This window comes from Labrys sedimenti, assembly GCF_034424805.1.
GTDB lineage: Bacteria > Pseudomonadota > Alphaproteobacteria > Rhizobiales > Labraceae > Labrys > Labrys sedimenti.
This window is the reverse complement of sequence record NZ_JAXOUF010000005.1, coordinates 57,672-113,773: the sequence shown is the minus strand read 5'-3', so window position 1 is coordinate 113,773 and position 56,102 is coordinate 57,672. Positions and strand designations below refer to the sequence as shown.

The window sequence follows — 56,102 nt, the reverse complement described above, 5'->3', positions numbered from 1 at the left end:
TATTGCTGGCGGATCAGGCCCGAAGCCTTGGCGGACCACGGCATGATCTCGGCGTCGAAGATCAGCCAGTCGGTCGACAGCTCGCTCCACAAATCCTCTTTGTCTACCGTCGACCGGATGCGATCGAGCAGGGCCTCGGTCATAGAGACGTCGGAGAAGAAGGCCCGGCCCGTTCGCGTCCAGATCGCGCCGGTCGTGCCGGACAGGCTGGCGAAACGGCGCCTCGCCACCTGGTCGTCGCGGCAGAGGGCGATCACGGCGCGCGAACCCATGTGCTTTTCTTCGAGGACGACCCGGGACTGGCCGCGTTCGCGATAGTAGGCGAAGGCCTGTTCGGGGCGCTCGAGCCAGCCTTCCTCGGTACTGGTCTCGACGGGTGACATGGTCGGCGGCAGATAGGTGAGCCATTGCGGGGCAATGGCGAAGCGGCTCATCACTTCGAGGGCCGCGGCGGCATTTTCCTCCGGAACCACGATGCGGCGCAGCAAGGTGGTATCGATCCAGCGGCGTCCCGAAACGTCCGCATAGTCGACCAGCACATCGGCTTCGGCCTGAGCACTGAGTTCGGACGGCGCCGGGGTGAGAGGGCGCACCGGCACGCTGTAGATCCGTTCGGCCCCGACACTCACCGGTTCGCGCTCGGGCCAGCGCAAGGCGGTGAGCTTGCCGCCGAACACGCAGCCGGTATCGATGCAAAGCGTATTGTTGAGCCATTCGGCTTCCGGAACGGGCGTATGGCCATAGACGATGGTGCTTGCGCCACGATAGGCCGTTGCCCAGTCGAGCCGTACCGGCAGGCCGAATTCGTCGGTTTCCCCGGTCGTTTCACCATAAAGCGCGAATTCACGCACCGCTGGCGAACCACGGCCGATCATCTCTTCCTTCAGGCCGGCATGGGCGACGGTGAGACGGCCGCCATCAAGCCAGTAGTGGCTGCGCAACTCGTCGAGGAAGGTCTTGACCCTGGCCTGGAAGGCGGGCGGCTCGGCCGAGAGCTGATCGATCGAATCCTGCAGGCCGTGATTGACCGCGACCTTGCGCCCGGCCATCCAGCGCATGAGCTTGCTGTCATGATTGCCCTGCACGACGAAGCCGTGCCCGGCGGCCACCGCTGCCATGGCGATGCGCAGGACCTGCGGCGTCTTCGGCCCGCGATCGACGAGATCGCCGACGAAGACCAGCTTGCGTCCCTCGGGCGGGATCACCGCGAGATCTTCCCCTTCTCCCTCGATGCGGTAGCCGAGCTTGGCGAGCAGGTTTTCCAGTTCGTCCGCGCAACCATGCACGTCGCCGATGATGTCGAACGGCCCCGTCTCGCCGCGCTTGTCGGTCCACAACGGCTTGCGTGTGACGATGGCGGCGTCGACCGCCTCCACCGAGGAGAGCTTCCAGACCTGCCGGAAACCTTCATGGGCAAGATTGCGCAGGCCCTTGCGGATTTCCTGGACCATGCGCTGCGGCACCTTCGGGCCGAAGGCGCGGTCGGGTCGCTGCTTGTTGCGTTCGATGCAGACGTCGAGGCCGGGATCGATGACGATCGCCACCGGCAAGGCGTGCCAGCGCCGGGCCAGCGCGATCCAGTCCCGCCTCTCGGAGGCGCGGACATTGGTGGCGTCGATCACGGCAAGGCGACGGTTCTTCAAGCGCTTTTCGGCGATGGCCCGCACCAGGTCGAAAGCATCCGCGGAGATGGCTTGGTCGTTCTCGTCGTCGCAGACCAGGCCGCGGCAGTGATCAGACGAGATCACTTCCGTCGGGGCGAACCAGCGCGAGGCGAAGGTCGACTTGCCCGAGCCGGTAGCTCCGATCAGGACGACCAGCGAGAAGTCGGGCAGTTCCAGCTTGGTGGGATCAGGGGCTCTCATCGACGGAACACCACCATTTGCGAGGGAGCGCCATGATCGGGATGGGTAGGACCGAGCCCGGCATGTTCGGCCGTGTAGCCGTACCGGGTTTCGATATCGGCGGCCCAGGCCCGCATCTCGGCCCTGGTCCATTCGAAACGATGATCGGGATGGCGAAAGGCGCCAGCGGAGAGCTTCTCGAACAACACGTTATGGTCCGCATTGGGCGTGGTGATGATCACGGTCTTTGGCTTGGCGGCCCCGAAGACAACCTCCGCCAGCGCCGGAAGGCGGTCGGAATCGAGATGTTCGATGACCTCGACCAGCGCCACCGCTTCGGCGACGTGCCAGCGAATATCACGATAAGTGAGAGCCCCGTGCAGGAGCTGGACCCGCTTTTCCCTGCCGCTGTCGAGTCGGAGCTTCTCGGCCGCCCGCTCCAGGGCCTGGGAAGATGCATCCAATCCGATGATGGAACGGAACTGACGATTCTTGACGAGGCGCCCGATCAGCTTGCCCTCGCCGCAGCCAAGATCCGCCACGATGCCGGCACCCGTTGCGGCAAGGGCATCGGCGACGGCATCGAGGCGAATGTCGTGCAGGCGCAGAGGTGCCTCGAGCTTTTCCTCGCTGTCCTGTCTTGGCGTCGTGGTGTCGTCGTCGAGTTCGCTTTCCTCCGCCACCAGTTTCGCCAGGGCCGCACGGACGAGATGGCGGCGGCGCTGGAGATAGCGGAAGGTGATGGTTTCGCGCGCCGGATGGGCTTTCAGCCAGGCGCCTCCCTTGGCGATCAGCTTCTCCACCTCGTCCTCACCGATCCAGTAATGCTTGTCGGCGTCGAGAACCGGAATCAGCACATAGAGGTGATTGAGCGCCTCCGCGACGGTGAGCGTGCCGGAGAGCCGCAACTCGACATAGGGGGACGGGCCATCGCTCCCCGCTATGGCAGTGAGTTCCACGGTCCAGCCCAGCGGCTCGAAAAGTTCGGCCACAAGGCTGGGGGAGCCGTGCACCGGCAGGGGCGTGAGGCGAATTTCGAGCGGAAGCGGCGTTAGGGCGAGGTCCGGGCGCTCGCGCGAGGTGCCCGCCATGGCCGAACGGAAGGCCCGATTGAGGGCGACGCTCAGAAAGGACGAAGCGGCATAGGGGCGATCGTTGACATAGCGATCAAGCAGGCCGTCGCCCGCGCCGCGGCCGCGCACGAGGCCCACGGGGTCGACATCCAGGATCAAGGCAGCTTCGCAGCGCGAGGCTTCGGCCTGCGGAAACAGCACATGGGCCTTGCCGAACGAAAGCTCGACCTCATGCACCCGATCGGGGTGCTTCATCAGCAAAAAGCCGAGATCGGTGGCAGGCTGGTATGTCGTGGCGAGGGAAAGAAACATGGCGATGTCGGCGTTGCTGAACTTGTGGGCAGCCGTGGCCAGCCTCCATGTTTAGAGCAGAAGCGTCGTGCATTGCCTAGTGACCAGTACCGGAACGGAAGGCCATAGCTTTGGCGGGCTCAGCCGAGTACAAGGGGCCGGCCACACCTTGGACGGATGCGGAGGAACTCATGTCGCTTTCATACTACCAGGCCACCGTGCCGGTCTTCGTGCACACCTTGGAGGCGCTTTCGGCGATCCTCGACAAGGCGGCCGCCTTTGCAGAGGCCAAGAAGGTCGATCCGGTGGTGATGTGCGGGCTCAGGCTCACCGCCGACATGCTGCCGCTTTCGCGCCAGGTCAGCACGAGCTGCGATTTCGCCAAGCTCTGCGTGGCGCGGCTTTCCGGCGTGGAGGCGCCGAAATTCAACGATGACGAGAAGGATTTCGCCGAGCTGCGCTCGCGCATCGCCAGGACGCTGGAGTTCATCCGCTCCGTGCCGCAGGCCGCTGTCGAGGCCGGCGGCGGGCGCGTGATCAGCCTGAAGATCGCCGGCACGCAACGCGAATTGAAGCCCGACGACTATCTCAACTTCTATGCCCTGCCGAATTTCTTTTTCCACGCCACCACCGCCTACGCCATCCTGCGCGCCAACGGCGTGGAACTCAGCAAGAAGGACTATCTCGGCCCGCTGTTCGATTGACGGGCCCTTCTGGGACCGCAGGCGTCTCGCCTGCGGTCCCGGGAAAGCCACCTCGACAAAGCGCTGCAATCGATCCTAAAAGCGCTGATGCGCTTTCGCTTCGTCCACGCCGCCGATCTGCATCTCGACAGCCCCATGCATGGACTGACGGCCCGCCAGCCCGAGCTGGCGACGCTGTTTGCCCGGGCGACGCGCGAGGCCTTCGAGGCGCTGATCGACGAGGTGCTGGCCCGGCAGGCAGCTTTCCTGGTGATCTCGGGCGATGTCTATGACGGCGACTGGCGCGACTATCACACCGGCCTGTTCTTCGCCGCCCAGCTGGCGCGGCTGTCGCGCGCCGGCATTCCCACCTACCTGATCCAGGGCAATCACGACGCCGAGAGCCAGATCTCGCGCAAGGTGACGCTGCCTGCTTTGGTGCATTCTTTCGGCACCCGCAAGGCCGAGACCCTGGAGCTGCCCGAGCTGAAGGTCGCCTTGCATGGGCGCAGCTTCGCCGAGCGTTCCCTGAGCGATAATATCGTACGCGATTTTCCGCCGGCGCGCCCGGGCTGGTTCAATCTCGGTTTGCTCCATACCTCCCTGGACGGCCGGGCCGGCCATGCCTCCTACGCGCCCTGCACCCTCACCGATCTCAAGGCCCGCAACTACGACTACTGGGCGCTCGGCCATATCCATGCGGCCGAAATCGTCGCCACCGATCCTCCTGTCGTCTTCCCCGGCAATCTCCAGGGGCGGCATGTGCGCGAAAGCGGGCCGAAAGGCGCCATGCTGGTGGAGGTCGAGGACGGGACCGTCGCCTCGCTGACGCCCTTGGTGCTCGACAAGGCGCGCTGGAGCCATCGCCGCGTCGCAATCGGCGAGGCGGCGACGCTGGCCGAGGTGCTGGCCCGGGTCGAGACTGCTTTGCGGGAGGAAATCGATGCGGCGGGCGAGCGCCCGCTCGCCCTGCGCCTGACGCTGACGGGTGAAACACCGGCCCATGACGGACTTGCCGCAGACGCCCAGCATTTGCGGGCCGAGATCCAGGCGGCAGCCGACCGGGTGAGCGAGCGGCTCTATATCGAGCGCATCGAGCTTGCCACCGCGCCCCCGCAGATCGCGCTGGACGAAACCGTCGGCTTTGCCGATCCGCAGGGACTGCTGGCCGGGCTGGAGACGGAGCCGGATTTTGAAGCCGGCCTGGCCGGTATCGTCGAGGACATCCTCGCCAAATTGCCGGACGAGGTCCGCCAGGCCGTGCGCGGCGAGGAGATCGGCGCCGGGCTGGTGGACGAGGCGCGCGCCGTCGCCCTGGCGCGGCTGCGCCGGGGCGGCAAGGCGGGTGCCGGAGAGGCGGCATGAAGCTCACCCGCCTCGATCTCGACCGCTACGGTCCCTTCACCGGGACGCGTCTCGACTTTCGCCCCGATGCCGATCTGCACATCGTCTATGGCCCGAACGAGGCCGGCAAGAGCTCGGCTCTGTCGGCGATCACCGACCTGCTCTATGGCTTTGAGCCGCGCAGCCCCGCCAATTTCAGGCATCGCTACGAGGATCTGAAGATCGGTGCTGAACTGCAGCACGCCGATGGCAGCGCCTTGCGGTTCTGGCGGCGCAAGCGGCTGAAGAATTCCCTCACCGATGCCGAAGACGCGCCGCTCGACGACGGGCTGCTCGAGCCGCTGCTGAGCGGCATCTCGCGCGAGGTCTTCCTGGCCGCCTTCGGGCTCGACCAGGCCGGCCTGCGCGAGGGCGCCCGCCAGATGCTGGCGGCCGAAGGCGAAGTGGGCGAAAGCCTGTTCGCCGCCGCCTCTGGCCTGAAGACCCTGGTTTCGGTCCGCGCCGGGCTGGAGAGCGAGGCGGACGGGTTGTTCGGGGCGCGCAGGTCGAACAAGCGCGCCTTCTATGAGGCGCAGGAGCGCTACGATCAGGCCCGCCGGGCGCTGCGCGAGCAGTCGCTGCGAGCCGATGACGTGCGCTCGCTCGAAACCGAGATCGAGGCCGGGGAAGCGCGGGCGCGTGCCCTGGCCGAGCAGTTGCGCCAGGCCGGAATCCGGCGTGCCCGCATCGATCGCGTCCGCCGCGTCGCTCCCCTGCTCGCCCGGATCGGCAAGGCCGAGGCGGCCCTGGCTGCTCTCGAGGCCCGGCCGGATCTGCCCGACGGTTTTGCCGCCGAGATCGAGGGGGCGCTGGCCCGGGCCGAGACTGGCCGCGAGGCCATGGCCCGCCTGGCGCGCGAGGTGGACGATGCCGAGCGGGCCCTGGCTGCGATCACCGTCGATGACGATGTGCTGGCGGCAGGCGAGGCGATCACGGCCCTCAACGAAGAGCGCGCCGCCCTGGCCAAGGCGATGCTGGACCTGCCGCGCCGGGAGGCGGAGGCACGGGAAATCGCCGATGACCTCGACGGTCTCGCCCGCCGGCTCGGTCAGAAGGATCGGGCCGCCCTTTCGGCCCTGAGCCCGGATGACCTCGCACTCGAGCGTATCCGCGTGCTGGCCGAACGCCGGCGCGAGATCGAGCGGGAGGCGGGCGAAAGCGCTCGCGCCGCTGAACGGGCCCGCGAAACTATCGAGGCACTGCACCGCAAGACGGCTGCCGTCCAGGCGAGCGCCGATCCCAGTCCCCTGCGCCAGCGCCTGAAAGCCATGCAGCCCGTTTTGGCGGAAGCCGGCACCATCGAGGAGCAGGAAGGCGAGTTGGCACGGCGCCGCGCCCGCCAGCAGGACAGGTTGGCTCGGTTGTCGCCGGCCGTGCCGGACGAGCACAAGCTCTGGGCCTGGCGCGAGCCATCCGAGGAGGCGATCACCCAGGCCGAGCGGGCCCTGGCGGCTCTGGAGAGCACGGCCCGGGAACAGGAAGCCGAAGTCCGGCGGCTGCGGGAGGCCCTGGCAGAAGCCGACGCGCTCCTGGCCCAGACCGAGGGCAGGGATGGACTGATCGACGATGCCATGCTGGCCCGCGAACGGTCGGAGCGCGATGCTTTGTTCGAGGCCGTCCTCAGCCAACCCTCGGCGGCGGCAGCGAAGGCCTATCGCAAGATCGTCGCTGCCGTGGATGACCTTGCCGACCGCAGGCTGGCGCAGGCCGAGCATCTGGCTCGCCGAGAGGTGGTTCGTCGGACGCGCGACAAGGATGCTGCAGCTCTTGCCCAGACCGAGACCGGGATCGCGGCGCGTTTGCATGAAAGCGAGCGGTGCAGTCAGGCCTGGCAAGCCCTGTTCGCACCGCTCGGTTGCCAGGCGGCGACGCCAGCGGCAATGCGCCGCTTTCTGGCGGAACTTGCTGGGTTGCGCGAGGAACGCCAGGCGCTGCGGGATCTGGAACTCAGGATCGAGCGGGGCCAGCGGCGTCTGTCCGGGGAGCGGCCCGGCCTCGAGGCGCTTGCCGCCGAAATCGGCATTGCCGGTGCGTCGACGCAAAGCCTGCCCAGCCTTGCGCGGCTGATCGAGGATGGTCTCGCCGCGCTCGAACTCGGGGCTCGGGAGGCCCGCTCGCTCGCCGATCAACTCGAAGCGAGCCGGGCCGAGCTTGCCCGGGCCGAAAAATTGCAGGAAGCGGCCGAGGCCGCGCGTGCCGCCACCCAGTCGGACTGGGTGGCGGCGCTCGCCGTTCTCGGGCTGGCACCGGAGGCGAGCCCCCAGGAAGCCGCCAAGGCGAGCGAGCTGTGGATCGCCGCGCAGGGCAAGCTGGCCCAACTCGGCAGCCTGGAGCACCGGATCGCCAGCATTCTCGACGATCGCACCACCTTCGCGCAGCGGGCCGCCGGCCTGGTCGACAAGCTCCCTTCCGAGGCGAGCGGCGAGCCGGCGGAGACCGCTTTCGGCCTGATGGCGGCGCTGACGGCGGCCCGCGACGCGGCGATCCGGCGGCGCACCGCACGGGAGGGCCTGGATCGCTACCGCGCCGCGCTGACCAAGGCGGAGGCGGCTCAAAAAGGCCATGACGAAGCCATTGCCGGTCTGGCCGCCACGGCCGGCTGCGAGGCCGCAGGACTTGCCGCGCTTGCCGCTGATCTCACGCTGCGCGCCGGCCTCGAGCGCGAACTCGCCGCAGTGCGGGCGGAACTCGGCGGGCAGGGCGATGGCCTGGAAGAGGGCGCGTTGCGGGCCGAGGCGGCCGAGATCGGCATCGACGAGGCCGCGGGCGAGAGCGAGGCCGTGCAGGCCGAGCTCAACGGCCTGATCGAAGCGGACAAGCAGGCGGCTCTCACCCTCGGGGACTTGCGGCGGCGGCGCGAGGAGATCGAGCGGGAGGCCGGCGCGGCCGGGGCCGCCCAGGCGCTGGAGGATGCCCGCAGCGACCTTGCCCGCATCACCCATGACTATCTGGTGCTGAAGACGGCCTCCCTGCTGCTGGAGGCGGGGCTGGAACGCCAGCTCCGTTCCGAGCAGGGGCCATTGATTGCGCGGGCGGGCGGCCTGTTCGCCACCATTACCGCTGGCGGCTTTGCCGGCATCGCCACGCTCTATGACGAGGCCGACAGGCTGCGCCTTGCCGCGCGCCGGCCCGATGGGGGCACCACCGACATCGGCGGCCTGAGCGAGGGCACGCGGGACCAGCTTTATCTGTCGCTCCGCCTCGCCCATCTCGAAGCCATGGCGGCACGGCGCGAGGTGCCGCCTTTCGTCGGCGACGATTTGGTGATGACCTTCGACGAAGAGCGCGTCGCCGCTGCGCTGCAGGTGCTTGCGGCCAAGGAATCGGGGCTCCAGAAGATCCTGTTCACCCACCACCGCCATGTGATAGAGATCGCCCGCGAACGCCTGGGGCCGGCCGTCGACATCGTCGCGCTGGACCCGCAAAACCCGTCCGAAAGCTGACGGAAGCGTTCATAGTCCATTCAGCTTGTACCCCCTAAAGTGCATCCCATGAGTTCAAGGGCACAAAGCAGCTACCGATGGTGGCGCTTCTGGAGCGCCCTTCCGTGAGGAATTGATCATGTTGAAGAAAATTCTCGCATCGGCCCTGGTTGTTGCCACTGTTGCCGGTGCCTCGATGGCGACCACCGGCACCGCCGAAGCTCGCTATGGCCGTGGCGGCGCCTTCGCCGGCGGTGCGGCAGCCGGCCTCGTCGGCGGCCTGCTCCTGGGCGGCGCGCTGTCAAACCGTGATCGCGGCTATGATTATGATGACGGCTATTACGAGCCCGCGCCGGTCTATGTGCAGCCCCGCTGCTGGTTCGAGCGCCAGCGCGTGCCGAACCAGTACGACTACGGCTATCATGTCGAGCGCGTGCGCGTCTGCCGCTAATCGAATTTCACGGTAGCGTCCCGGCACCGGCCCCGACAGGCGGCTGGCAGCCGGGCCCCGGAACCCCGCCGCGAGGCGGGGTTTTCATTTTCAAAAACCGGTTTGCTCCGGCGGGAATCTGCTCTAGAGCAGAGCCCGTTCAGACCGAGACGCGCTTTGCTCCAACTCCTCGTTGACATGCCTTTGCGTGCCCCGGCGATTTCGCCGGAACGCAAAAGGCTCTAAAGCGTCTTGCGATTTGGTGGAATCACCAAGAATCGCAAAGACGCGTCGGATCAACAAGCTAGAGAAAAAAGCGTTCACGCCTGAACGCGTTTTGCTCTAGGGGAGACCGGCGCAGACGAAGCGCTCTGGCCGCGCGGAGAAAAAGATGGCACCGGTGGATTTCGAAGCCTTCGTGGATGAGCTCGCCAATGTTTCGGGCACCACGATCCTGCCTTTCTTCCGTTCGGCCCTGGCCACGGAAGACAAGTCCGGCGGCGGCAATTTCGATCCCGTCACCGAGGCCGACCGCGGCGCCGAGGCGGTGATCCGCCAGAAGATCCGGGCGATGTTTCCCAGCCATGGCGTGATGGGCGAGGAGTATGGCTCCGAGCGCCTCGATGCCGAATTCGTCTGGGTGCTCGATCCGATCGACGGTACCAAATCCTTCATCTCCGGCATGGTCGGCTGGGGCACGCTGATCGGCCTCCTGCGCAACGGGCAGCCCTGCTATGGCATGATGCATCAGCCCTTCACGCGCGAACGTTTTTCGGGCGATGGCGGTTCGGCGAAATATCGCGGCCCCGGCGGCGAGCGCGCCATGCGCACCCGCTCCTGCGCGAGCCTCGCGGACGCCGTGCTCTACACCACCAGCCCCCGCCTGATGGCCGAGCCCGACCGGGCACTCTTCTCTGCCGTGGAAGAGAAGGTGAAACTCTCGCGCTATGGCGGCGATTGCTATGCCTATGCCATGCTGGCGATGGGCCTGGTCGATCTGGTGATCGAAGCCAATCTCCAGCCCTACGACATCACGGCCCTGATCCCGATCGTGGAAGGCGCCGGCGGCGTCATCACCACCTGGGACGGCGGTCCCGCCCAGGCCGGCGGCCGCATCGTCGCAGCAGGCGATGCGCGCGTGCATGCGGCAGCGCTTTCCCTGCTGCAGGCACAGGGCTGAGGATATTCTGGGGCCGCAGGCGTCTCGCCTGCTTTTCCCATCCTGCGTTGCGCTGCCAAGGGCAGGCGAGACGCCTGCAGTCCCAGACTTATGCCAACCTTCATATATCTTGACCGTTGCGTGTGGATGGAACGCTGTCATTCCCCTCGCTACGCTCAGCCGGGGATGACAAGTCAGGCATTTCGTGGGTTGGTATTACGCCTGCGTGCCGGGAATGAAGGCGTCGAAGGCGGCCCAGAAGGCCTCGCGGATGGCGTCGCGTTCCTGGGTGATCTCGTGGCGCGAGCCGGGCAGGGTCAGGGTCCGGGTGGCATAGAGCTTGGCCGCGAAATGCTGGGCGGCCGGCGAGGAGACGACGTGATCGTCGCCCGCCAGCAGGATCAGGGTGGGGACACGCCAGTCAGCCCCGAAGCGGGGATCGGCCAGCCGGTCCATCACCCGAAAGGCAGCGCGGACCCAGCCGATCGTCGGCCCCCCGATGGCAAGCTCGGGCGCGTCGCGGGCGATGCGGGCGGCGCGTTCATAGCGGGCCTTGTCCGAGGTCACCGGATTGCCGTCGAAAGGCTTGAGCCCGACCGGACGGGGCGACCAGCCCGGCACAATCAGCCGTCCCAGCCCGAGCCCGCCGAGGACACGGGCGAGCCAGCGCGCACCGGGCGGTTTGCGGTCGATCTCGATCATGGGCGCCGTGACGACGAGCCGGTCGAACCAGATCGAGCCGGGCGGCAGATTGGCGAACAGGATGGCGCCTCCCATCGAATGGGCCAGCGCATAGAAGGGGCCGGGGCATTCGGGCAAGGCGATCTTGCGCATGAAAGCGTCGAGATCCGGCCCGAAATCGCCGAAATCGTCGATATGGCCGAGGCGCCCGTCGCGCAGCAGGCGGTCGGACCCGCCTTGCCCCCGCCAGTCGAGGGTTGCTACGGCAAAGCCCCGCGCCCGCAAGTCGCGGATGAGTTCGAAATATTTCTCGATGAATTCGGAGCGCCCCTGGAACAGGCAGACCGTTCCCCTGGGATGCGGCGACAGCGAGGGCCAGCGCGCCGTACGTAGCGTGATGCCGTCCCGGGTGGTGAGCGCCTCGACGATGGCGCCGGCCGGGCAGGGATTGTCGGGGCTGTCGTGGAGGCGGGGGCCTGTTGGCTGGAGCATGACTTGCTCCTTAGCATCTTTTGCTTCGGCAGCGTCAAATAACGAGCCCGCCCGCGCTGGGGGCGCAGGCGGGCTGCCGGACCGCTCCGGAGCACGCCGAGCTATCGAGCCGTGAACTGAACTGTGGCTCGAGCCTACCAGCGTGGACCACTCCAGGGACGCGGCGGGACCCAGCTGTCATTGTCCCACTGCCGGGGAGGGCGAGCCCAGCCCAGTTGCCGCAATCCCGTAATTTCGGTGGTATGGCCGTCGATGACGATGAGCACGCGCCCGCCTTCCGAACCCTCCGCCTCGGCGATATAGCTGTCGCCGCGTACCCGCTTGATGACGACATTGTGGTATCCTCGGCCCGCGAGGCTCGAAATGATGGCACGCGGCGGCAGCAGCCGCGGGTTGCCTGCCATGTCCGGTCCTTGGTCCGGTCCCTGGCCGACCTCGTCGGGAGCCTGGGGAAGGCCTCGATTGCGCCCCAAGCCCGGCGCCTGTTGCGGCGTCTGGGCGTAATTGTTCAGCGAATTTTGCGCGAAGGCGGCATTCACATCGGTCTGAAGGCCCAGAGTCAGGAGGGCCAGACCGGCAATCACCCCCAAAAGGGCTCGGCAGGGCATGAAGCTTCTCCAGACCGGATCCTAGAGCGGTGTATGACTGGCCGGAATCACCAGCAACCGCAAAGAGGCTTTGAAACAAAGAGTTGGGACAATCGAGCATTCAGTCGCGAATGCCCTTTACTTGAGGCGGACCATAACCGGGTTTGTGTGAACAATCGTGCAAGCCCTCGTTCACGTGGCGTTCATCTTGCGTGAGACATGCGGCTCTCGTCCGCGCTGGCCCTGGCCTGCCCGCGCTCCGGTTGCTGTTCCAGCCAATTCCGCTCAGTCGAGAGAGGCGCCGAGGTCGCGCAGATAGGTGGCCGCGACATGGGGCTGCACCGTGGCGGTACGCACGATGTCCTCGAAACGGCGCGTCAGCATGCGGATATGCTCGCTGGCATTGAGGACCAGATAGGTCGGCCCGAGATAAACGGCGGCACGCGAATTGCCATAGATGGTGAAGGGTGCCGAATAGGTCTGCCTGAGATCGTATAAGTTGAGCCGAAGTGTCGGATAGAGCTCATCCACCAAGGCGGCCATGGTGTTGAACTGGGCCCGGCGGCCGGCGATGTCGAAGCCTTCCCATTGGGCCTGGCCCCGCGCGAAGAGTTCCAGTGCCTGAACGGAGACACAGGCTTCCATCTCGCCGCCGTCGCGGATCGACGCGATGATCAGCCGTCTGCGTTCGGCCAGGGCCGGGTTGGAATCGAGGCCGAGCGCTGCCGCATATTCGAATTGCATGACCTCGTCCGTCTTCAGAAAGTCGGGAAAGCTCATCGGCACGGTACGCAGCTTGCGTCCGGCTGCCTCGGCGTGCCAGCGCAGGAAGCGCTCGTTGAAGGGGGCATGGGCCTGCGTCTCGATGGTCAGCACAGCTTCCACCAGTTCGGCGCCGATCTGCTCGCGCTGGCTGAGGCCGAGCAGCCAGTCGATCGAGATGCGGCACCCCTTGGCGATGGCGGCCAGGGTCTCGGCCCTGGGCAGGCGGTCGTTATCCGCCGACAGCAATTGCGACAGGGTGGAACGGTCGATGCCGACATGGCGGGCAAAGCCCGCCTGGTTGAGGCCCGTCTGGGCGATGACCCGCTCGAGCCGATCGCGAAAGCTCTGTGCCGCGGTAGGATGTGCCATTTTTTGCCCTAGATGTTTATAACAGTCAACAAACAATGAAATTATCTACAAGAGAGATTATTGGACGACAAATGTCAATGTTATGCGACAACACAATCCTTGTGTGATTTAGGCTTTCGCCGCATCATTGCTGTAATTGTGGAGTGATTTGAATGCGTAAGGCTGAGATTGAGGCGCGGCGGAGACGGAAGGCGGTCGAGTGGCCGACCATCGTTCTTGCGTCTATAATCTATAGTCTTTGGGGGATATTAACCTATTTCCATGCGGCAATTCCGCTCTGGATCTGGATGCCGCTCGGGGCCTGGACGGTCGCCTGGCACGCCTCCCTCCAGCATGAGATCATTCACGGCCATCCGACCACGAACCGCACCCTCAACCGCTGGATCGGCTGCTGGCCACTGCTTTTGTGGCTGCCCTATGAATCCTATCGCATCAGCCATCTGCTGCATCACCGGGACGAGCGGCTGACCGACCCGCTCGACGATCCCGAATCGCATTACTGGACGCAGGAGCAATGGGACCGGCTCGGCCGCTTCCATGCCTGGGCGATCCGCGCCAATTCCACCTTCCTCGGCCGGATGACCATCGGTCCGGCGCGGGCGATGTCGACCTTCCTCATGCGCGAAGCCCGCGCCGTGTGGAATGGCGAGCCGATGCATCGCCGAATCTGGACCAGCCATGCCCTGCAACTCTTGGTCGTGCTGGCCTGGCTGGTGCTGATATGCGATCTCAATCCGCTGATCTATTTTGCAGCGATCGTCTATCCGGCTACGGCGCTGATGCTGGTGCGTTCCTTCGCCGAGCACCGTGCCGAGAACGAGGTGGAAGAGCGTACGGCCATCGTCGAGAACGCGCCGGTCTTCGGGCTGCTCTTCCTCTACAACAATCTGCATGTCGTGCATCACGACAATCCGATGATGCCCTGGTACGAGATCCCAGGCTGGTACCGCGCCAATCGCGAGCGGGTGATTCGCGAGAATGGCGGCCTGGTCTATAACGGCTATTGGGATGTAGCCCGGCGCTATTTCATCACCGAACACGACACGCTGATCCATCCCTATGGGCGGGCGCCCGTGCAGGGATGAGTTGGACAGGGCCGGCTCGTCCGCCGGCCGCCGTTCCTTGTTCGCCGGGATCTATAAAGACAAAGGACAGGCCTCGGGCCTGCCCTTCGGCATGTGCTTGCTGAAAGAGCCCTTTAGCGGGTCATCCGGATCTTGGCGCCCGATAGCGTGGCCGCGCCTTCGTAGGCGCCGTCGCCCGTCGGGAACAGGCGCACCGCCGTGCGGCCGCCCGGCTCGAGCAGGTCGATCTCCTGGCCGCGTTGCTGCCAGGCATTGACCTTGGCGAGCGAACCGGCCTGGCAGCCCGAGGGGGAGGCGCGGTAGACGTCGAGCAGGGCCTGGCGCGTCAGCGAGATGTTGCAGCTGCCGCGTGCGGCATCGGAGATCTTCCAACTGCCGGAGATGCTGCTGGTAGAGGAGGGGCGCGGTGCCGTCGGCAGGGCGGCGACCTGATTGCTCGGCGGGGCAAGCGAAGTGGAAGGCGCAGCAGCGGTGCCGCCGGGCGTCGCCTCGCCGCCGGCGGGCGGCAGGGGCTGGGAGGTCACGTCCTCCGTCGGTGCCGCCATCAGCGGCTCCGGCGCCGGCACAGGCCGGCCGGCATCCGGCGGAGGACGTTGGGAACTGCCGAAATCGAAGGCGTCGCCGAGACGAGTCGATGACGCACACGACGCCAGCAGCAGGGCACAGGGTAGAATTGCCAGCGCGGAAAATCTCATCGGTCCATCCGGTCCCAGTCAGAGTTAACAGGTACTGCCAATATCAGATCGAGGCAGGTGGCGACAGCAAGAAGCGTAATGCCGCATGCGATAATCGGCCGGACAATCCCGCATACCGTAGGGGAAGTCGGATAGCGAGAATGCACGACCCTGTTGAGCTGGTTCTGTGTCGATTCTTTGATAGGCCGGATGATCTTAAGGCTTGCTTAAATCAATTCCGCCAAGGTGTGGCCTGAACGTCACACGTCCCGGAGAGATTCCATGGCTGCCCCAAGCGCCGTTGCAGTGCTGGTTGCCCTGTCGACGATGACGTCTGCAGCCGCTCCGATCGGCCGCGTCGACAGCAATCTCGAACTGCCCAAGCTCACGCTCCACGCGCCCGCCACGGTGCCGGCCGCCGCCTCGCCGCGGCTCGACCGCAACGAACTCGACAAGCAGCCGCCGGTGGAAGACGTCGACGTCACCGGCCCGGTGCGGTGAGGAGAACCATCCGCGAGCCCTGGCCGGTATTCGGCCGTGATACCTACGCGGCGTTGTGAATCCATGTGCGAAGAAAGGCGTCTGCGGCTTCTATGTCGTTCGCTGATTTGCGCTGGGCAGGGCGCCGGGCGCGTTGTTCTCCGTCCTGCACTTCGGCATGGATCAAGGCGTCCAACGCGGGATTCCGGGGGATCAAGCCGAACTCCCTCTCCTTCTTCTTCTGTTCGTGCAGTCCTGCCAGGGTTTCGAGAATGGTGTCCAGCAGGCACGTCTCCCGGGTGAGCCTGCCGAAGTCCATCGGTGGGACGGCAGTCGCACCGTGCAAACGGAGAGAGCCTTCTCGTCGAGCCGGGGCCTGGCAAAGTCGAGGATGGCAGAAGCGAAAGCGTCATCGTCCCCATAGTGAATGGGCGATTGCAGCCATTCAAGAATCACTGCATTCGACTTGAAGATAAGCTTCAGCGTCTTGGCGAGATCCCACCCGGCGAAATCGAGCTCATCGGAAATGGGTCGTTCAATCACATCACGAGGTGGCTCGATGGACAGATAGTCCTGGGCGTCTCTGACATAGACAAAGCGGACATCGTAATCGCTGTCGGGAGACCAGAACCCCCAAGCACGACTGCCCGACTCGACTGCCAGCAAAATTCGGGCATTCTCTTCGGCCCGAATCTGCTCGAGCCTTTGCTGGATAGCCCGGCGCATCGGTGCCGATACAGGCTCTTGCGAGGCAAGTGCCATGCTTACACCTGCCTTGCCACCATCATCTTCTTGATTTCGGCGATTGCCTTGGCCGGGTTCAAACCCTTCGGGCAGGTCTGGGCGCAGTTCATGATGGTGTGGCAGCGATAGAGCTTGAAGGGATCCTCCAGCTCGTCCAGGCGATCGCCGGTGCGCTCGTCGCGGCTGTCGATCAGCCAGCGATAGGCCTGCAGGAGGGCAGCCGGGCCGAGATAGCGGTCGCCGTTCCACCAGTAGCTCGGGCAGGAGGTGGAGCAGCAGGCGCACAGGATGCACTCGTAGAGGCCGTCGAGCTTTTCACGGTCGCCATGGGACTGGCGCCATTCCTTCTCGGGCTGGGGCGTGTCGGTCTTCAGCCAGGGTTCGATCGAGGCATGCTGGGCGTAGAAACGCGTGAGATCGGGCACCAGGTCCTTCACCACCGGCATATGCGGCAGCGGATAGATCTTGATCACGCCCTTGATGTCTTCCATGGCCTTGGTGCAGGCCAGCGTGTTGGCGCCATCGATGTTCATGGCGCAGGAGCCGCAGATGCCTTCGCGGCAGGAGCGGCGGAAGGTCAGCGTCGGATCGATGGTGTTCTTGATCCAGATGATGGCGTCCAGCACCATCGGGCCGCAATCGTCGAGATCGACGAAATAAGTATCGGTGCGCGGGTTCGTCTCGCCGTCCGGATCGTAGCGGTAGATCTTGAACTCGCGCAGATTCTTCTGGCTCTCCGGCTTCGGCCAGACCTTGCCGCCGACGATGCGGGAGTTCTTGGGAAGTGTGAGCTGAACCATTTTCGGGTCTCTCGTGGGCAGCGGCAAGGCGCCCGGATAAGTCGATGGATGTCAGGCTGGCGGTGGCTCGCGTCAGCGAGCCGCCTTTCTCAATAAACGCGCGCCTTCGGCTCGATATACTGGACGTCGTTCGACATGGTGTAGGTGTGCACCGGCCGGTAATCGATGCTGACGGACTTCTTCTCGGTGTCGGCCCAGGCCAGCGTGTGCTTCATCCAGTTCTGGTCGTCGCGGTTGGGGAAGTCCTCGCGCGCATGAGCGCCGCGGCTTTCGGTGCGGTTCTCCGCGCCGTCCATGGTGACCACGGCCTGGCCGATCAGATTGTCGAATTCCAGCGTCTCGATCAGGTCCGAATTCCAGATCAACGAGCGATCGGTGACACGGACGTCGTCGGCATTCTGCCAGACCTGGTGGATCTTCTCCTTGCCCTCGGCAAGGGAGGCCCCGGTACGGTAGACCGCGCAATCGTTCTGCATCACGCGCTGCATCGAGAGCCGCAGCTCCGCCGTTGGCGTGCTGCCCTTGGCATAGCGCAGGCGATCCAGGCGGGAGAGGGCCTTCTCGGCCGAATCGGCCGGCAGATCGGCATGTTTTTCGCCGGGCTTGAGCGTCTCGGCACAACGCAGGCCCGCCGCGCGGCCGAAGACCACGAGGTCGATCAGCGAATTGGAGCCGAGGCGATTCGCGCCGTGCACGGAGACGCAGGCCGCCTCACCCAGCGCCATCAGGCCGGGCACGATCGCATCGGGATCGTTGCCCTTCTTGGTCAGCACTTCGCCGTGATAATTGGTGGGGATACCGCCCATGTTGTAGTGCACCGTCGGCAGCACCGGGATCGGTTCCTTGGTGAGGTCGACGCCGGCGAAGATGCGGGCCGATTCGGAGATACCCGGCAGGCGCTCGGCCAGGATCTTGGGATCCAGATGGTCGAGATGCAGGAAGATGTGATCCTTGCGCTTGCCGACCCCGCGGCCTTCGCGAATCTCCATGGTCATGGCGCGCGAGACCATGTCGCGCGGGGCGAGGTCCTTCACCGAGGGGGCGTAGCGCTCCATGAAGCGCTCGCCTTCCGAATTGGTGAGGTAGCCGCCTTCGCCACGGGCGCCTTCGGTGATCAGGCAGCCGGCGCCATAGATGCCGGTGGGATGGAACTGCACGAATTCCATGTCCTGCAGCGGCAGGCCGGCCCTGAGGACCATGGCATTGCCATCGCCCGTACAGGTATGGGCCGAGGTTGCGGTGAAATAGGCACGGCCATAGCCGCCGGTCGCCAGGATGGTGCGGTGGGCGCGGAAGCGATGGATGGTGCCGTCATCCATCTTCAGCGCCACGATGCCGCGGCAGCGGCCTTCCTCGTCCATGATCAGGTCGAGGGCGAAATATTCGACGAAGAACTCAGCCTGGTGCTTGAGCGCGGCGCCATAGAGCGTGTGCAGCATGGCGTGGCCGGTTCGGTCGGCGGCGGCGCAGGTGCGCTGGGCGATGCCCTTGCCGAAATCGGTGGTCATGCCGCCGAACGGGCGCTGGTAGATGCGGCCGTCCTCGGTGCGCGAGAAGGGTACGCCCCAATGCTCGAGCTCGTAGACGGCAGCCGGCGCGTTGCGCACCAGATATTCGATGGCATCCTGGTCGCCTAGCCAGTCCGACCCCTTGACGGTGTCATACATGTGGAAGCGCCAGTCGTCGCGGCCCATATTGCCGAGCGAGGCGGCGATGCCGCCCTGGGCGGCCACGGTGTGGGAACGCGTCGGGAAGACCTTGGTGATGCAGGCGGTGCGCAGTCCGGCCTCGGAACAGCCGACCACGGCGCGCAGGCCCGCACCGCCGGCGCCGACCACCACGACGTCATAGGTGTGGTCGGTGATTGGATAGGCGGTGCCCAGGGCGGAGGGTTGAGTGAGGGTGCCTTCGGCCATAAATCATACCCCGACTGGGTTACATCCCGAAATTCAATTTCAGCAGAGCGTAGAGGCACGCAGCCCCCACCAGGAGCGAGAAGAAGGTGTTGGCGAGTACGGCCAGGATCTTCAGGCTTTCGGTCTCGACGTAATCCTCGATGATCACCTGCATGCCGGCTCGCATATGGACGATGCCGGCGATGATGAACAGGAACAGCAGGATGGCGACGAGCGGTGACGACAAGGTGGCGATCACCGTGGCTTGGCTGGCATCGGCAAGGCAGATCACCGTCAGCACGAAGGCGATGGTGAGCGGCACCATGGCGGCGCCGGTGAGGCGCTGCAGCCAGAAATGATGGGTACCGGACCTGGCCGAACCGAGGCCGCGCACGCGGCCGAGGGGGGTCTTGAGGCTCTTGCTCATGTCGGATCCTCAGAAGGCCAGCAGGCCGATGATCCAGATCAGGATGGTGAGTACCACCGACCCGATCAGGTTGGCCCAAGCATAGGTGTCGCGTTCGCCCGGTCCGAGGCCGTGGCCGAAATCCCAGATGAAATGCCGGATGCCGCCGAGCATGTGATGCATCAGGGCCCAGGTATAGCCGAACAGGATCAGGAGGCCGATCGGGCTGCCGATCACCCATTGCACCCAGGCGAAGGCCGAGGGGCTGGTCGCCGCGGCCAGAAGCCACCAGACGAGCAGCAGGGTACCGACATAGAGAGCCCCGCCGGTCACGCGGTGCAGGATCGACATCGTCATGGTGATCGGCCAGCGATAGATCTGCAGATGCGGCGACAAGGGACGCGAATCAGCCAGGCCAGATTTGCCAGCGGACGCGTTTGGATCGGCCATCGGAAGGACCTCCAGTTTCGACCCGTTATAATCTTGCTGCGATGCGATATCCTGTCGGCGGGCTCAGTGCAATGGATTAGAGCGCGAATCCCGAGATCCTGGCGGATTTTGGGCGCAGAGCAGCCATGCAGATCTAAATATTTTCATGACGCAAGGGCATGTAGCGCTTGAAACCGCGGAAGGCGGGGCCACATGCTTTCGCGTTGAGGAGGGTACCATGGTCACACAGTCGCGTATGTATGACGATGCCAGCCGTCGTTTCGAGCGGCGCAAGGAGCAGCTCAAGGCCGATTTCCTGCCCAAGCTGAAGCTCGCGCTCGCCCATGTCCCCTTCGCTTCCGATCTTCTGGCCGCCTATTACGCGGTGCTCGATCGCGACACGCCCTTCAAGGTAAGGGCGACGCTGGCCGCAGCGCTTGCCTATTTCGTGCTGCCCTTCGACGTCGTTCCCGACTTCATCGTCGGCCTGGGCTTCACGGACGATGCCGCCATTCTCTATGCCGCCATCCGCATGGTCTCCGGCGCCATCCAGCCGCGCCATCACGAAGCGGCCCGGCGCTGGCTCGACGAGGTGAAGAAGGGGCGCTAGCCCTTACCGCGCATCGATCGAGGCGGCCTTGATCATGGCCAGCACGGCGTCGCCCTGGCCCAGGCCCAGCTCATCCACGGCGTTGCGGGTGATGAAGGCGGACAGCGTGTCCCCGCCGGTCAGTGCGAGATCGACGCGGGCGACCGGGCCGTCATCGGTTGCGACCGCCTTCACCTGTGCTCCCAGCATGGTCCGGATCGACACGGCTCCCGGGCGCTTCATGGCAAGCGAAACGTCGGAGCCGCGCACCACCACCCGCACCTTGGCGCCGGGTGGGCCGGCGCGGCCGGGAATGCTGATCGGGCCGGCGGGATGATCCAGGGTCGAGAGGCCGTAATGCTCGTCATAGCTGCGCACCCGCGCTTCCAGTAGGGAGACCGTCTCGAAGCGCTGATTGGAGAGCGGGCCAAAGAGCGAGCCCGGAGCCGGCGCCAGCACTTCCTGCGGCGTGCCGATGCGGCTGACCTTGCCGGCTTCCAGGACCACGACATGGGCGGCGAGGCGCGCGACCTCCTCCACGGCGTGCGAGACATAGAGAATCGGCACTTTCATCTCGTCGCGCACGCGTTCGATCAGCGGCAGGATTTCGAGCTTGCGCGGGGTGTCGAGGGCGGCGAGCGGCTCGTCCATCAGCAGGAGGCGCGGGGAGGCCAGCAGGGCGCGGCCAATGGCGACGCGCTGCTTCTCGCCGCCCGACAGGGCATTTGGGCGGCGCTCGAGCAGCTTTTCGATGCCGAGCACGCCGACGACCGCGTCGAAATCGAGCTTCGGGCCGGCGTTGCGATTGAAGAAGCGACCATAAAGAAGATTCTGCCGGGCGGTCAGGTGCGGGAAAAGCTGGGCGTCCTGGAAGACCAGGCCGATCCGGCGCCGATGCAGAGCGAGGAAGATGCGCGTGGAGGCCTCGAACAGCGTCTGGCCGTCCAGGCGGATATGGCCGCTGTCGGGCCGGATCAGCCCGGCCATGGCGTTGAGGAGCGTGGTCTTGCCCGAGCCCGAGCGTCCGAACAAGGCGGTGATGCCGCCATCGGAGGTGAAGGCCGATTCGAGCGTGAAGCCGGCGCGGCGGACGATGATGTCGGCCTCGATCATGCCGCGCTCGCCAGATCGGGCAGGGTGGCGATGAAGCGCGAGCGGATCTCCGGGGTCGGCATCAGGCAGCTTTCGCGCTTGCCGAACAGGCGATAGCGGTTGCGGGCGATGCGGTCATAGAGAAAGTCCCTGATAGGCCGGGGGAGGGCCTTCAGCAGGACCACCCAACGCCAGCCCGGTAGGCCCCGGCCGATGGCGATGGCTGCGTCCGCCTTGAAATAGGCCATGCCGTCGCTGACCACGGCGACGGCCTCGGGATCGTCAGGCCGGATGCCGAAGCGGTAGGCGAGCATGGCGCCTGCCTCGCTCTGGACGGCGACGAAATGAAACCGGCCGGCGGCATCGCGGGGGATGACGAAGGCGACCATGCCCGAACACAGCACACAGACCCCGTCGAACAGGATCAGTCCGTCGGGCAGGTCGCTTGCAGGCTGCGGCCGCCATTGGTTCACGAAAAGTCTCCCACAAAATTTTCCTGGGAGCGTGGACGTCCCCGTCCGCTCTTGGAAACACCGCGTTTGGGCAAAGCAGGAGGCGGACGAGGACGTCCGCGCTCCCAGGAGATCCTCATCATCGATCTACCAATCTTCGACCTGTTGCGCATATCCCGTCTCCGATCATAGAAAGGCCGACCCCCGGGTGCAATCGCCCCTTCTGCCAGCGAGTTTCTCGTGACCCCTTCCTCCTCGGACATCGTCATCGTCGGCGGCGCCGCCATGGGCTCCGCCACCGCCTATTTCCTCAAGGTCCAGCTCGGCTTTGCCGGCACCGTCACGGTGATCGAGCGGGATCCCACCTACGCCCATTCCTCGACCACCCTTTCGGCCGCCTCGATCCGCCAGCAATTCTCCACGCCCGAGAACATCCGCATGAGCCTGTTCGGGCTGGAGATCATGCGCGGCCTCAAGGAGCGCTTCGGGCCGGGCGCCGATATCGGTTTCCATGAGGGCGGCTACCTCCTGCTGGCAAGCGAGGGCGGCAAGGCGATCCTGGAGCAGAACTGGCAGGTCCAGCAGGCCGAGGGCACGGCGATCGAACTGCTCGGCCCCGAGGCGCTCAGCCATGAATTTCCCTGGCTCAATCTCGAGGGCATCGCCGCCGGCGCCTATGGCCGCCGGGGCGAGGGCTGGTTCGACGCCCATTCCCTGCTCGATCTCTTCCGCAAGGCGGCCCGGGATGCGGGTGCCGTCTATGTGAAGGACGAGGTGGTGGGTATCGATCACCGGGGCGGCAAGGCCGAGGCCATCAGGCTGAAATCGGGCGGGCGCATCGCCTGCGGCACGCTCGTCAATGCAGCGGGGCCGCAGGGCGGTGACGTTGCCGCCCTCGCCGGCCTCGCCTTGCCGGTCGAGCCGCGCAAGCGCTCCGTCTTCGTGGTGCGCTGCAAGACCGAGCTGCCGCGCATGCCGCTGCTGGTCGAGCCGGGCGGCATCTATATCCGGCCGGAAGGCGACGTCTATATCTGCGGCGGTGCCGAGGACGAACACGGCGAGAAGCGGGCCGATGGCGATTTCGAGGTCGACTACAGCCTGTTCGAGGATGCGGTCTGGCCGGCGCTCGCCGCCCAGGTCCCGGCGTTGGAGGAGCTCAAGCTGGTGAGGGCTTGGGCGGGGCATTACGAATACAACACGCTCGACCAGAATGCGGTGATCGGCCCGCATCCGGCCATGCCTAATTTCTTTTTCCTCAACGGCTTTTCCGGCCACGGCCTGCAGCAGGCGCCCGCCGCCGGGCGCGCGGTTGCCGAACTGATCACGACGGGCCGCTTCCAGACGCTCGACCTGTCGGTGTTCGACTACTCGCGCGTGATCGAGAACAGGCCGGTGTTCGAGCTCAACGTGATCTGAAATGTGGTCATCCGATGCGCGATGCAGCATGCAATGCTGCGTCGCTGACACGGGATCGTAAGACGAAGAAGGTGCTCGAACGGGAAGGTGATCCCGGATCTGCGCCGCATCACTTCGTGCTGCGCCGCGTCCGGAATGACAGCGCTTCCTCAGCCAGACTTGGCCGCGCTCAAAGCCCCCTTCAGCGTGATCAGCACCATCACGGCCATGACGATGGCGTTCCAGCCGGCCAGCGAAAGGCCGAGGATGCGCAGGCTCGGATTGGTGCAGGATACCACTGTGGAGCTGTCGATCGCGTCGAACAGCCCGCCGACATCGGCCGGGTTGGCGCCGATATTGCCCGCGGCGCAATTGGCGGGGCCGAGCCAGTATTCCCACTCTGCGCCCGCCTGGTAGATACCGAGGCCGCAGCCATAAGCGAACAGGATGGCGAGCAGCAGCAGCGCCGCGGCCATGGCCTTCCCGGGCAGCTTGTCGCCGATGAATGCGAGAATGAAGGTGATGGGCACGCCGATATAATAGGGCCAGCGCTGCTCCAGGCAGAGCGGGCAGGGAGCGTAGCCGAAGCCGTGCTGCAGTACCAGGGCGCTGACGATGACGACGAGGCCGATCAATCCGGCCGCCAATGCGGCGCGGGAGCTCAAATTCATTGGCATGTGGCAGTTCCACTCGACGGCATGAGGTGTTCGACGACGAAGAACCCGCCCACCAGTACAACCACGAAGGCGATGGCCACCAGCGTCAGGTTCTTCTCGATGAAGGTTCGGATGCGCTCGCCGAGGAGATTGAGGATCCCGGCCAGGATGAAGAAGCGCGCGCCGCGCGTGAGCAGCGACAGCAGGACGAACCAGAACAGGCTATAGCCGGCAAAGCCCGAGGTGATGGTGACGATCTTGTAGGGGATCGGCGTCAGGCCTTTGATCAGGATGATCCAGCTGCCATATTGGGCATAGAGGCAGCGGAATTGCTCGACGCCGTGCTCATAGCCATAGGCCCGGATCAGCCAGGCGCCGACGGTGTCGTAGAGCAGCCAGCCGATCATATAGCCGAATATACCGCCCAGCACCGAGGTGACGGTGCAGACGGCGGCGTAGAACCAGGCCCTCTTGGGTTTGGCGACCGCCATCGGCAGCAGCATGACGTCGGGTGGAAACGGGAAGAAGGAGCTTTCGGCAAAGGAAACGATGCCGAGAGCCCAGACGGCCCGGGGACTTTCCGAAATGCGGATCATCCAGTCGTAGAAGCGGCGCAGCATGGTCTTTCCTGAACGGCCCTCGGAAGGACCGCACGGTTGAATGGCAGGCGGGCATGACGGCAGTGCGATTGCGGCATGTTCGCGGCGGGATGAGGCCCCTTACAGCATTTTTGGTTGAGAAAGTGCGTCAAGGCGCCAAATTCAGAAAAAATCGCGATTCGCGGGACATCGCGACAGGCCATTTCCCGTTGGCGTCGCCGGCCTGCCCCAGAAAAGACGGGATGACACGCCACTATCCCTCGACAACAATGAAGAATCGTTAACGATTGAAACTTCGTTAACCATATTGGTCGCATCAATCTGGAATGAACCACGACAGCGCAAACTCGATCATCGGCTCCGTCCTTGCCGGGGCGTTGCTGGCGCTGTGCGTGGCCTTGCCGACGGCAAGAGCCGAGACGCCGCCAGCGGCCCAGGCTGTTCCAGCTGCGGCCCCGTCCGCCACCGACGAGGCGGCCGCCAAGCGCCAGGACTCGATGCGTCAGGACCTCGCGCGCATCCAGGGCGAGATCAAACTGTCCGATGAGACCCTGGCCCGCCTGCGCAAGGAGATCCAGGCAATCGGGGCCGACAGCGAGAAGCTGCGCCAGCAACTGGTCGAGACCGGCAACCAGACGCATGAGACCGAAGCCAAGGTGCTGGGGGCGGAGGCGAGGTTGGCTTCACTCGACAGCAACGAGGACAATATCCACGTCTCGCTCGACAGCAAGCGCGGCCTGCTGATCGAGGTGCTGGCGTCGCTGCAGCGCATGGGGCGCAATCCGCCGCCGGCCCTGCTGGTCAGCCCGGACGACGCATTGGAGGCGGTGCGCACGGCGATGCTGCTGGGTGCGGTGCTGCCGGAAATGCGCCAGGAAATGCAGGCCCTCGTGGCCAATCTCAAGGAACTGGCCCGGGTGCGCGGGGAGATCACCATCGAACGGGACACGCTCAAGCAGGCGCTGATCACCCTGGCCGAGCAGCGCACCCGCACCCAGCTTCTGGTCGAGGAACGCCAGAAGGTGCTGGCCCAGGAGCAGAATACCCTCGCCACCGAGCAGGCCCATGCCACCGCCTTGGCGCAGGAGGCGGCCAATCTCAAAGATTTGATCGCCCGCATGGAGCGCGAGGTGGCGCCGGCCAAGCGTGCCGCTGATTCGGCCGATGCGGCGACCAGCCAGGCCCGGCCGTCCCTTGCCGCCCTGCAGGATCCAAGCCGCCTGACCCCGGCCATGCCCTTCGACCAGGCCAAGGGCCTGCTGCGCCTGCCGGTAACCGGTGCGATGCTGCGCGGCTTCGGCGCCGATGACGGCAATGGCGGCGCGGCCAAGGGCATGACCCTGACGGCGACGCCCGGCGCCAGCGTCACCGCGCCCTGCGACGGCTGGGTCGTCTTCGCCGGCAAGTTCCGCTCCTACGGCCAACTCTTGATCATCAATGCCGGTGGCGGGTATCATATCGTGATGGCCGGCATGGATAAGATCAATGTGGGGCTGGGCCAGTTTGTCTTGACGGGCGAGCCGGTTGCCGCCATGGGTTCAGGTCCGTCTCTGGGATCGGATGCCGATCCGGGTTCGCAGGCGGGCTTGGGTAAGACAGATTCGGGAATGCAGGCGACGGCTGCGGCGTTTGGCGGTGCTTCAAGCGCAGGACAACCCGCCCTATATATAGAGTTTCGCAAAGACGGTGTTTCCATAGACCCCACCCCGTGGTGGGCCAATCAAGGCGAGAAGGCACGCGGATGATTCGCAAGCTTCCCATTCTGTTCTGCGGCGTGGCCATGGGCGCGATCGCGACGATCGCGGTAACGCAGCCCCACCTGCTGCTGATGGGCGGTGCCAATGCCGCCGTCACCGACACCTACAAGCAGCTCAACCTGTTCGGCGACGTGTTCGAGCGGGTGCGCTCGGACTATGTCGAGCAGCCCGAGGACGGCAAGCTGGTCGAAGCGGCCATCAACGGCATGCTGACCTCGCTCGATCCGCATTCGAGCTACATGGATGCCAAGAGCTTCCAGGACATGCAGGTCCAGACCAAGGGCGAGTTCGGTGGTCTCGGCATCGAAGTGACCCAGGAGGACGGTGCGATCAAGGTGGTCTCGCCGATCGATGATTCGCCGGCCTCCAAGGCCGGCGTGCTGGCGGGCGACCTGATCACCGGCATCGACGGCGAAGCGACGCAGGGCATGACGCTTCAGCAGGCCGTCGACAAGATGCGCGGGCCGGTCAACACCCCGATCACCCTGAAGATCCTGCGCAACAAGGGCGAGCCGATCGACGTCAAGGTGGTGCGCGACATCATCAAGGTGCAGTCGGTCAAGGCCAAGAAGATGGGCGATGACATCGGCTATATCCGCATCACCCAGTTCAACGAGCAGACCTTCGACGGCTTGAAGAAGAACGTCGACAAGCTGAGCAAGGAAATCGGTCCGGACAAGCTCAAGGGCTACATCATCGACCTCAGGAACAATCCGGGCGGCCTGCTCGACCAGGCGATCCAGGTCTCCGATGCCTTCCTCGAGCGCGGCGAGATCGTGTCCACCCGCGGCCGCCAGGCCGATGACGTGCAGCGCTATTCCGCCCGCGGCGGCGACCTGACCAATGGCAAGCCGGTGATCGTGCTGGTCAATGGCGGTTCGGCCTCGGCGTCGGAGATCGTCGCCGGCGCCCTGCAGGACCACAAGCGCGCCACCATCCTGGGCACGCGTTCCTTCGGCAAGGGCTCGGTGCAGACCATCATCCCGCTGCAGGGCAATGGCGCACTGCGCCTGACCACGGCGCGCTACTACACCCCCTCCGGGCGCTCGATCCAGGCCAAGGGCATCGATCCGGAGATCGTGGTGCAGGAGAACGTGCCCGACGACCTCAAGGGCAAGGACCAGACCAAGGGCGAGTCCGGCCTCAAGGGCCATCTGGCCAATCCGGATGCGGACAAGACCGAAGAGGGCGGGTCCTCGGCCTATGTGCCTGCCAACGAGAAGGACGACACCCAGCTCAACAAGGCGATCGACCTGCTGCATGGCGTGCAGAAGAGCGCCTATTTCCCGCCGGATCCGAAGGCCGGCGTGCCGAACTGAGGCCGTCTCGTCCACTCAGCGCTTCTGCAACGCCGGGCTTGTCCCGGCGTTGCTGTTTTAGGGGCGAGGCCGTTCCCGGACATTCGTGCTTGAATCGTTGCGGCAAAGGCCTATGTGGAAGCATGGTTTCTTGATGAAGGACACGCCATGCGCCTGACCGAACTTCTGGCTCAAAAGCCCGTATTGCTCGCAGACGGGGCCACAGGGACCAATCTGTTCGAGATGGGCCTGATGTCGGGCGATCCGCCGGAGATGTGGAACCTCGACCATCCCGACCGCATCCACGCTCTGCACCAGTCCTTCGTCGATGCCGGGGCCGACATCATCCTCACCAATTCCTTCGGCGGCAATCGCCGGCGGCTGGCGCTGCACAAGCTCGACGGACGCGTGAAGGAGCTCAATGCCGCCGCCGCCCGCGTTGCCCGCGAGGTCGCCGACGGCGCTGGGCGTCCTGTGGTGGTGGCGGGTTCCGTCGGCCCGACGGGCGACCTCTTCCAGCCGCTCGGGCCGCTGACCGAGGACGAGGCTGTCGAGATCTTCGTCGAGCAGATCGAGGGCCTCAAGGAAGGCGGCGCCGACGTGATCTGGATCGAGACGATGTCGGCTGCCGAGGAGATGCGGGCCGCGGCCAAGGCTGCCGTCAAGGCCGGCATGCCCTATACGGTGACGGCGAGCTTCGACACGGCCGGCAAGACCATGATGGGCATCCCGCCCGCGGCCATGCCGGAGGTGGCCGGCGGCGTCGATCCCAATCCCGTCGCGGTGGGTGCCAATTGCGGCGTCGGCGCTTCCGATCTCCTGGTCTCGGTGCTGTCGATGACCGAGGCCAATCCCGATGCCGTGATCATTGCCAAGGCCAATGCCGGCATTCCGCAGTTCCATGGCGACCATATCCATTATTCCGGCACGCCGGAGCTGATGGCGAACTATGCGCGGCTCGCCATCGATGCGGGTGCCCGCATCATCGGCGGCTGCTGCGGCACCTCGCCGGCCCATCTCGCCGCCATGCGCCAGGCCATCGACGGCCATGTCCGCGCCGAGCGCCCCGATACCGCCAAGGTGATCGCCGAAATCGGCCCATTGGTCGCCCCGCCCAAGGCCGGCGGCGGCGAAGAGGCGCGGCGCCGGCGCCGGCATTGAGCCGGCCGCGCTGGTTCCCTGCAGAACAGCCGGCCCGGGCCAAGCAACCTAAGACAGGACAGCCATCGCGCGGAGCCTCTCCGCCGCGATGGCGTTCATATCGACAAGGAGAGGCCGATGCGCCGCCTGATCCGTTTCTGCGCCCTGATCGCCCCGCTCCTGAGCCTCACCATTGTTACCGGGCCGGCGGCGGCGCGTGACTGGAGCGACTACGCCAATGCGCGTTTCGGCTACCGCATCTGCTATCCCGCTGACCTCATGACGGCGGAGCCCGAGGCCGACAATGGCGACGGGCGCGTCTTCTCGGCCCCTTCCGGCGCGAGCCTGCGGGTCTGGGGTTCCTACAATGCCGCGGAAGAAGACATCGATGCGATCGTCGCCGGTATCGCCGATGACGGCAAGATCACCTATCGCAGTGCGGCCAAGAACGGCGTGGTGGTCTCCGGCCGGAAGGGTGGCGAGATCTTCTATGCCAAGCTCCTGCTGGAGAAGGACGCCAAGGGCGCTGTCGAGACCATCCGCGCCTTCCGCCTGACCTATCCGGCCAAGGAAGCGGCGACCTATGATGCCGTCGCCGCCAGGCTGGCCAAGTGCTTCGGCATTGCCAGGTGAGCACGGAGCAAGCGCGGATCAAAAAGGGCTGATCGAGGGACCATTTCCCGCAGAAATTGTCGGGGTAGCGTAGCCCCTCACCCGTACCCTCTCCCCGTAAGAACGGGGCGAGGGGGACTTTGATCGCGTATTTCATATACAACCCCGATCGTCTCGCTCAACCGTCGGGCGAGATGAAGGGTCTGAGGATCGAGCGCGACGCCCGTGCGTCCTCGCCCCGTTCTCACGGGGAGAGGGTACGGGTGAGGGGCCGCACTGCGCTACAAAGCAATCTTCCTACAGACCGCAGGCCTTGGCCAGCGCGGCGGCTCCCTTGGCCACGCCGGCCAGCTTGATCCTCTCGCTCTGGCCGCTGAAGGCGATCTTGAGGGTACGGCCCTTGCCGAGAACGACGGTCCAATCCGGATCGAAGGCAGCCTTGGCTTCCAAGGTGAGCCCGCTCAGTTCGTCTTCGACCGCCTGCATGGGCACATCGACCTGCCCGCCGTCGGAACTGAAACTGACCACGCCGCTCCAGCCCTTGCGGATCTTGTCGGCGCCCGGTCGATAGGTGATCGAGAAGGCCTTGCCCTCGGGTTCACAAAAAAGGCCGAGCGGCTGGTCGTCTGTGTCGGGCACTTCATAGGCCACCACCACCGATTCCGGCGACTGGCGGAGCTGCCAGCGATAGGCGTCCGCCAGCGCGGGAGTGGCCGCGGCGACACTGGCGAGAAGGGAAAGTGCAAGGAGACTGCGCATGGGTCCTCGGAGTTCCAGAAGGAATGACGGCCTTACGACAGGATCGGGGAGCGGGCTGTTACCGGGAACACTCGTTGTTCCCGGTAACAGATTCTGTTCCAGGGATCACAGCCAGTCCGGCACCTTGTCGAGCCCGAGCAACTCGTCATAGCTCGGGCGGGGCCGGATCACCGCGAACTTGTCGCCGTCCACCAGCACTTCCGGGATGAGGGGACGGGTGTTGTAGGTGCCGGACTGCACGGCGCCATAGGCGCCAGCCGACATCACCGCCACCAGGTCGCCACGCTCCACCACCGGGATGTCGCGGTCGAGGGCCAGATAGTCGCCGGTCTCGCAGACCGGGCCGACGACGTCGGCCGTCACCATGGCACCGCCGAGGGGACGTTCCTTGATTGGCCAGATCGCATGATAGGCTTCATAAAGCGTCGGGCGGATCAGGTCGTTCATGCCGGCGTCGACGATGACGAAGGTCTTGCCTTCGCCCTCTTTCACGAACGCGACCTCGCTCACCAGGATGCCGGCATTGCCGGCGATCAGGCGCCCGGGTTCGAACACCAGGGTGGCGCCGAGATCCTTGGCATAGCGCTTGACCACCGCGGCATAGTCGTCGGGATGGGGCGGCGGCTCGTTGTCGTCCCGATAGGGAATGCCGAGGCCGCCGCCGAAATCGATATGGTCGACGACATGGCCGTCGGCCCTGAGGTCCCTGACCAGGCCGACCAGGCGTTCGATCGAGGCGTCATAGGGTTCGAGCGCGGTGATTTGGCTGCCGATATGCATGTCGACGCCGGTGACCAAGATACCCGGCAGCTTGGCCGCGCGGGCATAGATGGCGCGAGCCTGCGCGATCGGAATGCCGAACTTGTTCTCGGACTTGCCGGTGGAGATCTTCTTGTGGGTCTTGGCGTCGACATCCGGGTTGATGCGCAGCGACACCCGGGCTATCCGGCCCTTGGCGCTGGCGCGCTGCGACAAGAGCTCCAGTTCCGGCTCAGACTCGACATTGAAGCACAGGATGTCCTCGTCAAGCGCATAGTCGATCTCGCGCACGAGCTTGCCGACGCCAGAGAACATGATCTTGCTGGCGGGTACGCCGGCGGCGCGGGCGCGGCGCAGCTCGCCCTCCGAGACCACGTCCATGCCGGCGCCGAGCTTGGCGAGCAGGCGCAGTACGGCCAGGTTCGAATTGGCCTTTACTGCAAAGCAGACCAGGGAGGGCACGTCGGCGAAGGCGCCCGCGAACACCTTGTAGTGCCGGCGCAGCGTGGCGGCCGAATAACAGTAGAAGGGCGTGCCGACCGCGGCGGCGATCGCCGGCAGTGCGACATCTTCGGCATGAAGCACGCCGTTGCGATAGGTGAAGTGATGCATGGTCGGGTTCGGTTCAAAATCAGTTCAACAGGAAGTCCATCGGCAGCTTGCGGTCCGGTTTCACATAGCCCGGATCCTTTTTCCTGCTATAGCCATTGCCGTTGGCATCGCCGTCCTTGACGTGCTGCTCGGGCGGCGGCTCGAGCCTGCCTTTGCGGCCGCAGCCGGCCAGGCCAAGCGTGGTGACCAGCGTCAAAGCGAGCGCGATACGGAACGCGTTAGCAGCCATGGGGTACTCCAGTGTTTGACGCTGTGTAGCACGAATTTTGATTTGGGAACGCGAATCCTGGGGCAGCAGGCGTCTCGCCTGCTCTTCCCATCCTGCCGTCGCGATGTTGCCGGGAGCAGGCGAGACGCCTGCGGTCCCAGGAAGATTACTTCGCCAGCGCCTTCAGCCACTTCCTGGCCTGGGCCTTGACGTTTGCCGGCGCCGTGCCGCCATAGGAGGTGCGGCTGCGGACCGACTTTTCCACGCCGAGCACGGCGAACAGGCCCTGATGGATACGCGGCTCCACCGCCTGCATTTCGGCCAGCGACAGCTTCTCCAGCGGCAGCTTGGCCTCGGCGGCGATGCCGACCAGGCGGCCGGTGACGTGATGGGCCTCGCGGAAGGGCAGATTGAGTTCGCGCACCAGCCAATCGGCGAGGTCGGTGGCCGTGGCATAGCCCGAGCCCGCTGCCGCCTTCATGCGCTTGAGGTCGGGCACCATGTCCCTGACCATACCGGCCATGGCTGCCGTGCACAGCGATAGGGTCTGCAGCGCGTCGAAGGCCGGTTCCTTGTCCTCCTGCATGTCCTTGCCATAGGCGAGCGGCAAGCCCTTCATCATGGTGAGGAGGCCGACCAGCGCCCCAATGACGCGGCCGGCCTTGCCACGGACGAGCTCGGCCGCATCGGGATTGCGCTTCTGCGGCATGATCGAGGAGCCGGTGGTGAACTTGTCCGACAGGGCCACGAAGGCGAATTGCGGCGTCGTCCAGATCACGATCTCCTCGGCGAAGCGGGAGAGGTGCATGGCGGTGATCGAGGCGGCGGCGAGTGCCTCCAATACGAAGTCGCGATCGGAGACCGAATCGAGCGAATTGGCGGTGGGGCGGTCGAAGCCGAGCGCCTTGGCGGTGGCGTGGCGGTCGATCGGGAAGGAGGTGCCGGCCAGTGCCGCGGCGCCGAGCGGGCATTCGTTGAGGCGCCTGCGCGCATCGGCGAAACGGCCGCGGTCGCGGCCGAGCATCTCGACATAGGCGAGCAGGTGATGGCCGAAAGTCACCGGCTGGGCCGATTGCAGATGGGTGAAGCCCGGCATCACCGCGCCAGAGAAGGCGAGCGCCCTTTCGGCGAGTGCGGTCATCAGGTCTTTCAACTGGGCGTCGAGATCGTCGATGGTGTCGCGCACCCAGAGCTTGAAATCGGTGGCGACCTGGTCGTTGCGCGAGCGGGCGGTATGCAGCCGCCCGGCGGCCGGCCCTGCGATTGCCGCAAGCCGCGATTCGACGTTCATATGGATGTCTTCGAGCGCGCGCGAAAAAGTGAACGAACCGCTCTCGATTTCGCCGCGGACCAGCTCTAGACCGTCCGCGATGGCCTTGGCATCGGCGGCGGCGACGATCCCCTGCTTCTCCAGCATGGCGAGATGCGCCAGAGAGCCGCGGATGTCCTGGGCCCACAGGCGCTTGTCAAAGTCGATCGAGGCGTTGATCTCTTCCATGATCGCGTCCGGTCCCGACTGGAACCGGCCGCCCCACATTTTGTTGCTCATCTGGATAGGCTTTCAGTGAACGAGAATAGTCGGCAGGAACATTCCGAGAGTCAGCCACCGAAAAGTCAGCCGCCCCTGGGACCGAACCGGCGCTGGCTGATCGGCGCGGCAATCCTGGCGGGAGCCGTGGTGGGTGTCGGCGCGGTATACGGGACAAAGGGCGGCTCGGGCAATCAGGAAAGCGCGTCCTGCCCCGCTTCCACGGCGATTGCCGCCCGCGTCGACCCTCTGGCCAAGGGGGAGGTGGCCGCCCTCGCCGTCTCCAAGGCGCCCCAGCCGCTGGTGCCGATCAGCTTCCAGAAGGCGGATGGCAGCAAGACGACCCTGGCCGATTTCAAGGGCAAGACCGTGCTGCTCAATCTGTGGGCGACCTGGTGCGTGCCCTGCCGCAAGGAAATGCCGGCCCTCAACCAGTTGCAAGCGGATCTCGGCGGCAAGGACTTCGAGGTCGTGGCCGTCAATATCGACACGCAGGGCCCCGAGCGGGTCGATGCCTTCCTGAACGAGACCAAGATCGACAAGCTGCACCGTTATGCCGATCCCTCGACCGGCATTCTGCAGAGCCTGCGCAACGAAGGCCTCGGCCAGGGCCTGCCGACCTCGGTGCTGATCGACAAGCAGGGCTGCCGTATCGGCGCCATGGCCGGCCCGGCCGAATGGGCCAGCGAGGATGCCAAGGCACTGATCAGGGCGGCGATCGGGTCGTGATGGTCACGTCATCATGGACAGGATAGGAAACCGGAGCGGACGGTAAGTTTCGAATTTCCGCCGTCTCCAGCCCTCTACGTCGGTGTATTTTCTCGCCGGGATGCTCTGTGTCCGTGGAAGTCCATGGGAGAGTCGGTTTCGGATAATTCCCATCGCGTTTTGCGATTTGATGGAGTGTATTTGCTCACGGGGGTCATCCCGGACGCGCCGCAGCACGCAGTGGTGCGGCGCAAATCCGGGATCGCAAGACGAAAAACACTCAATTTCGACGCGGTTCCGGGTCTGCATTGCATCATTTTATGCTGCAACGCGCCCGGAATGACGGGGGTGAACAAATACGATGGAGTCACCAAGGATCGTAAAGACGCGTCCTTCCAAAGAGTTAGGGCAAACAAGCATCACACTTGAATGCACTTTGCTCTAGCCATGAAGAGCTCAGAACTGTTCCCCAGGGTGCATTGATCTGAATAGCGCCAAGGCTATTACTGATCCATGACCTGATGGTTTACCGGGTGGAGCAGAGGTATGATTATCTGGGGATCCAAAGGCCGGATCCGAAGCATCGGCCAGGGTACGTTCAATTGTCCCCATTGTGCGGCACCGCGCCAATATGAGCACAAGAAGACGGAACGGTGGTTCACTCTCTATTTCATTCCGATCTTCCCCACCTCCAAGCTCGGTGAGCACATCGAGTGCAACAGCTGCGGTAAGGCCTATACTTCGGCTGTGCTCAGCTATGATCCGGCGCGCGAGCAGGCCGAGCACGAAGCGCAGATTGCCGGCCAATGGCGCACGGCGATGATTGCGGTCGCCTGTGCCTTCGGCGTGCCGAATGAGGCGCAGGCCAAGGCCATAAGCGACGGCATCGCCCGAACCTGGCGGCAGGATAGCGATCCGGCCGAGATCCTGGCAGATTCAGCCCAGGCGCCCGCGGGCGGCATGTCGGGCGAGGAGGTGCTGGGGCGCCTCGGTGATCTGCCCCACACCCTCGGGCATGCCGGCAAGGAGGGCTTCCTGCAATCGGCGCGCGAGGTGCTGCGGGCCGGCCGTGGCGAAGACGAACGGCAGCGGGAACTGCTCACCCGCATCGGCGGCAGTCTGGGCATGAGCGACGCCCATGTACGGGGCATCCTGGTCTCGCCTGCCTGACACCGGCCAGTTCATGCTACGGCGACCAATCTGCCATGGATGTGGCTCGCTGCAATCCAGCCCTTGATGCCGCCGCTATTGTTGCCGATCAGGACTGGTCTTCGCCCCGGGGCAATTCACACCCGATGATAGGGGTGGCCGGCGATGATGGTGGCGGCGCGATAGAGCTGCTCGGCCAGGAGGATGCGCACGATCTGGTGCGGCCAGGTCATCTTGCCGAAGGACAGCGACAGGATCGCGCGCGACCGGATCGCGTCACCATGGCCATCGGCACCGCCGATCAGGAAGGCGAGCGATTGGGTTCCATTGTCCCGCCAGCCCGCGATCTTCGCGGCGAAGGCCTCGCTGCCGGGCGAATTGCCGGTTTCATCCAGCGCAATGATGGCGGCCTGGCCGGCGGCGGCGAGCAGCTTGTCGGCCTCTTCGGCCTTGCGGTCCTCGGGGCGCCGCGCGCGGCTTTCGTCGATTTCGATGATATCGAGCGGCCCGAGGGCCAGGCTTCGGCCGCTGGCGTTCAGCCGCTCGGCATAACGGGCCACGAGATCGCGTTCCGGGCCGGCTTTGAGCCGGCCGACGGCGCAGATCATCAGGCGCATTCAGGTCAGCTCGGAAGCAGTTCGTTCGGGCGGCCTGACGACCACATCTTCTCGAGATTGTAGAAGGCACGGACCTCAGGGCGGAAGACGTGCACGATGACGTCCCCGGTATCGATCAGCACCCAGTCGCAGACCGGGACGCCTTCGATGCGGGGATTGCCGTGTCCGTTTTCCTTGAGATCCTTGGCGATGCGATCGCCGATCGCAGCGACATGGCGGGCCACCCGTCCTGTCGCGATGATCATGACGTCGGCGATTGCACTCTTGCCGCGCAGATCGATTTCCACAATCTCCTCGGCCTTCATGTCGTCGAGGCCATTGAGGATCAGGCGAACCGTAGCTTCAACGTCCGGGCGGATCGCTCGGCTCACGGGATGAAGCGGAATCACGTCCGCTTCGCGTCTCACCAACGTGGTCAGGGGCACACCCTCTTGCTCATTGATTCGCGGACCTCCGCGAATTCCACTCGCTCCACAATATTAGCAAGCCATCGCGTCGATTCAATGACGCCAATAGAATTAAGCCTGCTCCGACATGGTTAATAAGTGGTTAATTTTTACCTTGTGGGCAAGCCCTGGCCGCTGGCCCGCAAAGCGGTGGAGGAATTGGCGTCGAGCGGCGCGTGCAGGAAGATCCAGGCGGGCGGTCGCCGATATTTCAGCGTCGTGGCCTGATGCTCGGGAACACGGTAGGCGGCAAGCCCGCGGGCGGCCTTGGCAAGCGGGCCCTTGGTGGTGGCGCCCGGGCGGGCCACCACGGCGATTGCCACCCGCGAGGCGATGGCCTGCCATTGCTGCCAGCGGTGGAAGCCGGCGAGATTGTCGGCCCCCATGATCCAGACGAAGGTCACGCCCGGGCAGCGGCGCTGCAGCCAGGCGATGGTGTCATAGGTGTAGCGGGTGTGGATATCGGCCTCGATGCCGGTCACCTCGATGCGGGGGTGGTCGGCGAGCCGGCGGGCGGCGGCTACCCGCAGTTCCAGCGGGGGCAAGGCACGGTTGTCCTTGAGGGGATTGCCCGGCGTCACCAGCCACCAGACCCGGTCCAGCCCGAGCCGCGTCAGCGCGACCAGGCTGGCATGGCGATGGCCGTCATGGGGCGGATTGAAGCTACCGCCGAACAGCCCGATGGTCATGCCCGGGGCAAAGGCCGGCAGGCGGCGGGCATCGGCGGGCGAGAGTTTGGGTATGAGGACTTGTTCGTGCACGGTCGCGCCGCCCCTCACCCTTACTCTCTTCCCGTAGATGAGAAGAGCGCCCGAGGGCGCTGCCCTCTTACGCGTTGGCCGCGATCTTTTCCCATTCGCGGATGTCGACGAAATGGCCGGCGATGGCAGCAGCGGCGGCCATCTGCGGCGAGACCAGATGGGTCCGGCCCTTATAGCCCTGGCGCCCCTCGAAATTGCGGTTCGAGGTCGAGGCGCAGCGCTCGCCCGGCTTGAGCTTGTCGGCGTTCATGGCCAGGCACATCGAGCAGCCCGGCTCGCGCCAGTCAAAGCCGGCGGCCCGGAAGATCTTGTCGAGCCCTTCGGCCTCGGCCTGCATCTTCACCAGGCCCGAACCCGGCACGATCATGGCGTTGACGTTGGCGTTGACGGTATGGCCGGCGATGACCTTGGCGACGGCCCTGAGATCCTCGATACGGCCATTGGTGCAGGAACCGATGAAGACGCGGTCGAGCTTGAGGTCCTGGATACGCTCGCCGCCCTGGAGGCCCATATAGGCCAGAGCGCGTTCAATCGCGGACTTCTTGTGCTCGTTGGGCGCATCCTCGGGACGCGGCACGAAACCGGTGATCGAGGCGACATCCTCGGGGCTGGTGCCCCAGGTGACGATCGGCGGCAGGGCCGCAGCGTCGAGCTTCACCTCACGATCGAAATGCGCGCCTTCCTCGGTGTAGAGCGTGTTCCAATAGGTCAAGGCCCGATCCCAGGCCTCGCCCTTCGGTGCCTTGGGACGATCCTTCAGATAGGCGTAGGTCTTCTCGTCGGGAGCGATCAGGCCGGCGCGGGCGCCGCCTTCGATCGACATGTTGCAGATGGTCATGCGGCCCTCCATCGAGAGGGCGCGGACGGCTTCGCCGGCATATTCGAGCACATGGCCGGTACCACCCGCCGTGCCGATCTCACCGATGATGGCCAGGATGATGTCCTTGGCGGTCACGCCGTCCGGCAGCACGCCGTCAACGGTGACGCGCATGTTCTTCGCCTTCTTCTGGATCAGCGTCTGCGTGGCGAGCACATGCTCGACCTCGGAGGTGCCGATGCCATGGGCGAGAGCGCCGAAGGCGCCATGCGTGGAGGTGTGGCTGTCACCGCACACGATGGTGGTGCCGGGCAGGGTGAAGCCCTGCTCGGGGCCGACGATGTGGACGATGCCCTGGCGCTTGTCGAGCTCGGAATAGTACTCGACGCCGAAATCCTTGGCGTTCTGGGCCAGCGTGTTGACCTGCATGGCGCTTTCGGGATCGTCGATGCCCTTGGAGCGGTCGGAGGTCGGCACGTTGTGGTCGACCACGGCCAAAGTGCGCTGCGGCGAATGCACCTGGCGGCCAGAAACACGCAGGCCCTCGAAGGCCTGCGGACTGGTCACCTCATGTACGAGGTGACGGTCGATATAGAGCAGGCTCGTCCCGTCGACGGAGGTTTCGACGACGTGATCGTCCCAGATCTTGTCATAGAGCGTGCGGGGAGCCATGGTCTTTCCTGCGTGTGACGTGATTTTGACGGCTGATGTAGTCAAAAATGCCCGTCTGGAAAAGAGTGTAAAAACTAACAGCCTAACCAGGTAGTTTGGCGACTTCTTCAATGAAGCGCTTTCCCAACCAATCTAGATGATCCGGTGCGTTCTCGATGAACGCCTCGATCGTAGGTGCCTGAAATTCGCGTGAATCGAACACATCCCAACCGACTTGATTGCTGGACCAGCCGATTTCGGCTTCACCCTGCCATTGTTCCATCGTGTGGCGCATGAGGAACTGCATGCCAAGGGCCTGCTGCCTGGAAGCGATCGGCGCTTTGATATCCGCGTTCAGATATAGGAATAGGACCTTGCCGTCGGCGGTGTAGTCGATAGGCCCGTTGTCGGATGGCACGATCGAGATTTCGAGATTATGGAGGCTTTGCTTCTTCCTTGCCTCCTTCATCGCTTCAACGAAGGCTCGATGGGCTACAGCGAGAAAGCCCATGAAATCCAGTACTGCCTTGGTGGATTCTGCGGCCATCACGGCCCCTCTGTCACCCCCACCATAGGCCCCAGCGTGGTCCAGCCGCCGATGGCCGGCATGGGGGGCGCGTAGAGGGTGGAGATCGAGCCGTCGAGAAAGAGGGCGTTCTGGGTGCCCAGGCGGTCGCGGAACAGCTCGGCGAAATCGTGGAAGCTCACCGGCTCGGCCGAGATGGCGAAGATCACGATCTTGCCGTCACGCACGCCCACGCCGTTGCGGATCTTCTCCGAGGGGCCGTCTGGCTGGATCTTCGGATGGATCTGGCCGTCGATCACCAGCATCGGGCCCGATTGCGTGGCGAAGCGGGCATTGATCCGGGCTTTCAGGAACCGGCTGGTCTCCATCACGCCGGCCTTGCCGTCGCCGAAATAGAACACACCATTGGGCTTGAGATGGAAATTGCCGAAGCCGTTGCGGGTGTTGGCGTTGTGCAGGATGCGGCCATTCTCGACATAGAGGCCGACGGGGCCGAGCGCCTTGTCGTACATGCCGGCATTCATGGCGAAGATCAGCTTCTTGCCCTGGGTATCCAGTTCCTGGGCGAGCCGGCTCGGGCTGCCGAGTGGTGTGCCGTCGGCGCCGCGCCAATAGAGGGCCAGGCTGTCGTTCGACAGATCGAAGCGGCACACAATATAGCTGCGCCCCTTCGAGGTCATGTCCTCGCAGGCAGCCTCGGCCGCAGCGGCCGAACCGATCAAGGCGGCGATGGTTGCCAGGCCCAGCAGGGCCCGGCGTAGGAACGACGGCAAGCAACAACTCCCCAGAGCTAAGCGCATTTTCAGCAGAAACGTTTTTACTTTAACTCTTTGATTCAAAGCGATTTTGCGACTCGAAGCGATTCGGTCAAATCGCAAAACGCCTCAGGCGAACCCCGTCAGCGGGTCTGCGTGGTCAGAATCTTGAAGGCGAAAAGCCCGAAGACACCGGCGAAGGTGAAGTCGATGCCGCGCAAGACCCGCGGGCGTGCCTTCAGCCACGACACCACCTTCTCAGCCCCGAGAATCAATAGAAACGCAAACGGCAGATTGATGGCAATGAAATAGAGTCCCAGAAAGAAAAGTTTTTGAGAGGCATGCGGGTCGGCGGCGTCGACGAATTGCGGCAGGAAGGTCAGGAAGAACAGCACGACCTTGGGATTGGTGAGGTTGATGCCGAGCCCGACCATGAAAGTGGGCCAGAAACCGGCATCCTGCTTGCCTTCGTCGCGCACGTTTAGGGCCGAGCCGGAGCGGATGGCACCATAGGCGAGCCAGAGCAAATAGAGTGCGCCGACAATCTTCAGGGCGGTGAAGGCAGTGGCCGAGGCCGCCAGCACGGCCGACAGGCCGACCGCGGCGAAGAAGGTGTGGAACAGGCAGCCGACCTGCGTGCCCAGCATGGCGGCGGTGCCGCCGCGCCGGCCGCCGGAGATGGTCTTGGCGAGCCACAGGCTCATGTCGGGGCCGGGCGTGATGAAGAGGAATACGCAGGCAGCCGAATAGAGGGCGAGCGTATGGAGATCGGGTAGAAACGTCATCGCGACAATCCGTCGGCACGAGCAGGGTCCGTGTCTGCTACACCCGGACGCGCCTTTGGGAAAGGGTTAGGTGGCTATCCTGACGGGCCTATCCGGCCGCGGCGGGAGGCAAGGCCATGGCGGCATTGACCGCGGCGCCGAGCGCAGCCCGCCCCTCGCCATCGAGCGTACGCACCGCCACCGTACCGGTGGAGAACTCGATGCCCTGCTCGGGCAGCAGGCGGACCAGGCGCTTGAGCGCCTCGCGCTGGATGAAGGTCGGTTTGTTCGGTTTGACCGTGAATTTGAAGCGGACGACGATGGCGTTGTCGGTGATGTCGAACACGCCCTGCATCTTCAGTGGGGTGAGGAACTCCTCCTTCATCTCGGGATCCTCGAGCATGTCCTGGCCAATCTTCTTGACCGCCTTGCGCAGCTTTTCCAGATCGGTCTCGCGGGCGAAGCGCAGCGGGAATTTGATGGTCGCCCAGTCGCGGCTGTAATTGGTGACCTGGCCGAGCTGGCCATAGGGGATGGTGTGCACCGGCCCGTTCTGGTGGCGCAGGCGCAGGGAGCGCAGGGTGAAGCCCTCGACGGTGCCCTTGGCCTTGCCGACATCGATATATTCGCCGACCCGGAAGGCGTCGTCGATGAGGAAGAAGACGCCCGATACCACGTCCTTCACCAGCGTCTGCGATCCGAAGGAGATGGCAAGGCCGAAGATCGAGGCGCCCGCGATCAGCGGCGTCACGTTGACGCCGAGCTGGGACAGGACGGTCAGCACGGCGAGGATGGCGATGGCGATGGCCAGGCCGATGCGGAAGACCGGCATCATGGTGGCGATGCGCGAGGCGGTGGAAACCGGTGCGTCGTCCTCGCTGTCAGCGGCGCCAGGCAGGGCCGTCCCGCCGCGGCCTGCGGAATACCGGTCGGTGATGTAGCGCACCAGTTCCCAGGCGCAATAGGCGATGAAGGCAGTCAGTCCGGCGGAGAAGAGGTTGCGCGCCACCCTGTTGAAATCGTCGCCGGCCATGACGCCGCTGACGTCGACGGCCCAGGTGCGGCCCAAAGCCCCGATCGCCAGGATCAGGACACCGAAGCGGGCGCAGCGTGCCAGCGCCTCGGCGCCCCTGGGATGAATCAGGTGGACGCCGTCGGCCTGGTGCTGGAGCATGATGCGGATGCGGTGCACCAGGGATTCGATGACCAGCAGCGCCACCAATATCGCCAGCGTCAGCATCAGGGCGCCAGAGATGCGCGACTGGCCGGCCACGGCCGCATAGATATCGGCGGTGACGAACAGGGCGAAGAGCAGCATGGCCCCGATGAACCAGTGCTTGGCGATCGCGGTCTTGACCGGGCTGGCATGGGCGGGATTGGCGACGCCGATGAACCAGCGGCCGATCGGGCCGTTGAGGCGGATGCAGACGGCCACCATGCCCAGCATCATGATCACGGCACCGTAGAGCTGGGCGGTTCCGACCGCCAGAGGCGGGGATTGCAGGGCGCGCAGCACATCGGCCAGCACGGCGTTGAACAGGAGCAGCAGGATCGCGAAGGAAGCGCCCCGATAGATCGCCCGCGCATCGGCATCCCCGAGATCGGGCAGGCGGGCCTCGGGCAGGCGGGGCTGCAGGGTAAAGCGGAACACGGCCTGGAGCAGACGCCAGATCAGCATGGTCTTGAGCATGGCGATGGAGAAGCGGGTCTGCGGGAGATCGCCCATGAAGCGAGCGGCCTCGCTGGCGTTGCCGACGATCCACAGCGCGATCAGGGGCGGCAGTTCAAGGGCGCCGAGGCCGAGCAGGGCCCGGATGCCATGCAGCCCATGCATCCGGATCACCAGGCGCCGCCGCAATGGCGCCAGCAACAGCCGGACCACCCATTCTGCGGCCAGCGCCGCCGCCAGCGCGCCGATCAGCAGCAGGAAATAGCGGCCGAGGCTCCTGCCATTGTTGAAATCGGCGTCGAGCCGGGTGGTCAACTTGCCGAATTCGGCCCAGAGGGCCGGCAAACCGGTGACCAGGCCGCCGACATGCATGAACATTTCGGTCTGCTGGGCACTTGCCATCTGCATGCCGCTGCCGTCGGGGCTGGGCGGGGCGGGTTGGGCCCCCTGGGCCTGCAGCTTCTTCATGACGGACTGGCTGATGGCCTCCACCATCGTGTCCATCTGCTGCTGGCTCATGGCGGGAGGGGCTGGGGTGGCAGAAGAAGGCGTTCCCTGCGCCCAGCACGGCCAGCTGGCCAAGGCGAAAACCATGAAGAGCCAACGCAAGCCGCCAGGCAGTCTCAAGACGAACGTCCTCCCAAGGCGTTTTGCGATTTGCCGGTTACGCCGAGAATCGCAAAGACGCTATAGCCAATCCCGCTGGATTGGCTGGAAACACAGGGCTGGAGCAAATGAGCGTTCAGCCGCGAACGCGCCTTGCCCAGGCGGCCGAGCGGCAGTCGCACATAGCGCGTGCTGCCGACCGGATTGCAACCAATTCACGACACAGGCGGAGGAGCCGGTCAATGGCCCCGTCCCGGCAAATCGCTACTTTCGCGTTGCCAGCACAGTGGAATTGACCTGCCGGGATATTGGCGCCCCCTCGCAATCGAGGCTTTGCAGCCTGTAGGCGGCAAGTGCCGACTGGGCCGTCGCCGTCAAGGCTTCGATCTCATCGGCCGTACGGCCTGATTTGGCGAGCAGGCGGGGATGGAAGGCGATCAGCGCTGCCACGGTGCGCGGGCCGAGGAGCGAAGCCAGATGCGGCAGGAGCTGATACTCGGCTCCCTCTACGTCCATCTTGAGCACGAGGCGCTCGGCATCGCCCGCCATGGCCGCGATGTCGGTGGGCAGGATGGCGTGCGCGTCCCACAGCGCGGCGCCGCTGTCGGCTGCCAGGATGCTGCCCATGCTGTCGCCGGGCTTTTTGGGAGAGCCCAGCCTGACACGTCCCGGCGTCGGAGATACCGCGGCATGGTGGAGGCGGATACGCGATGTCAGCACCGGATTGGCGGCGATATTGGCGCTGATGAGTTCGAAGGCGCGTGGATCGGGCTCAAAGGCAAGAACATCGGCCCCGAGTGCAGCGGCCGTCAGGGTGATCGGTCCGATCCAGCCGCCGATATCGATGAACAGCGTGCCGGGACCGGCCAGCGCATGCACGCTCGCCAATGTCTCGGGTTCCCAGGCCCCGCTCTCGGCCTTGTCCCAGAAGCCGTCCTTGTCGTCGGCGACGGCGAAGCTCGCGCCGGCGACGTTCCGCAACCGGGTGTTCACGCCGCTTTGCTCTGCAGCTCGACGGCCCTCTGCCGGCGCAATTTGTTGAGCTTGATCTTGAAGCCCATATTATCGGCGTTGGAATAGGAGCAGCTCTGGCAGATGTCGAACTGCTTGGTATAGCCATGGCGCCTGGCCTTGGCCGCCTCGTCCGACAGATAGGCCTGCTTGAAGCCGACCTTGTCGACATTGGGCAACTTGATCATGCGGTCATAGTCGATGCAGCACAGGCCGAGGTCACCTTCCCAGAACACCACGGTCTGGTAGAGCGGCACGTCGCACAGGAGGCTGATCTTCTCGTTCTGGTGGCGCTGCAGATCGTGGTTCTTCGGCACGAGGTGACCGTATTTCGTCTGCTGGTCGTCGTCGGTGTAGGAGCCGAGGCTGAAGGTCTTGAAGCGTACCTGGTCGAAGCCGATATTGTCGGCCCATTCGACCATCGCGTCGATCTGCTTCTCCGAATAGGAGGTCAGCAGCGTCTGTAGCACGGTCACCGTCTTGGTATTGCCGAGGCGCTGCTTGATGGCGAGGAAGTTCTCGATATTGGCCTTCACCTGCTCGAACTTCGAGCCGACGCGATAGGATTCCTGTGCCTCGGCATCGAAGCCGTCGATGCACAGATTGATCCGGCCGAGCCCGGCCAGCAACATCTTCTCGATCAGTTCGGAGGAGAGCTTGGTGGCGTTGGTCGAGACGAAGGTATCGTGCCCACGCTCGTTGGCATAGGCGATCATCTCGGGCAGGGCCTTGTTCATGGTCGGCTCGCCGGAGAAATTGAAATACATCGCCGGCTTGAGCGGTTCGTCGACGAAATCGTCGACGATCTGCCGGAAGATCTCCATCTTCATCAGGCCGCGCGGGCGCGTCATGGCGAAGGTGACCGGACAGACCGGGCAGCGCAGATTGCACGAATTGGTGACGTCGACGACGATGATCGTCGGCAATTTCTTGAAATACCGAAGCGGAATATGGCTGGCGGCGTAGGTGAACGCCTTGCGGGCCAGGGGCGACTTCTGGATCTGGTCCGTCACCCTGTCGCGCACGCGGTGCAGCAGCTTGGGGGCGGCGGACTTGGTTCCAATCGCAGTCAGGTCAAGCACGGTCTTCTCCATTGGGCACACCGGGTCAAGGCCGGTGGCTTGAGCCCGTGTGTAGCGCAGATTTGGCGGGAGTGCGACAGGCCGTGCTCAAATTCGAGTGATGGTGGTTGAGGCGAGATGCGGCGTACCGAATGCCGGAAAAAGGCTTGTCGGTCTGTGCCGGGAGGCGCCAAGACCCAGCCTGGAATTGCCGCCCGGAGCGGGATGTTGCAGGGCTTCGGCCCCTCACTCCGCCGGCACAGGTGTTTCGTCGAGCGTATAGAGCGTGATCGGCTTGTCGCGGCCGACGATATGCAGATGTTTGCCGTTCTGGCGCCGCAGTGACATGCCCGACCGCTGCATCGTTTCTTCGGAAATCAGGCAGTCGGTGAGATAGTCCTTGGTGGCGGCCTCCAGCCGGCCGGCGATGGTGACGGTGTCGCCGAGCGCGACCAGGCGCATGCCGCGCTCGCTGTCGCCGACGCGGGCAATGATGGCGGGGCCGGAATGGATGCCGATGCCCACCCTCAGGGGGATCGAAAGGGCCGCCCCGAATTCGGAGTTGAGGCCTTCCACGCTCTTGAGCATGCCCCGGGCCGCCCTGATGGCATCGGCGGCGCCGCGGGAGGGCTCGTCTCCCAAGCCGAAGACCGCGATCAGCCCGTCAGCGGCAAAGGCGTCGACCCGCCCGCCATGGGCCTCGGCCGCCTGAGTCATTTCCTGCACGAAGCGATTCATCAACAGCACGATATCGTAGGGAATCTGCAGCCGTGTCATCGCATTGAAGGCACGGATGTCGACGAAGAGGGCAGTGATTTCGCGTTCGGCCCCCCAGCGATAGAGATCGTCGCCGCTGCGCCCGCGCATGCCTGTCGGTACGATCGGCAGCAGGATCTGGACGGAGATATCATGGTCGGGACGAAGCTGGCAGGCAAGGCGCACATTGGCGGGCGCCGAGATGCGCTCCAGCATGGTGCGCTCGGCCTTGCTCGGGGCCGGGAGGGTGCTCGCATCCGAGGTAACGGCGACCCGGCAGGTCGAGCAGCGCCCGCGCCCGCCGCACTGGGCCGGGTGGGGGATGGCATTGGCGCGGCTGGCTTCGAGCACGGTGGTGCCGCGCGGGATCTTGAAGGTGCCGTGGCCGACATAGCGGATGGAGACCGTGCCGGACCGCAGCCGCAGCAACACCCTGAGAATCATCACCAGCGCGACGAAGGCGATCACGGCGGCCAGGCCGAGCAACAGCCATTGGCCGGCGACCAGCAGGGCCATGGTGTGGTCGGCCGCGATCGGCGAAGGCGTGCGTCCGGCTGCCTCCAGCTCTCGGCTGGCGGAGAAGAAGCCTGCCAGGGCCAAAGTAGGCAGCATGCCCATGCCCAGAATCAGCAGGTCGCGCCAGCGAGCATAGAAAGACCGGCTGCGCAGCACCTGGCCGATACCGATGCAGCCATGCGTCCAGGCACAGAGCAGCAGCAGGATCTGCTTGGCCGGCCCGCCCTGCCAGATCCGCGTCAACACCTCGCCATAGCTTTCGCTGTAGCCGTAGAGCGAGGTGATGCGGGTGCCCAGCACATGGGAGATCAGGAAATAGGGAATGGCGAGGCCGAGGGCGATCTGCACCAGTTCCTCGAGCGGCATGCGCGAAATGCGCCGCGTGGTCAGGCGCTTGAGGGCGAGCGTGGCATGGGTCAGCAGCGCTCCGTAGAGGAGCGCGGTGCCGCCATAGGATTGCCAGGCCCAGATGCGCCAGCGCTGCACGGCCTCCATGGTCGTCACGCCGAACACGCCGAGGGCATGGTTGAGCAGATGGGTAGTCACGAAGGCGAACAGCACGACGCCGGCCCATAGCCGCAATTCGCGCTCCCGCGGCAATCGCCACTCGATTTGCCCGGGTGCGCTCTCGGTGTCGCTCATGCGGTCGAACTCGTGAAGATGAGTGCCGGGATGCGGCAGTCGGTCAAAGGGGGCCTGTGCGGGCCTGGCAGCAAAGCCCGTTTTAGCGAAAACGCAATTTTACTCTAGCTCTTTGTTTCGACGCGACTTTGCGATCCGCGGCCACCCTCCGCCATTCCGGCCCGCAGACCGGTGGGAACCTGCCGTCAGCGCATCTTCTCCAGCAGTGCGAGCAGGGCGTCGATCTCGTCCTCGCTGTTGTAGTAGTGCGGCGATGCCCGCACCAAGATCGGCAGATGGCGGGCGAGCGCGTCGAGCAAGGTGCTGCCCGGCCTGGAGATGCTGAGATTGATGCCGGCTTCGGTGGCGCGCGTGCGGACCTCGTCCGCCTCCAGGCCGTCGACCGCGAAGGAGACGATGGCCGCCGGATTTGGGCCGAGATCGAAGACGTGCAGGCGCGGGAGCGATCGCAAGCCCGCCCGCAGCCGTTGCGCCAGCGCCTGGCAGCGATCGCGAATCGCCTCGATGCCGACGGCGAGAGCATAATCGGTAGCGACGCCGAGGCCGAGCCGGGCGGCGTAGTTGTTCTCCCAGCTTTCGAAGCGCCTGGCGTCGTCTCGCGGGCGATAGTGGTCCCTGTCGATCCAGGTCGCGCCGAAATGGTCGATCATCGGCGGCTCGAGCGCGAGGCAGAGCTCGCGGCGCACATAGAGGAAGCCGGTGCCGCGCGGCCCGCGCAGGAATTTGCGGCCCGTTGCCGACAGCATGTCACAGCCAAGGGCCTCGACGTCGACGGGCATCTGCCCCACTGCCTGGCAGGCATCGAGCAGATAGGGAATGCCATGGCGCCGGGCCACGGCGCCCACGGCGGCGGCGGGGTTGACCAGTCCGCCATTGGTGGGAATCCAGTTGATGGCGATCAAGCGGACCCGGTCGTCGATCATGGCCTCGAGCGCAGCGGGGTCGAGCACGCCGTCGGCATCGTCGGGAATGACCTCGATCACTGCGCCGGTCCGCTTGGCGACCTGCAGGAAGGCGACGTAATTGGCGCCATACTCGGCCGTGGTGGTGAGGATGCGGTCACCGGGCCGGAAGGGAAGGGCGTAGAATGCCATCTGCCAGGCGACGGTGGCGTTCTCTGTCAAGGCGATCTCGTCGCGGGCACCGCCGACGAGGCGCGCCAAACTGTCATAGATGCTGTCGAGGCGGGCTGCCGATTCCTCGGCAGCCTCGTAGCCGCCGATCTCGGCCTCGCGCCGCAGATAGGAAGCCATCGCATCGACCACCGGCGCCGGCATGAGGGCCGCGCCGGCATTGTTGAGATGGATGCGGTTGGCAACGCCGGGAGTTTCGGCACGAAGGCGGTCGAGCGTTAGGGTCATGATGGCTCCTCGGGCGTCTTTCGATCGGGTGGAGGCATCGAAGCGCAAAGATGTGTCGAAACGCAATCGAAACCAAACGGCGCGTCAGCGCGCTCGGTTCCAAGGGAGAGCATGGCGCCATGGGCGCAACCGGGTCCCAAGCCCAGCTGTTGCGATGCAAGCAATTACGGATACACTTGCCAGACGACGAACAGCCGCCACGATATCGTGGCGGCAGGGCGTACCGTCCGTGTGCGGCAAGTCAATGCGTCAGGATGCGGGCATCCTGCGTTGCGATCTGCATGACGCGGCGTGCCAGTTCCTTGGCGATCGACATCGAGAACTGCGGATTGTCCTGCATCATGCGCAGCAGGCAGTCCTTGTTGATACGCATGACCGAAATGTCGGTATGGGCCCGCGCCGAGGTGAAGCGGCGTGCGTCGCAGAGGACCGCGACTTCGCCGATCATGGCGCCTGGGCCTTCGGTGCCAATGGCCATGAGATTCTCGCCGTTCTGGGCGAGCAGTTCGACGTCGCCCTTGAGAATGACGTAGGCGGCATCAGGAATCTCGCCGACCTTGAAAAGATAATCGCCTTTCTCGAAGGTCAACTGCTCGCTCATGCAGGCGAGCAACCTCATCTTACACGGGTCGATGCCCGTGAAGATCGGTGCGTTCCTGATGGTTTTGACTTCCAGATCGAGATCCAAGGTCCCTCTCCCCGCTCAACCCTGGAGCAAAGCGCGCTCAAGTGTGAACGCCCATTTGCTCTAGCTCCTTGTTCCGACGCGCCTTTGCGATTCGAGGTGACTCCCTCATATCGCAAAACGCTTAGCAACCCCTCGTTGAGCAATCGAGGCAAAATCCAGATGCAATCCAAGCATCATTTAGGCACTCTGCGCAAGAGTAACAATATCGCGAGTGACGATTCTTGGCCCATCGAATTCGATGATCCGGTCGAATCCCTCGGCCTGGCCGCTGCTCGCGACGGTTGCAATCAGCGTGCGCCCCTGCATGGCGTTGCGCACACCGTGGAGAAGCTCCTCCGCCTCCGAGCTGGAAAAGGCCAGAAGAGCATTCTCCATCACCAGAATCTGGGGATTTGCGACCAGAGCCCGGGCGATGGCGATGCGGGCGCGCTGGGCCGGCTGCAGCTGCCAGCCATTCTTGCCGACCTCGAAATTCAGCCCCAGCGCGAAGATATCCTTGTCGAGCCCGAGTTCCTCGACCACGCCGCGCGCCAGCGCATAGACCCGCTCCGGCGCATTGGCGATGCCGTAGCTGATGCGCCCGAACAGGATGTTGTCGCCCACCGGCGCGGCGCGCATGTAGCGCGCGGGATCGTAGAACTCGATCTCGTCGCTGTATTGCGATGGCAGGTGGTTACGGAAGCTGTGGCGCGCCCGCAGCGCCCGAGCCGTGAAGGCCTCGGTGATCAGGCCCAGGCGATGGCGCGGCTCGATATAGGCCAGGCCCGCACCGAGAAGCCGCGTGCGCGCCGAGGACGAGAGGGCTCGCGTGGTACCGCGCGCATGCACGGAATCCACGATTTCCTGGAAGCGCGGCAGGTCTTCGGGACGAATCGCCGAATAGCGTTCGAACACCGGATGCTCGGGCGGCAGGCCGGCGAAGGTCTCCACAGCCATTTCCGCCACGCGCAGGCCGAAATCGATCAGGGGCTCCAGCAGGGCCTCGGCCTCGAGGATGGAGCGCATGAACGGGTTGCGCTGCAAGCTGTCCATATGCAGCTTCTTGCCCTTGGGCACACCGAAGAGCAGGTTTTCGCCGACCGAGGCGCCGGCATTGTAGAGCTGCGGGTCGAAGGGGTCGACCAGATGGGACATGCCCTTGCTTGCCAGGCGCTCGCGGACGACCTGGCGTGCCCGCACGAAAGGCTCGAGGAAGGCGTCGCTGTGGCTGTCGTCGAAGCGGCCACGTACACCGAAGCGGTTGATGTCCGCGAAGGCGCCGGCAGCGTCGAGTGCCCTGCGAATCGCCGCATCGACCTCCTGGGGGCCGGCCACGCCGAGAGCCTGGTAGTCCGTCCAGTCGGCGTCGGCGGAGACCAGGGGATTGCCGGAGCGGCGAGCCTCCAGGAAGGTTTTGTATTGCACATTGTCGGACACCAGCACCGAAATGTCGCCGAGGGAGGGCGGGCGGCGCTGGGCGGCGAACAGGATGTTGTCGCGGATCGAGCCGGGCGAGAGCAGGGGATCGGGGCCGACGAAGGACAGGATCTGGCTGAGTTCGAGGTCGGAGAAGGACGAGATCTCGGCTTCGCCGATCGTCACGCTGCCCTGATAGGCCAGGAACTGGCGCCCGAGGATGCGGGCCAGGATATCGCGGCCTGCCCCGGCCGGCCCGACCAGGGCGATATGGCCAGGCCGTTCCAGGGTGAGGGAGAGGCGGTCGAGCAGCGAGACGCCGCGGGCATCCTGCACGCTCACCGAGGTGAGCTGGATCGGCGTGTCGGCGGGCGGAATTTCCTTGGCCTTGCCATTGGCCGGGGGCAGCAGGCGTTCCGGCGAGAACTGTGCCGAGACCTGCTCATATTTGACCTGCACGTCCTGGCGCTGCTGGTCCCAGGTGATGAGGTCGTTGATGGGGGCAGGAAGATCCTTGTAGGCATTGATCACGGCAACCAGGGAGCCGATGCTCACGGTGCCGATCAAGGCGAAATAGCCGCCTGCCGCATAAAAGATGAAGGGCGTGAGCTGGGCCAGGAGGTTGTTGAGGAACTTGACCGCGAATTTGCGGCGGAACAGGTCGGCACGAATCCTGTAGAGGCCGCCGAGCCGGTCACCGATTTCGGCCTCGACATAGCGCGTGGCGCCGAAAGTGTGCAAGGCCGGCGCCGTTTCGATCGCCTCGCCGATTCGTCCCGCGAGCTGGCGTGACGCCAATTGGCGCTCGCGGCCGAGGCGGATCTGTTCGCGCCGCAGGATCGGGATGATGATCGCCTGGGCCAGCACGACGACGAGGGCGGCCAGGCCCAGGCTCGGGCTCTGCATCATGATGAAGAGCAGGGCGGTGCCGGCCTGCGTGATCAGGAAGATCGGCTGGATGAAGGCGTCGCCGATGAAGCCACCGATCGGGTCGACCTCGTCCTTGATCATGCCGGCGACCTCGGCTGGCTTCAGCGGGGCGATGTCCTCAGGCCGGAAACGCATCAGGATCGAGAAGAGATCGAAGCGCAGGCGCCGCAGCATGCGCTCGCCCAAGATGCCTTTGCGAATGTTGATGACATATTTGAAGGCGCCATTGATCAGCACCAGCACCAGGAACCACAGGCTGAGGGCGAACAGGAAGGGGACCCGCGTGAGCTCGATGCCGTCGAAGACCCGCCAGGTGGTGCCGCCGAGGAAATCGGGCAGGGAAAGCGACATTTCGAACAGGCGCGCGGTCTGCTTGCCGCCCTCGAAGGCGCCGCCCTGGATCGCCTGGTTGACGATGTGCTTGGGGACTTCCAGCGAGATCCAATAGAAAGGCAAGGACGCAAGAATCACCAGCAGCAGGAAGATCTGCTCGCCGCGCGAGTGCCGCCAGACATATCGAAAGAGGCTAGGGTCCAACGGGTGACACCTGTTTCCAGTGTCGTGGAAGTAGGAGCTTGCAGGCCATCCGTCAACGAGGCTGCCATGTTAGCTGACAAAAGCTTGTTACATAACCATGTTTAGCGTTCATGCTTATGTGTCGCGCTGTCGGGGCTGGCAAGGCGTTCACGACACTGAGAATGCCGCCATCTGCCCGTTGTCGCTGCGACGCGGTATGTTTATGATGAACTTAAAGTGGTATCGGCCGGTGGCTGCGCCGCTTGGCTGGCCGTGCTGTTTGGCGCGAGCCGCCATACGGCATCGATCAGGATCGAAATGGGTATTAATGCGTAGAGCATCCAGCAAAGGCTCGGGGGGCTAGTCGTCATGTTGCATCAGCCCGGGCCGGGAATGTCCCGTCGCGCGCAACGCAGCTCCGGCGGCCCGCGCGTGATGATCTACAGCCATGATACGTTCGGCCTCGGCCATCTCAGGCGCTCGCGGGCCATCGCCAATCGCCTGGTCGAACGCCACCCCGACGCCTCGATCGTCATCATCTCCGGCTCGCCGGTAATCGGCAGCTTCGAATTCGGCGACGGGGTCGACTATGTGCGCGTACCGGGCGTGGTCAAACATGCCGACGGCAACTACACCACGCTCAGCCTCAACCTGTCGCTCGACGAAGCGGTGGCGATGCGCGAGGGCATCATCCTGCAGACGGCCCGCGCATTGAAGCCGGACTTGGTGATCGTAGACAAGGAACCTACCGGTTTCCGCGGCGAATTGCTGCCGGCGCTCGAGGAACTGCGCCGGGCCGGCGCCCGGATCGTGCTCGGCGTGCGCGACGTGATGGACGAACCCTCGGTGCTAGCCCCCGAATGGGAGCGCAAGGGCGCCGTCGACGCGCTCGTGCGCTATTACGACGACATCTGGGTCTATGGCCTGCGCGAGATCTACGAGCCGCTGGCCGGACTCGACCTGCCCGAGCATGTCCACCGGCGCATCGTCTATACCGGCTTCCTGCGCCGCGAACTGCCACCCCAGCCGCAATTGATCCGCTATCCCAGGCTGACCAAGGGCCCCTTCGTGCTGGTCACCACCGGCGGCGGCGGCGACGGGCATGAACTGGTCGACTGGGTGCTCTCCGCCTATGAGCGCGATCCCGGCATTCCGACGCCGGCTTTACTGGTATTCGGGCCGTTCGTCGCCCGCGACCGGCGTGGTCCCTTCATGGAACGTATCGCCCGCCTGCCCAATGTCGATGCCATCACCTTCGACGCTAAGATCGAGCATCTGATGGTGAAGGCCCAGGGCATCGTCTCGATGGGCGGCTACAACACCTTCTGCGAGATCCTCTCGCTCGACAAACGGGCGCTGATCGTGCCGCGCACCACGCCCCGGCGCGAACAGACGATCCGCGCCGAGCACGCCACCCGCCTCGGGCTGGTCTCCATGCTCGACGGCAACAACCTCAATCCGGGCGCTCGCCGCGATCCGCTGGAGATGGCGCAGGCCATCCGCAACCTGCCCAACCAGCCCTTGCCGTCCAAGGCCTTCTTGCCGCATCTGCTCGAGGGCCTCGACCGTATCGAGCAATTGGCGACGCCCTGGTTCGAGGCCAGGCTGAATGCCGTCCCGCTCGGCCGTGTGGCCGGGACCTGACCTTTCGCCGGGTGCACGGGTTGTCTCCGACCCGGCTTCTCCCCAACGGATCTTGATGTCTTCCACCCGCTCTCCCATCGCCATCGTCGTCAAGGGCTATCCCCGCCTGTCCGAGACTTTCATCGCCCAGGAGATCCTGGCGCTGGAGCAGGCGGGCTTTGCCTTCGAGATCTGGTCGCTGCGCCAGCCGACGGACGGGGCGGTGCACATGCTGAACCAGCAGATCAAGGCTCGACCGGTCTATTTGCCCGAATATCTGCATCAGGCGCCGCTGCGGGTGCTGAGGGGCGCGCTCAGTGCCCTCAGGCGTCCCAGGCTTTTCAAGCTGATGGGATTGTTCCTGCGCGATCTCCGGCGCGATTTCAGCGCCAGCCGCGGCCGCCGCCTCGGCCAGGCCCTGGTGATGGCGCGGGAGCTCGATCCGGCCATCCGCCATATCCATGTGCATTTCCTGCACACGCCGGCCTCGGTGGCGCGCTATGCCGCCCTGCTGACCGGGCGGACCTTCTCTTTCTCCGCGCACGCCAAGGATATCTGGACCACCACGGATTGGGAGAAGCGCGAAAAGATCGCCGACAGCCAATGGGGCGTCACCTGCACGCGCGGCGGGGTCGAGGCCCTGCAGCGCCTCGCGCCGGCGGATGATCCCGATCGGGTCAGCCTCGTCTATCACGGCCTCGATCTCGGCCGCTTTCCCGCGCCGCCGGCCGAACGGCCGTGGCGCGACGGCAGCAATGCCGAAGCGCCGGTCGAATTCGTCACGGTGGGGCGCGCCGTCGCCAAGAAGGGCTTCGATGACCTGCTCACGGCGCTGGCGCAACTGCCCCCGAGCCTCTCTTGGCGCCTCACCCATATCGGCGGCGGCGAATTGCGCAAGGCGCTGCAGGCCCAGGCCGAGCGGCTCGGCCTGGCCGATCGCATCATCTGGCGCGGGGGGCTGGCGCAAGGCGAGGTGATCGAGGCCCTGCGTGCCGCCGACCTGTTCGTGCTGCCCTGCAAGGAAGGCGAAAGCGGTGACCGCGACGGGCTGCCCAACGTGATCATGGAAGCGTCGACGCAGGCCCTGCCCATCCTTTCCACGCGTTTCGCAGGGGTGCCGGAATTCGTGCGGGAGGGCGAGGAAGGGCTGCTGGTACCGCCGGGCGATCCGGCGGCCCTCGCCGGGGGGCTGTGGACCCTGGCCACGGATCCGGCCTTGCGCCAGCGCCTGGGCGAGGGTGCCTATCGGCGCGTGCGCGAGGCTTTTTCCTTCGAAGCGGGCATTGCGGTACTGGCCGGCAAGTTCGATGGCGTGCTGGCGGGGCCTCGTGCGGCCGCCGTGCCGGCGCCGGTGCTGGCGGAGCAGCGCCCGTGAGCCGGCTCGACAGCTTCATCCGCCGGGTGAGCGCCCAGCGCGACGTGCTCGACCATGTCTGCGGCCTCGTCGCTGGCCTGCCCGGCCCGGTGCTTGAACTCGGGCTCGGCAATGGGCGGACTTTCGACCATCTGCGTGAAAGATTGCCTGGCCGCCGCATCGTCGCCTTCGACCGGGCGCTCGGGGCGCACAAGAGCTCGATCCCCTCCGAGGAAGACCTGGTGCTCGGCGAAATCCGGGAAACCGCCGCCCGCTTCGCCGGCATCGGCGCCGCGCTGGTGCATGCCGACATCGAGACCAATTATGCGGAGGTCGATGCGGAGACGGTGCTCTGGCTGCCGCCGGTGGCGGCTGGCCTGCTGCAGCCCGGCGGCATCGTCGCCAGCGGCCTTCCTTTGCAGCATTCCGCGCTCCCAGGAAAAGGCGTCATCGCCGAGATTGAATCTTACGGATTTCGTAGGATGATGGCGGCACTGAACTCAAGCGGCAGGCGGGTCCCTTGTCGGCGCTTCCCCTTTCCCAGCACATGCGCCCGCTGCAGCGACGGCTGCGGCTGATCGCCGGGCTCGTACTGCTCGTCTTCGTGACGATGCACCTCGTCAACGCGGCCCTCGGCCTGATCTCCATCGAGGCCATGGAGCAGGCCAAGCCGTTTCTGCAATTGCCCTGGCGCACCATGCCGGGCCTGGCGCTGCTGTCGGCCGCGGCAGCGGTGCATGGCGTCCTCGGCCTCATGGCGATTGCCAAGCGGCGGAGCCTGGCCTTGTCGCGCACGGACTGGGTGCAGATCGTGCTGGGCCTGCTCGCCACGCCCCTTTTGATCAACCACATCCTGTTCGCACAGGTGTTCAGCCTGATCGATGCGGGCTTCAAGCCCGATTTCGGCCTGGTGCTGGCGGCCTACTGGCATTTCGCCCCGGCCAATGCCCTCTTGCAGGTGCTCGCCGTGGTTGTGGTCTGGGTGCATGGCGCGGTGGGGCTCTATACCTGGCTGGTGCTCAAGCCGGTCTGGCGGCGCCTCGGCCTGATCCTGACGCCGCTGTTCTTCATCCTGCCGGTGGCCGCCCTGCTCGGCTTCGTGCAGGGCGGCAAGGATGCCATGGCCAGGCTTGCCGCCGAGCCCGAATGGCAGGCGGCGATCGCTGCCAGCATGGGGCGTTTCGGCGCGGCGCAGGCCGAGATTGCCACTATCCGCGACGCCACCCTGCTGGCCTATGCCGGCCTGGTGCTGTTGGCCTGCGGTGTGATGCTGAGCCGTGTGCTGAAGAACCGGCAGCGAGTGGTCGGCGTGCATTATGACGGCAATCTTCTCGCCCAGGGACGGCCCGGCCTCTCCCTGCTCGAGATCAGCCTGTCCAGCGGCATTCCCCATGCCCATGTCTGTGGGGGCCGCGGCCGGTGCGGGACCTGCGTGGTCGCCGTCGACGAAGGGGAGGCCAATCTGTCGCCGATCGGTGTCGACGAACGGGCGACGCTTGCGCGCATTCATGCCGGTGCCGGCCAGCGCCTGGCCTGCCAGGCCCGATTGCTGGGTGAGTCCGTTTCGATCAGCCGCCTGCGTCCGGCCCATGCCGACGTCACCGCGGCACGCGATCCTGCGGGCTGGACGGC

Annotated in this window: 53 protein-coding genes (2 of these 53 cut by a window edge); 19 read left to right on the top strand and 34 right to left on the bottom strand. The window is 65.1% G+C overall.

Annotated features, from left to right (window positions below; all coding sequences use genetic code 11):
- Both U1R88_RS17450 and U1R88_RS17445 read right to left on the bottom strand, forming a co-directional pair.
- Positions 1-1,865: the 5' portion of a polynucleotide kinase-phosphatase gene (locus U1R88_RS17450; RefSeq protein ID WP_322432382.1), read on the bottom strand. The gene continues 709 nt to the left of window position 1, outside the view; only the first 1,865 of its 2,574 coding nucleotides appear in the window; the start codon lies at positions 1,863-1,865; the stop codon falls past the left edge of the window.
- The gene (locus U1R88_RS17445) at positions 1,862-3,229 is read right to left on the bottom strand and encodes a 3' terminal RNA ribose 2'-O-methyltransferase Hen1 (RefSeq protein WP_322432381.1); all 1,368 of its coding nucleotides are present in this window, start codon (positions 3,227-3,229) and stop codon (positions 1,862-1,864) included. Before U1R88_RS17445 ends, U1R88_RS17450 begins: the two co-directional genes overlap by 4 nt.
- Before the next feature lie 170 nt (positions 3,230-3,399).
- On the opposite strand from U1R88_RS17445, the gene U1R88_RS17440 reads away from it, so the two are divergent.
- From U1R88_RS17440 to hisN, 5 genes are all read left to right on the top strand, one after another.
- On the top strand, positions 3,400-3,912 hold the full coding sequence (locus tag U1R88_RS17440; protein ID WP_322432380.1) for a DUF1993 domain-containing protein: 513 nt from the start codon (positions 3,400-3,402) through the stop codon (positions 3,910-3,912).
- Between the two features lie 87 nt (positions 3,913-3,999).
- Complete coding sequence (locus U1R88_RS17435) at positions 4,000-5,256, top strand: metallophosphoesterase (RefSeq protein WP_322432379.1); 1,257 nt, start codon at positions 4,000-4,002, stop codon at positions 5,254-5,256.
- Positions 5,253-8,717 (top strand): ATP-binding protein, encoded by a 3,465-nt coding sequence (locus U1R88_RS17430; protein WP_322432378.1) that lies wholly within the window; start codon positions 5,253-5,255, stop codon positions 8,715-8,717. The genes U1R88_RS17435 and U1R88_RS17430 overlap by 4 nt, the downstream gene beginning before the upstream one ends.
- Before the next feature lie 118 nt (positions 8,718-8,835).
- Positions 8,836-9,147, top strand: coding sequence for a hypothetical protein (locus U1R88_RS17425; protein ID WP_156771603.1), 312 nt, complete (start codon positions 8,836-8,838; stop codon positions 9,145-9,147).
- Between the two features lie 370 nt (positions 9,148-9,517).
- Entirely contained in the window at positions 9,518-10,306 is a 789-nt protein-coding gene (gene hisN / locus U1R88_RS17420) for a histidinol-phosphatase (RefSeq protein ID WP_068291189.1), read from the top strand.
- A 195-nt stretch (positions 10,307-10,501) separates the two neighbouring features.
- Here the strand turns inward: hisN and U1R88_RS17415 are convergent, their stop codons facing one another.
- The 3 genes from U1R88_RS17415 to U1R88_RS17405 all read right to left on the bottom strand — a co-directional run bounded on the left by U1R88_RS17415 (position 10,502) and on the right by U1R88_RS17405 (position 13,179).
- Positions 10,502-11,458, bottom strand: a complete 957-nt coding sequence (locus U1R88_RS17415; RefSeq protein WP_322432377.1) for an alpha/beta hydrolase — start codon at positions 11,456-11,458, stop codon at positions 10,502-10,504.
- 134 nt (positions 11,459-11,592) lie between these two features.
- Positions 11,593-12,066 (bottom strand): hypothetical protein, encoded by a 474-nt coding sequence (locus U1R88_RS17410; RefSeq protein ID WP_322432376.1) that lies wholly within the window; start codon positions 12,064-12,066, stop codon positions 11,593-11,595.
- A gap of 264 nt (positions 12,067-12,330) precedes the next feature.
- Positions 12,331-13,179, bottom strand: a complete 849-nt coding sequence (locus tag U1R88_RS17405; RefSeq protein ID WP_322432375.1) for a helix-turn-helix domain-containing protein — start codon at positions 13,177-13,179, stop codon at positions 12,331-12,333.
- A 152-nt stretch (positions 13,180-13,331) separates the two neighbouring features.
- Here U1R88_RS17405 and U1R88_RS17400 point away from each other — a divergent pair, with 152 nt between their 5' ends.
- Positions 13,332-14,264, top strand: coding sequence for a fatty acid desaturase (locus U1R88_RS17400; protein ID WP_322432374.1), 933 nt, complete (start codon positions 13,332-13,334; stop codon positions 14,262-14,264).
- Between the two features lie 113 nt (positions 14,265-14,377).
- Here U1R88_RS17400 and U1R88_RS17395 read toward each other — a convergent pair whose 3' ends face one another.
- Entirely contained in the window at positions 14,378-14,959 is a 582-nt protein-coding gene (locus U1R88_RS17395) for an AprI/Inh family metalloprotease inhibitor (protein ID WP_082979895.1), read from the bottom strand.
- 261 nt (positions 14,960-15,220) lie between these two features.
- On the opposite strand from U1R88_RS17395, the gene U1R88_RS17390 reads away from it, so the two are divergent.
- Positions 15,221-15,439 (top strand): hypothetical protein, encoded by a 219-nt coding sequence (locus U1R88_RS17390; RefSeq protein ID WP_068291173.1) that lies wholly within the window; start codon positions 15,221-15,223, stop codon positions 15,437-15,439.
- Between the two features lie 43 nt (positions 15,440-15,482).
- Here the strand turns inward: U1R88_RS17390 and U1R88_RS35685 are convergent, their stop codons facing one another.
- The 6 genes from U1R88_RS35685 to sdhC form a co-directional block, all read right to left on the bottom strand.
- The gene (locus tag U1R88_RS35685) at positions 15,483-15,737 is read right to left on the bottom strand and encodes a hypothetical protein (RefSeq protein ID WP_425545448.1); all 255 of its coding nucleotides are present in this window, start codon (positions 15,735-15,737) and stop codon (positions 15,483-15,485) included.
- Positions 15,632-16,180: a nucleotidyltransferase domain-containing protein gene (locus U1R88_RS17385; RefSeq protein ID WP_322432372.1), complete on the bottom strand. Its 549-nt coding sequence runs from the start codon at positions 16,178-16,180 to the stop codon at positions 15,632-15,634. The genes U1R88_RS35685 and U1R88_RS17385 overlap by 106 nt, the downstream gene beginning before the upstream one ends.
- Positions 16,181-16,182: 2 nt before the next feature.
- On the bottom strand, positions 16,183-16,962 hold the full coding sequence (locus U1R88_RS17380) for a succinate dehydrogenase iron-sulfur subunit (RefSeq protein ID WP_322432371.1): 780 nt from the start codon (positions 16,960-16,962) through the stop codon (positions 16,183-16,185).
- A gap of 89 nt (positions 16,963-17,051) precedes the next feature.
- Positions 17,052-18,878, bottom strand: coding sequence for a succinate dehydrogenase flavoprotein subunit (sdhA, locus tag U1R88_RS17375; RefSeq protein ID WP_322432370.1), 1,827 nt, complete (start codon positions 18,876-18,878; stop codon positions 17,052-17,054).
- Positions 18,879-18,897: 19 nt separating this feature from the next.
- A complete protein-coding gene (gene sdhD / locus U1R88_RS17370; RefSeq protein ID WP_322432369.1) occupies positions 18,898-19,284 on the bottom strand; it encodes a succinate dehydrogenase, hydrophobic membrane anchor protein in 387 nt (128 codons plus the stop codon).
- 9 nt (positions 19,285-19,293) lie between these two features.
- Positions 19,294-19,713 carry a succinate dehydrogenase, cytochrome b556 subunit gene (gene sdhC / locus U1R88_RS17365; RefSeq protein WP_068291163.1) on the bottom strand — a complete coding sequence of 140 codons (420 nt, stop codon included), beginning with the start codon at positions 19,711-19,713 and terminating at the stop codon, positions 19,294-19,296.
- A 217-nt stretch (positions 19,714-19,930) separates the two neighbouring features.
- Here sdhC and U1R88_RS17360 point away from each other — a divergent pair, with 217 nt between their 5' ends.
- Entirely contained in the window at positions 19,931-20,302 is a 372-nt protein-coding gene (locus tag U1R88_RS17360) for a YkvA family protein (RefSeq protein WP_322432368.1), read from the top strand.
- Between the two features lie 3 nt (positions 20,303-20,305).
- Here U1R88_RS17360 and modC read toward each other — a convergent pair whose 3' ends face one another.
- Positions 20,306-21,394 (bottom strand): molybdenum ABC transporter ATP-binding protein, encoded by a 1,089-nt coding sequence (gene modC / locus U1R88_RS17355; protein ID WP_322432367.1) that lies wholly within the window; start codon positions 21,392-21,394, stop codon positions 20,306-20,308.
- The gene (locus tag U1R88_RS17350) at positions 21,391-21,846 is read right to left on the bottom strand and encodes a thiol-disulfide oxidoreductase DCC family protein (RefSeq protein WP_322432366.1); all 456 of its coding nucleotides are present in this window, start codon (positions 21,844-21,846) and stop codon (positions 21,391-21,393) included. Before U1R88_RS17350 ends, modC begins: the two co-directional genes overlap by 4 nt.
- A gap of 219 nt (positions 21,847-22,065) precedes the next feature.
- Between U1R88_RS17350 and U1R88_RS17345 the strand changes: the two genes are divergently transcribed.
- Positions 22,066-23,241, top strand: a complete 1,176-nt coding sequence (locus U1R88_RS17345) for an NAD(P)/FAD-dependent oxidoreductase (RefSeq protein ID WP_322432365.1) — start codon at positions 22,066-22,068, stop codon at positions 23,239-23,241.
- Between the two features lie 149 nt (positions 23,242-23,390).
- On the opposite strand, the gene U1R88_RS17340 is transcribed toward U1R88_RS17345, so the two are convergent.
- Complete coding sequence (locus U1R88_RS17340) at positions 23,391-23,897, bottom strand: disulfide bond formation protein B (RefSeq protein ID WP_322432364.1); 507 nt, start codon at positions 23,895-23,897, stop codon at positions 23,391-23,393.
- A complete protein-coding gene (locus tag U1R88_RS17335) occupies positions 23,888-24,496 on the bottom strand; it encodes a YqaA family protein (RefSeq protein WP_068291153.1) in 609 nt (202 codons plus the stop codon). Before U1R88_RS17335 ends, U1R88_RS17340 begins: the two co-directional genes overlap by 10 nt.
- Positions 24,497-24,801: 305 nt before the next feature.
- Here U1R88_RS17335 and U1R88_RS17330 point away from each other — a divergent pair, with 305 nt between their 5' ends.
- The 4 genes from U1R88_RS17330 to U1R88_RS17315 all read left to right on the top strand — a co-directional run bounded on the left by U1R88_RS17330 (position 24,802) and on the right by U1R88_RS17315 (position 29,303).
- Entirely contained in the window at positions 24,802-26,220 is a 1,419-nt protein-coding gene (locus tag U1R88_RS17330) for a murein hydrolase activator EnvC family protein (protein ID WP_322432363.1), read from the top strand.
- Positions 26,217-27,551: a S41 family peptidase gene (locus U1R88_RS17325; protein WP_245314852.1), complete on the top strand. Its 1,335-nt coding sequence runs from the start codon at positions 26,217-26,219 to the stop codon at positions 27,549-27,551. The genes U1R88_RS17330 and U1R88_RS17325 overlap by 4 nt, the downstream gene beginning before the upstream one ends.
- Before the next feature lie 147 nt (positions 27,552-27,698).
- Positions 27,699-28,691 carry a betaine--homocysteine S-methyltransferase gene (bmt, locus tag U1R88_RS17320; protein ID WP_322432362.1) on the top strand — a complete coding sequence of 331 codons (993 nt, stop codon included), beginning with the start codon at positions 27,699-27,701 and terminating at the stop codon, positions 28,689-28,691.
- Positions 28,692-28,808: 117 nt separating this feature from the next.
- Complete coding sequence (locus tag U1R88_RS17315) at positions 28,809-29,303, top strand: hypothetical protein (RefSeq protein ID WP_322432361.1); 495 nt, start codon at positions 28,809-28,811, stop codon at positions 29,301-29,303.
- A 276-nt stretch (positions 29,304-29,579) separates the two neighbouring features.
- Here the strand turns inward: U1R88_RS17315 and U1R88_RS17310 are convergent, their stop codons facing one another.
- The 4 genes from U1R88_RS17310 to argH form a co-directional block, all read right to left on the bottom strand.
- The gene (locus U1R88_RS17310; RefSeq protein WP_322432360.1) at positions 29,580-30,041 is read right to left on the bottom strand and encodes a hypothetical protein; all 462 of its coding nucleotides are present in this window, start codon (positions 30,039-30,041) and stop codon (positions 29,580-29,582) included.
- Between the two features lie 105 nt (positions 30,042-30,146).
- Positions 30,147-31,412 carry a diaminopimelate decarboxylase gene (lysA, locus tag U1R88_RS17305; RefSeq protein WP_322432359.1) on the bottom strand — a complete coding sequence of 422 codons (1,266 nt, stop codon included), beginning with the start codon at positions 31,410-31,412 and terminating at the stop codon, positions 30,147-30,149.
- A 19-nt stretch (positions 31,413-31,431) separates the two neighbouring features.
- Positions 31,432-31,641, bottom strand: coding sequence for an LPS translocon maturation chaperone LptM (gene lptM, locus U1R88_RS17300; protein ID WP_322432358.1), 210 nt, complete (start codon positions 31,639-31,641; stop codon positions 31,432-31,434).
- Between the two features lie 145 nt (positions 31,642-31,786).
- Entirely contained in the window at positions 31,787-33,169 is a 1,383-nt protein-coding gene (gene argH / locus U1R88_RS17295; protein WP_322432357.1) for an argininosuccinate lyase, read from the bottom strand.
- Between the two features lie 15 nt (positions 33,170-33,184).
- On the opposite strand from argH, the gene tlpA reads away from it, so the two are divergent.
- Both tlpA and U1R88_RS17285 read left to right on the top strand, forming a co-directional pair.
- Positions 33,185-33,877, top strand: coding sequence for a thiol:disulfide interchange protein TlpA (gene tlpA / locus U1R88_RS17290; RefSeq protein WP_425545447.1), 693 nt, complete (start codon positions 33,185-33,187; stop codon positions 33,875-33,877).
- A gap of 525 nt (positions 33,878-34,402) precedes the next feature.
- The gene (locus U1R88_RS17285) at positions 34,403-35,026 is read left to right on the top strand and encodes a zinc ribbon domain-containing protein (RefSeq protein ID WP_322432356.1); all 624 of its coding nucleotides are present in this window, start codon (positions 34,403-34,405) and stop codon (positions 35,024-35,026) included.
- Between the two features lie 116 nt (positions 35,027-35,142).
- Here U1R88_RS17285 and rlmH read toward each other — a convergent pair whose 3' ends face one another.
- From rlmH to U1R88_RS17215, 14 genes are all read right to left on the bottom strand, one after another.
- Positions 35,143-35,622, bottom strand: coding sequence for a 23S rRNA (pseudouridine(1915)-N(3))-methyltransferase RlmH (gene rlmH / locus U1R88_RS17280; RefSeq protein WP_322432355.1), 480 nt, complete (start codon positions 35,620-35,622; stop codon positions 35,143-35,145).
- A 5-nt stretch (positions 35,623-35,627) separates the two neighbouring features.
- The gene (gene rsfS / locus U1R88_RS17275; RefSeq protein ID WP_371260350.1) at positions 35,628-36,011 is read right to left on the bottom strand and encodes a ribosome silencing factor; all 384 of its coding nucleotides are present in this window, start codon (positions 36,009-36,011) and stop codon (positions 35,628-35,630) included.
- Positions 36,012-36,178: 167 nt separating this feature from the next.
- Positions 36,179-36,757, bottom strand: a complete 579-nt coding sequence (locus tag U1R88_RS17270; protein WP_425545450.1) for a nicotinate-nucleotide adenylyltransferase — start codon at positions 36,755-36,757, stop codon at positions 36,179-36,181.
- Between the two features lie 139 nt (positions 36,758-36,896).
- Positions 36,897-38,318 carry a 3-isopropylmalate dehydratase large subunit gene (leuC, locus tag U1R88_RS17265; protein WP_322432353.1) on the bottom strand — a complete coding sequence of 474 codons (1,422 nt, stop codon included), beginning with the start codon at positions 38,316-38,318 and terminating at the stop codon, positions 36,897-36,899.
- A gap of 82 nt (positions 38,319-38,400) precedes the next feature.
- Entirely contained in the window at positions 38,401-38,844 is a 444-nt protein-coding gene (locus tag U1R88_RS17260; RefSeq protein WP_322432352.1) for a hypothetical protein, read from the bottom strand.
- Entirely contained in the window at positions 38,844-39,596 is a 753-nt protein-coding gene (locus U1R88_RS17255; protein WP_371260349.1) for a phosphodiester glycosidase family protein, read from the bottom strand. Before U1R88_RS17255 ends, U1R88_RS17260 begins: the two co-directional genes overlap by 1 nt.
- 125 nt (positions 39,597-39,721) lie before the next feature.
- The gene (locus U1R88_RS17250) at positions 39,722-40,363 is read right to left on the bottom strand and encodes a LysE family translocator (RefSeq protein WP_068291125.1); all 642 of its coding nucleotides are present in this window, start codon (positions 40,361-40,363) and stop codon (positions 39,722-39,724) included.
- 88 nt (positions 40,364-40,451) lie between these two features.
- Complete coding sequence (locus U1R88_RS17245) at positions 40,452-42,515, bottom strand: mechanosensitive ion channel family protein (protein WP_322432351.1); 2,064 nt, start codon at positions 42,513-42,515, stop codon at positions 40,452-40,454.
- Positions 42,516-42,881: 366 nt separating this feature from the next.
- Positions 42,882-43,610 (bottom strand): FkbM family methyltransferase, encoded by a 729-nt coding sequence (locus U1R88_RS17240; RefSeq protein ID WP_322432350.1) that lies wholly within the window; start codon positions 43,608-43,610, stop codon positions 42,882-42,884.
- Positions 43,607-44,710, bottom strand: a complete 1,104-nt coding sequence (locus U1R88_RS17235; RefSeq protein ID WP_322432349.1) for a radical SAM/SPASM domain-containing protein — start codon at positions 44,708-44,710, stop codon at positions 43,607-43,609. Before U1R88_RS17235 ends, U1R88_RS17240 begins: the two co-directional genes overlap by 4 nt.
- A 225-nt stretch (positions 44,711-44,935) precedes the next feature.
- A complete protein-coding gene (locus tag U1R88_RS17230; RefSeq protein WP_322432348.1) occupies positions 44,936-46,603 on the bottom strand; it encodes an adenylate/guanylate cyclase domain-containing protein in 1,668 nt (555 codons plus the stop codon).
- A 185-nt stretch (positions 46,604-46,788) separates the two neighbouring features.
- Entirely contained in the window at positions 46,789-47,964 is a 1,176-nt protein-coding gene (locus tag U1R88_RS17225) for an aminotransferase class V-fold PLP-dependent enzyme (RefSeq protein WP_322432347.1), read from the bottom strand.
- A 241-nt stretch (positions 47,965-48,205) separates the two neighbouring features.
- Positions 48,206-48,652, bottom strand: a complete 447-nt coding sequence (locus U1R88_RS17220; protein WP_322432346.1) for a cyclic nucleotide-binding domain-containing protein — start codon at positions 48,650-48,652, stop codon at positions 48,206-48,208.
- Positions 48,653-48,829: 177 nt separating this feature from the next.
- Positions 48,830-51,514 carry an ABC transporter transmembrane domain-containing protein gene (locus U1R88_RS17215; protein ID WP_322432345.1) on the bottom strand — a complete coding sequence of 895 codons (2,685 nt, stop codon included), beginning with the start codon at positions 51,512-51,514 and terminating at the stop codon, positions 48,830-48,832.
- Positions 51,515-51,886: 372 nt separating this feature from the next.
- On the opposite strand from U1R88_RS17215, the gene U1R88_RS17210 reads away from it, so the two are divergent.
- The 4 genes in view from U1R88_RS17210 to U1R88_RS17195 are tightly spaced (at most 55 nt apart) and all read left to right on the top strand, a layout consistent with a single transcriptional unit that may run on beyond the window.
- Positions 51,887-53,137 (top strand): glycosyltransferase family protein, encoded by a 1,251-nt coding sequence (locus tag U1R88_RS17210; protein WP_322432344.1) that lies wholly within the window; start codon positions 51,887-51,889, stop codon positions 53,135-53,137.
- Between the two features lie 55 nt (positions 53,138-53,192).
- Entirely contained in the window at positions 53,193-54,491 is a 1,299-nt protein-coding gene (locus U1R88_RS17205) for a glycosyltransferase family 4 protein (protein WP_322432343.1), read from the top strand.
- A complete protein-coding gene (locus U1R88_RS17200; RefSeq protein WP_322432342.1) occupies positions 54,488-55,048 on the top strand; it encodes a class I SAM-dependent methyltransferase in 561 nt (186 codons plus the stop codon). Before U1R88_RS17205 ends, U1R88_RS17200 begins: the two co-directional genes overlap by 4 nt.
- Positions 54,991-56,102, top strand: partial view of a 2Fe-2S iron-sulfur cluster-binding protein gene (locus tag U1R88_RS17195; RefSeq protein ID WP_322432341.1) — the 5' portion only. Its footprint extends 55 nt past the window's final position; 1,112 of the gene's 1,167 nt are visible here — the first part of the coding sequence; it begins with the start codon at positions 54,991-54,993; its stop codon lies beyond the right edge, outside the window. The genes U1R88_RS17200 and U1R88_RS17195 overlap by 58 nt, the downstream gene beginning before the upstream one ends.

What these genes read in the sequence shown, in the direction of transcription:
- U1R88_RS17445 (WP_322432381.1), bottom strand. Translation starts at nt 3,229, where the DNA reads ATGTTTCTTTCCCTCGCCACGACATACCAGCCTGCCACCGATCTCGGC.
- U1R88_RS17440 (WP_322432380.1), top strand. Translation starts at nt 3,400, where the DNA reads ATGTCGCTTTCATACTACCAGGCCACCGTGCCGGTCTTCGTGCACACC.
- U1R88_RS17435 (WP_322432379.1), top strand. Translation starts at nt 4,000, where the DNA reads ATGCGCTTTCGCTTCGTCCACGCCGCCGATCTGCATCTCGACAGCCCC.
- U1R88_RS17430 (WP_322432378.1), top strand. Translation starts at nt 5,253, where the DNA reads ATGAAGCTCACCCGCCTCGATCTCGACCGCTACGGTCCCTTCACCGGG.
- U1R88_RS17425 (WP_156771603.1), top strand. Translation starts at nt 8,836, where the DNA reads ATGTTGAAGAAAATTCTCGCATCGGCCCTGGTTGTTGCCACTGTTGCC.
- hisN (WP_068291189.1), top strand. Translation starts at nt 9,518, where the DNA reads ATGGCACCGGTGGATTTCGAAGCCTTCGTGGATGAGCTCGCCAATGTT.
- U1R88_RS17415 (WP_322432377.1), bottom strand. Translation starts at nt 11,458, where the DNA reads ATGCTCCAGCCAACAGGCCCCCGCCTCCACGACAGCCCCGACAATCCC.
- U1R88_RS17410 (WP_322432376.1), bottom strand. Translation starts at nt 12,066, where the DNA reads ATGCCCTGCCGAGCCCTTTTGGGGGTGATTGCCGGTCTGGCCCTCCTG.
- U1R88_RS17405 (WP_322432375.1), bottom strand. Translation starts at nt 13,179, where the DNA reads ATGGCACATCCTACCGCGGCACAGAGCTTTCGCGATCGGCTCGAGCGG.
- U1R88_RS17400 (WP_322432374.1), top strand. Translation starts at nt 13,332, where the DNA reads ATGCGTAAGGCTGAGATTGAGGCGCGGCGGAGACGGAAGGCGGTCGAG.
- U1R88_RS17395 (WP_082979895.1), bottom strand. Translation starts at nt 14,959, where the DNA reads ATGAGATTTTCCGCGCTGGCAATTCTACCCTGTGCCCTGCTGCTGGCG.
- U1R88_RS17390 (WP_068291173.1), top strand. Translation starts at nt 15,221, where the DNA reads ATGGCTGCCCCAAGCGCCGTTGCAGTGCTGGTTGCCCTGTCGACGATG.
- U1R88_RS35685 (WP_425545448.1), bottom strand. Translation starts at nt 15,737, where the DNA reads ATGGACTTCGGCAGGCTCACCCGGGAGACGTGCCTGCTGGACACCATT.
- U1R88_RS17385 (WP_322432372.1), bottom strand. Translation starts at nt 16,180, where the DNA reads ATGGCACTTGCCTCGCAAGAGCCTGTATCGGCACCGATGCGCCGGGCT.
- U1R88_RS17380 (WP_322432371.1), bottom strand. Translation starts at nt 16,962, where the DNA reads ATGGTTCAGCTCACACTTCCCAAGAACTCCCGCATCGTCGGCGGCAAG.
- sdhA (WP_322432370.1), bottom strand. Translation starts at nt 18,878, where the DNA reads ATGGCCGAAGGCACCCTCACTCAACCCTCCGCCCTGGGCACCGCCTAT.
- sdhD (WP_322432369.1), bottom strand. Translation starts at nt 19,284, where the DNA reads ATGAGCAAGAGCCTCAAGACCCCCCTCGGCCGCGTGCGCGGCCTCGGT.
- sdhC (WP_068291163.1), bottom strand. Translation starts at nt 19,713, where the DNA reads ATGGCCGATCCAAACGCGTCCGCTGGCAAATCTGGCCTGGCTGATTCG.
- U1R88_RS17360 (WP_322432368.1), top strand. Translation starts at nt 19,931, where the DNA reads ATGGTCACACAGTCGCGTATGTATGACGATGCCAGCCGTCGTTTCGAG.
- modC (WP_322432367.1), bottom strand. Translation starts at nt 21,394, where the DNA reads ATGATCGAGGCCGACATCATCGTCCGCCGCGCCGGCTTCACGCTCGAA.
- U1R88_RS17340 (WP_322432364.1), bottom strand. Translation starts at nt 23,897, where the DNA reads ATGCCAATGAATTTGAGCTCCCGCGCCGCATTGGCGGCCGGATTGATC.
- U1R88_RS17335 (WP_068291153.1), bottom strand. Translation starts at nt 24,496, where the DNA reads ATGCTGCGCCGCTTCTACGACTGGATGATCCGCATTTCGGAAAGTCCC.
- U1R88_RS17330 (WP_322432363.1), top strand. Translation starts at nt 24,802, where the DNA reads ATGAACCACGACAGCGCAAACTCGATCATCGGCTCCGTCCTTGCCGGG.
- U1R88_RS17325 (WP_245314852.1), top strand. Translation starts at nt 26,217, where the DNA reads ATGATTCGCAAGCTTCCCATTCTGTTCTGCGGCGTGGCCATGGGCGCG.
- bmt (WP_322432362.1), top strand. Translation starts at nt 27,699, where the DNA reads ATGCGCCTGACCGAACTTCTGGCTCAAAAGCCCGTATTGCTCGCAGAC.
- U1R88_RS17315 (WP_322432361.1), top strand. Translation starts at nt 28,809, where the DNA reads ATGCGCCGCCTGATCCGTTTCTGCGCCCTGATCGCCCCGCTCCTGAGC.
- U1R88_RS17310 (WP_322432360.1), bottom strand. Translation starts at nt 30,041, where the DNA reads ATGCGCAGTCTCCTTGCACTTTCCCTTCTCGCCAGTGTCGCCGCGGCC.
- lysA (WP_322432359.1), bottom strand. Translation starts at nt 31,412, where the DNA reads ATGCATCACTTCACCTATCGCAACGGCGTGCTTCATGCCGAAGATGTC.
- lptM (WP_322432358.1), bottom strand. Translation starts at nt 31,641, where the DNA reads ATGGCTGCTAACGCGTTCCGTATCGCGCTCGCTTTGACGCTGGTCACC.
- argH (WP_322432357.1), bottom strand. Translation starts at nt 33,169, where the DNA reads ATGAGCAACAAAATGTGGGGCGGCCGGTTCCAGTCGGGACCGGACGCG.
- U1R88_RS17285 (WP_322432356.1), top strand. Translation starts at nt 34,403, where the DNA reads ATGATTATCTGGGGATCCAAAGGCCGGATCCGAAGCATCGGCCAGGGT.
- rlmH (WP_322432355.1), bottom strand. Translation starts at nt 35,622, where the DNA reads ATGCGCCTGATGATCTGCGCCGTCGGCCGGCTCAAAGCCGGCCCGGAA.
- U1R88_RS17270 (WP_425545450.1), bottom strand. Translation starts at nt 36,757, where the DNA reads ATGACCATCGGGCTGTTCGGCGGTAGCTTCAATCCGCCCCATGACGGC.
- leuC (WP_322432353.1), bottom strand. Translation starts at nt 38,318, where the DNA reads ATGGCTCCCCGCACGCTCTATGACAAGATCTGGGACGATCACGTCGTC.
- U1R88_RS17260 (WP_322432352.1), bottom strand. Translation starts at nt 38,844, where the DNA reads ATGGCCGCAGAATCCACCAAGGCAGTACTGGATTTCATGGGCTTTCTC.
- U1R88_RS17250 (WP_068291125.1), bottom strand. Translation starts at nt 40,363, where the DNA reads ATGACGTTTCTACCCGATCTCCATACGCTCGCCCTCTATTCGGCTGCC.
- U1R88_RS17245 (WP_322432351.1), bottom strand. Translation starts at nt 42,515, where the DNA reads ATGGACACGATGGTGGAGGCCATCAGCCAGTCCGTCATGAAGAAGCTG.
- U1R88_RS17230 (WP_322432348.1), bottom strand. Translation starts at nt 46,603, where the DNA reads ATGAGCGACACCGAGAGCGCACCCGGGCAAATCGAGTGGCGATTGCCG.
- U1R88_RS17225 (WP_322432347.1), bottom strand. Translation starts at nt 47,964, where the DNA reads ATGACCCTAACGCTCGACCGCCTTCGTGCCGAAACTCCCGGCGTTGCC.
- U1R88_RS17210 (WP_322432344.1), top strand. Translation starts at nt 51,887, where the DNA reads ATGTCCCGTCGCGCGCAACGCAGCTCCGGCGGCCCGCGCGTGATGATC.
- U1R88_RS17205 (WP_322432343.1), top strand. Translation starts at nt 53,193, where the DNA reads ATGTCTTCCACCCGCTCTCCCATCGCCATCGTCGTCAAGGGCTATCCC.